The sequence below is a fragment of the Microbacterium panaciterrae genome (genome assembly GCF_039541635.1).
Lineage (GTDB): Bacteria > Actinomycetota > Actinomycetes > Actinomycetales > Microbacteriaceae > Microbacterium > Microbacterium panaciterrae.
Window position 1 is genome coordinate 56,688 of record NZ_BAABGP010000019.1, and the last position, 55,858, is coordinate 112,545.

At 70.1% G+C, this 55,858-nt stretch carries 51 protein-coding genes and 1 tRNA gene (2 of these 52 only partly in view); 37 read left to right on the forward strand and 15 right to left on the reverse strand.

Translation table 11 applies throughout. From position 1 onward, the window contains the following. From ABD882_RS14590 to clpX, 3 genes are all read left to right on the forward strand, one after another. On the forward strand, positions 1–259 hold the 3' end of the coding sequence (locus ABD882_RS14590) for an aldehyde dehydrogenase family protein (protein ID WP_345188082.1). It extends 1,184 nt beyond the left edge of the window; 259 of the gene's 1,443 nt are visible here — the last part of the coding sequence; its start codon lies beyond the left edge, outside the window; its stop codon occupies positions 257–259. After that, positions 256–1,107, forward strand: a complete 852-nt coding sequence (locus ABD882_RS14595) for an aldehyde dehydrogenase family protein (protein WP_345188084.1) — start codon at positions 256–258, stop codon at positions 1,105–1,107. The genes ABD882_RS14590 and ABD882_RS14595 overlap by 4 nt, the downstream gene beginning before the upstream one ends. Positions 1,108–1,363: 256 nt before the next feature. Then, a complete protein-coding gene (gene clpX / locus ABD882_RS14600) occupies positions 1,364–2,632 on the forward strand; it encodes an ATP-dependent Clp protease ATP-binding subunit ClpX (RefSeq protein ID WP_345188085.1) in 1,269 nt (422 codons plus the stop codon). Positions 2,633–2,656: 24 nt separating this feature from the next. On the opposite strand, the gene ABD882_RS14605 is transcribed toward clpX, so the two are convergent. Next, positions 2,657–4,708 carry a M3 family metallopeptidase gene (locus ABD882_RS14605; protein WP_345188086.1) on the reverse strand — a complete coding sequence of 684 codons (2,052 nt, stop codon included), beginning with the start codon at positions 4,706–4,708 and terminating at the stop codon, positions 2,657–2,659. A 125-nt stretch (positions 4,709–4,833) separates the two neighbouring features. Between ABD882_RS14605 and ABD882_RS14610 the strand changes: the two genes are divergently transcribed. Continuing rightward, positions 4,834–7,200, forward strand: a complete 2,367-nt coding sequence (locus tag ABD882_RS14610) for an ROK family protein (protein ID WP_345188087.1) — start codon at positions 4,834–4,836, stop codon at positions 7,198–7,200. Here ABD882_RS14610 and ABD882_RS14615 read toward each other — a convergent pair. After that, positions 7,190–8,092 carry a LysR family transcriptional regulator gene (locus ABD882_RS14615; protein WP_345188088.1) on the reverse strand — a complete coding sequence of 301 codons (903 nt, stop codon included), beginning with the start codon at positions 8,090–8,092 and terminating at the stop codon, positions 7,190–7,192. The genes ABD882_RS14610 and ABD882_RS14615 overlap by 11 nt on opposite strands. Before the next feature lie 87 nt (positions 8,093–8,179). On the opposite strand from ABD882_RS14615, the gene tdh reads away from it, so the two are divergent. From tdh to ABD882_RS14635, 4 genes are all read left to right on the forward strand, one after another. Beyond that, the gene (tdh, locus tag ABD882_RS14620) at positions 8,180–9,223 is read left to right on the forward strand and encodes an L-threonine 3-dehydrogenase (RefSeq protein WP_345188089.1); all 1,044 of its coding nucleotides are present in this window, start codon (positions 8,180–8,182) and stop codon (positions 9,221–9,223) included. 17 nt (positions 9,224–9,240) lie between these two features. Further along, a complete protein-coding gene (locus ABD882_RS14625) occupies positions 9,241–10,419 on the forward strand; it encodes a glycine C-acetyltransferase (RefSeq protein ID WP_345188091.1) in 1,179 nt (392 codons plus the stop codon). A gap of 302 nt (positions 10,420–10,721) precedes the next feature. Beyond that, a complete protein-coding gene (locus tag ABD882_RS14630) occupies positions 10,722–11,324 on the forward strand; it encodes a DUF1326 domain-containing protein (RefSeq protein ID WP_345188141.1) in 603 nt (200 codons plus the stop codon). A 46-nt stretch (positions 11,325–11,370) separates the two neighbouring features. Continuing rightward, complete coding sequence (locus tag ABD882_RS14635; protein ID WP_345188092.1) at positions 11,371–12,135, forward strand: DUF2182 domain-containing protein; 765 nt, start codon at positions 11,371–11,373, stop codon at positions 12,133–12,135. Positions 12,136–12,175: 40 nt separating this feature from the next. On the opposite strand, the gene ABD882_RS14640 is transcribed toward ABD882_RS14635, so the two are convergent. Together ABD882_RS14640 and valS are read right to left on the reverse strand one after the other, a co-directional pair. Beyond that, positions 12,176–12,439, reverse strand: coding sequence for a hypothetical protein (locus tag ABD882_RS14640; RefSeq protein ID WP_425563376.1), 264 nt, complete (start codon positions 12,437–12,439; stop codon positions 12,176–12,178). Beyond that, positions 12,436–15,087: a valine--tRNA ligase gene (gene valS / locus ABD882_RS14645; protein WP_345188093.1), complete on the reverse strand. Its 2,652-nt coding sequence runs from the start codon at positions 15,085–15,087 to the stop codon at positions 12,436–12,438. Before valS ends, ABD882_RS14640 begins: the two co-directional genes overlap by 4 nt. Before the next feature lie 166 nt (positions 15,088–15,253). Between valS and ABD882_RS14650 the strand changes: the two genes are divergently transcribed. From ABD882_RS14650 to ABD882_RS14670, 5 genes are all read left to right on the forward strand, one after another. Further along, complete coding sequence (locus ABD882_RS14650; protein ID WP_345188094.1) at positions 15,254–16,879, forward strand: ABC transporter substrate-binding protein; 1,626 nt, start codon at positions 15,254–15,256, stop codon at positions 16,877–16,879. Next, on the forward strand, positions 16,876–17,850 hold the full coding sequence (locus ABD882_RS14655) for an ABC transporter permease (protein WP_345188096.1): 975 nt from the start codon (positions 16,876–16,878) through the stop codon (positions 17,848–17,850). The genes ABD882_RS14650 and ABD882_RS14655 overlap by 4 nt, the downstream gene beginning before the upstream one ends. Then, a complete protein-coding gene (locus ABD882_RS14660) occupies positions 17,847–18,659 on the forward strand; it encodes an ABC transporter permease (RefSeq protein ID WP_345188097.1) in 813 nt (270 codons plus the stop codon). Before ABD882_RS14655 ends, ABD882_RS14660 begins: the two co-directional genes overlap by 4 nt. Beyond that, positions 18,656–20,263 (forward strand): ATP-binding cassette domain-containing protein, encoded by a 1,608-nt coding sequence (locus ABD882_RS14665; RefSeq protein WP_345188098.1) that lies wholly within the window; start codon positions 18,656–18,658, stop codon positions 20,261–20,263. Before ABD882_RS14660 ends, ABD882_RS14665 begins: the two co-directional genes overlap by 4 nt. Positions 20,264–20,482: 219 nt before the next feature. Further along, complete coding sequence (locus ABD882_RS14670) at positions 20,483–20,899, forward strand: hypothetical protein (protein ID WP_345188099.1); 417 nt, start codon at positions 20,483–20,485, stop codon at positions 20,897–20,899. A gap of 40 nt (positions 20,900–20,939) precedes the next feature. On the opposite strand, the gene ABD882_RS14675 is transcribed toward ABD882_RS14670, so the two are convergent. Next, positions 20,940–21,584, reverse strand: coding sequence for a pentapeptide repeat-containing protein (locus ABD882_RS14675; RefSeq protein ID WP_345188100.1), 645 nt, complete (start codon positions 21,582–21,584; stop codon positions 20,940–20,942). A gap of 282 nt (positions 21,585–21,866) precedes the next feature. Here ABD882_RS14675 and ABD882_RS14680 point away from each other — a divergent pair, with 282 nt between their 5' ends. The 6 genes from ABD882_RS14680 to ndk all read left to right on the forward strand — a co-directional run bounded on the left by ABD882_RS14680 (position 21,867) and on the right by ndk (position 28,726). Beyond that, positions 21,867–22,451, forward strand: coding sequence for a type IV toxin-antitoxin system AbiEi family antitoxin domain-containing protein (locus ABD882_RS14680; RefSeq protein WP_345188101.1), 585 nt, complete (start codon positions 21,867–21,869; stop codon positions 22,449–22,451). After that, a complete protein-coding gene (locus tag ABD882_RS14685) occupies positions 22,334–22,708 on the forward strand; it encodes an endonuclease domain-containing protein (protein WP_345188143.1) in 375 nt (124 codons plus the stop codon). Before ABD882_RS14680 ends, ABD882_RS14685 begins: the two co-directional genes overlap by 118 nt. A gap of 442 nt (positions 22,709–23,150) precedes the next feature. Beyond that, complete coding sequence (gene ileS / locus ABD882_RS14690; RefSeq protein WP_345188102.1) at positions 23,151–26,522, forward strand: isoleucine--tRNA ligase; 3,372 nt, start codon at positions 23,151–23,153, stop codon at positions 26,520–26,522. Further along, positions 26,519–27,874, forward strand: a complete 1,356-nt coding sequence (locus tag ABD882_RS14695; RefSeq protein ID WP_345188103.1) for a bifunctional folylpolyglutamate synthase/dihydrofolate synthase — start codon at positions 26,519–26,521, stop codon at positions 27,872–27,874. Before ileS ends, ABD882_RS14695 begins: the two co-directional genes overlap by 4 nt. Beyond that, a complete protein-coding gene (locus ABD882_RS14700; protein WP_345188104.1) occupies positions 27,871–28,308 on the forward strand; it encodes a DUF4233 domain-containing protein in 438 nt (145 codons plus the stop codon). Before ABD882_RS14695 ends, ABD882_RS14700 begins: the two co-directional genes overlap by 4 nt. Position 28,309: 1 nt before the next feature. Further along, positions 28,310–28,726, forward strand: coding sequence for a nucleoside-diphosphate kinase (gene ndk / locus ABD882_RS14705; protein WP_345188105.1), 417 nt, complete (start codon positions 28,310–28,312; stop codon positions 28,724–28,726). Between the two features lie 96 nt (positions 28,727–28,822). Here the strand turns inward: ndk and ABD882_RS14710 are convergent, their stop codons facing one another. Beyond that, positions 28,823–29,449, reverse strand: a complete 627-nt coding sequence (locus tag ABD882_RS14710) for a vitamin K epoxide reductase family protein (RefSeq protein WP_345188107.1) — start codon at positions 29,447–29,449, stop codon at positions 28,823–28,825. Between the two features lie 262 nt (positions 29,450–29,711). Between ABD882_RS14710 and ABD882_RS14715 the strand changes: the two genes are divergently transcribed. After that, positions 29,712–32,150 carry an Rne/Rng family ribonuclease gene (locus ABD882_RS14715; protein ID WP_345188108.1) on the forward strand — a complete coding sequence of 813 codons (2,439 nt, stop codon included), beginning with the start codon at positions 29,712–29,714 and terminating at the stop codon, positions 32,148–32,150. 57 nt (positions 32,151–32,207) lie between these two features. On the opposite strand, the gene ABD882_RS14720 is transcribed toward ABD882_RS14715, so the two are convergent. Beyond that, positions 32,208–32,834, reverse strand: a complete 627-nt coding sequence (locus ABD882_RS14720; RefSeq protein ID WP_345188109.1) for a TMEM175 family protein — start codon at positions 32,832–32,834, stop codon at positions 32,208–32,210. Continuing rightward, positions 32,831–33,121: a DUF4031 domain-containing protein gene (locus ABD882_RS14725; protein WP_345188110.1), complete on the reverse strand. Its 291-nt coding sequence runs from the start codon at positions 33,119–33,121 to the stop codon at positions 32,831–32,833. The genes ABD882_RS14720 and ABD882_RS14725 overlap by 4 nt, the downstream gene beginning before the upstream one ends. Before the next feature lie 255 nt (positions 33,122–33,376). Between ABD882_RS14725 and rplU the strand changes: the two genes are divergently transcribed. From rplU to ABD882_RS14780, 11 genes are all read left to right on the forward strand, one after another. After that, on the forward strand, positions 33,377–33,685 hold the full coding sequence (gene rplU, locus ABD882_RS14730; RefSeq protein ID WP_345188111.1) for a 50S ribosomal protein L21: 309 nt from the start codon (positions 33,377–33,379) through the stop codon (positions 33,683–33,685). A gap of 20 nt (positions 33,686–33,705) precedes the next feature. Next, complete coding sequence (gene rpmA, locus ABD882_RS14735) at positions 33,706–33,963, forward strand: 50S ribosomal protein L27 (protein ID WP_345188113.1); 258 nt, start codon at positions 33,706–33,708, stop codon at positions 33,961–33,963. A 116-nt stretch (positions 33,964–34,079) separates the two neighbouring features. Further along, the gene (gene obgE, locus ABD882_RS14740) at positions 34,080–35,627 is read left to right on the forward strand and encodes a GTPase ObgE (protein ID WP_345188114.1); all 1,548 of its coding nucleotides are present in this window, start codon (positions 34,080–34,082) and stop codon (positions 35,625–35,627) included. Then, complete coding sequence (proB, locus tag ABD882_RS14745) at positions 35,624–36,406, forward strand: glutamate 5-kinase (protein ID WP_345188115.1); 783 nt, start codon at positions 35,624–35,626, stop codon at positions 36,404–36,406. Before obgE ends, proB begins: the two co-directional genes overlap by 4 nt. 119 nt (positions 36,407–36,525) lie before the next feature. Beyond that, on the forward strand, positions 36,526–37,752 hold the full coding sequence (locus tag ABD882_RS14750) for a glutamate-5-semialdehyde dehydrogenase (RefSeq protein ID WP_425563378.1): 1,227 nt from the start codon (positions 36,526–36,528) through the stop codon (positions 37,750–37,752). A gap of 54 nt (positions 37,753–37,806) precedes the next feature. Then, the gene (locus ABD882_RS14755; protein WP_345188118.1) at positions 37,807–38,043 is read left to right on the forward strand and encodes a hypothetical protein; all 237 of its coding nucleotides are present in this window, start codon (positions 37,807–37,809) and stop codon (positions 38,041–38,043) included. Positions 38,044–38,052: 9 nt separating this feature from the next. Next, complete coding sequence (nadD, locus tag ABD882_RS14760) at positions 38,053–38,649, forward strand: nicotinate-nucleotide adenylyltransferase (protein WP_345188119.1); 597 nt, start codon at positions 38,053–38,055, stop codon at positions 38,647–38,649. Beyond that, a complete protein-coding gene (locus ABD882_RS14765; RefSeq protein WP_345188120.1) occupies positions 38,646–39,917 on the forward strand; it encodes a hypothetical protein in 1,272 nt (423 codons plus the stop codon). The genes nadD and ABD882_RS14765 overlap by 4 nt, the downstream gene beginning before the upstream one ends. Next, positions 39,917–40,303, forward strand: a complete 387-nt coding sequence (gene rsfS / locus ABD882_RS14770) for a ribosome silencing factor (RefSeq protein ID WP_345188145.1) — start codon at positions 39,917–39,919, stop codon at positions 40,301–40,303. The genes ABD882_RS14765 and rsfS overlap by 1 nt, the downstream gene beginning before the upstream one ends. Before the next feature lie 109 nt (positions 40,304–40,412). Beyond that, positions 40,413–41,297 carry a formate dehydrogenase accessory sulfurtransferase FdhD gene (gene fdhD, locus ABD882_RS14775; RefSeq protein ID WP_345188122.1) on the forward strand — a complete coding sequence of 295 codons (885 nt, stop codon included), beginning with the start codon at positions 40,413–40,415 and terminating at the stop codon, positions 41,295–41,297. After that, positions 41,294–43,633 (forward strand): FdhF/YdeP family oxidoreductase, encoded by a 2,340-nt coding sequence (locus ABD882_RS14780; RefSeq protein WP_345188123.1) that lies wholly within the window; start codon positions 41,294–41,296, stop codon positions 43,631–43,633. The genes fdhD and ABD882_RS14780 overlap by 4 nt, the downstream gene beginning before the upstream one ends. A 12-nt stretch (positions 43,634–43,645) precedes the next feature. Here ABD882_RS14780 and lysA read toward each other — a convergent pair whose 3' ends face one another. The 4 genes from lysA to ABD882_RS14800 all read right to left on the reverse strand — a co-directional run bounded on the left by lysA (position 43,646) and on the right by ABD882_RS14800 (position 48,984). Further along, entirely contained in the window at positions 43,646–44,905 is a 1,260-nt protein-coding gene (gene lysA, locus ABD882_RS14785; protein ID WP_345188124.1) for a diaminopimelate decarboxylase, read from the reverse strand. 59 nt (positions 44,906–44,964) lie between these two features. After that, a complete protein-coding gene (locus ABD882_RS14790; RefSeq protein WP_345188125.1) occupies positions 44,965–45,870 on the reverse strand; it encodes a universal stress protein in 906 nt (301 codons plus the stop codon). Then, positions 45,867–47,366: an amino acid permease gene (locus ABD882_RS14795; protein ID WP_345188126.1), complete on the reverse strand. Its 1,500-nt coding sequence runs from the start codon at positions 47,364–47,366 to the stop codon at positions 45,867–45,869. Before ABD882_RS14795 ends, ABD882_RS14790 begins: the two co-directional genes overlap by 4 nt. A gap of 61 nt (positions 47,367–47,427) precedes the next feature. Further along, positions 47,428–48,984, reverse strand: a complete 1,557-nt coding sequence (locus ABD882_RS14800) for an aminotransferase class I/II-fold pyridoxal phosphate-dependent enzyme (protein ID WP_345188128.1) — start codon at positions 48,982–48,984, stop codon at positions 47,428–47,430. 120 nt (positions 48,985–49,104) lie between these two features. Between ABD882_RS14800 and ABD882_RS14805 the strand changes: the two genes are divergently transcribed. Beyond that, entirely contained in the window at positions 49,105–50,043 is a 939-nt protein-coding gene (locus ABD882_RS14805) for a LysR family transcriptional regulator (RefSeq protein ID WP_345188129.1), read from the forward strand. 109 nt (positions 50,044–50,152) lie between these two features. Continuing rightward, positions 50,153–50,228 (forward strand) — tRNA-Ala (locus ABD882_RS14810). A gap of 94 nt (positions 50,229–50,322) precedes the next feature. Here ABD882_RS14810 and ABD882_RS14815 read toward each other — a convergent pair. After that, positions 50,323–51,639, reverse strand: coding sequence for a serine hydrolase domain-containing protein (locus ABD882_RS14815; protein WP_345188130.1), 1,317 nt, complete (start codon positions 51,637–51,639; stop codon positions 50,323–50,325). A 173-nt stretch (positions 51,640–51,812) separates the two neighbouring features. Between ABD882_RS14815 and ABD882_RS14820 the strand changes: the two genes are divergently transcribed. Continuing rightward, positions 51,813–52,775, forward strand: a complete 963-nt coding sequence (locus ABD882_RS14820) for an alpha/beta fold hydrolase (protein ID WP_345188131.1) — start codon at positions 51,813–51,815, stop codon at positions 52,773–52,775. Positions 52,776–52,788: 13 nt separating this feature from the next. Here ABD882_RS14820 and ABD882_RS14825 read toward each other — a convergent pair whose 3' ends face one another. Next, positions 52,789–53,016 carry a hypothetical protein gene (locus ABD882_RS14825; RefSeq protein ID WP_345188132.1) on the reverse strand — a complete coding sequence of 76 codons (228 nt, stop codon included), beginning with the start codon at positions 53,014–53,016 and terminating at the stop codon, positions 52,789–52,791. 85 nt (positions 53,017–53,101) lie between these two features. Here ABD882_RS14825 and ABD882_RS14830 point away from each other — a divergent pair, with 85 nt between their 5' ends. The 3 genes from ABD882_RS14830 to ABD882_RS14840 all read left to right on the forward strand — a co-directional run bounded on the left by ABD882_RS14830 (position 53,102) and on the right by ABD882_RS14840 (position 55,671). Then, positions 53,102–54,085: a helix-turn-helix domain-containing protein gene (locus tag ABD882_RS14830; RefSeq protein WP_345188134.1), complete on the forward strand. Its 984-nt coding sequence runs from the start codon at positions 53,102–53,104 to the stop codon at positions 54,083–54,085. Positions 54,086–54,190: 105 nt separating this feature from the next. After that, positions 54,191–54,319, forward strand: a complete 129-nt coding sequence (locus ABD882_RS14835; protein ID WP_345188135.1) for a hypothetical protein — start codon at positions 54,191–54,193, stop codon at positions 54,317–54,319. A 71-nt stretch (positions 54,320–54,390) separates the two neighbouring features. Beyond that, a complete protein-coding gene (locus ABD882_RS14840; RefSeq protein WP_345188136.1) occupies positions 54,391–55,671 on the forward strand; it encodes an RNA polymerase sigma factor in 1,281 nt (426 codons plus the stop codon). A gap of 73 nt (positions 55,672–55,744) precedes the next feature. Here ABD882_RS14840 and ABD882_RS14845 read toward each other — a convergent pair whose 3' ends face one another. Continuing rightward, on the reverse strand, positions 55,745–55,858 hold the 3' portion of the coding sequence (locus ABD882_RS14845; protein WP_345188137.1) for a hypothetical protein. The gene runs 84 nt beyond the window's last position; 114 of the gene's 198 nt are visible here — the last part of the coding sequence; the start codon falls outside the window, past its right edge; it ends in the stop codon at positions 55,745–55,747.

Consider the following 55,858-nt stretch of genomic DNA (forward strand, 5'->3'; position numbering starts at 1 on the left):
CGTGCTCACCTTCCGCACCCCTGCGGAGGCGATCGCGAAGGCGAACAACACCCCGTACGGACTGTCCGCGGGCATCTGGAGCGACAAGGGATCCCGGATCCTCGCCGTCGCCGACCGCCTGCGCGCCGGAGTCGTGTGGGCCAACACGTTCAACCGTTTCGATCCGTCGAGCCCGTTCGGCGGCTACAAGGAGTCCGGCTACGGCCGCGAGGGCGGCAAGCAGGGCCTCGCCGCGTACCTGAAGGGATCCGCCGCATGAGCGCGCGACTGACCGTTCCGAAGACGTACAAGCTCGCGATCGGCGGCGCGTTCCCGCGCAGCGAGTCCGGGCGCACGTACGAGGTGACCACCCCCAAGGGCGCGTTCCTCGCGAACGCGTCGAAGGCGTCCCGCAAGGACGCCCGTGACGCGGTCAGGGCCGCGCGCACCGCGCAGGCCGGGTGGGCGAAGGCCACAGCGTACAACCGCGGTCAGGTCCTGTACCGCGTGGCCGAGGTGCTCGAGGGCCGCCGCGCGCAGTTCGCCGACGAGATCGTCGCGCAGCAGGGCGTTTCCGTGGCGGTGGCCGGATCGCAGGTGGACGAGGCCATCGACCTCTGGGTCTGGTACGCGGGCTGGTGCGACAAGTACGCGCAGATCGCGGGCAACCTGAACCCGGTCGCAGGAGCCTACTTCAACATCTCCGCCCCCGAGCCGACCGGCGTCGTGGCGATCATCGCCCCGCAGGACTCGGCTCTGCTCGGCCTGGTCTCGGTCGTGGCACCCGCACTCGTCGCCGGCAACGCCGTGGTCGTGGTGGCGAGCGAACGGTATCCGCTGTCCGCGATCAGCCTCGCCGAGGTGCTCGCGACGAGCGATGTGCCGGGCGGCGTCGTGAACGTGCTCACCGGATCCCCGGCCGAGATGGCGCCGTGGCTCGCGTCGCACGCCGACGTGAACGCGCTGGATCTGGCCGGCGCCGGCGCGCTCGAGTGGGTGGACCTGCAGATCTCGGCCGCGGACACGCTCAAGCGCGTGCTCGCCCCGGGCGAGGTCGTCGCCTCCCCGCAGCGGATTGCCGCGTTCACCGAGGTGAAGACGGTCTGGCACCCGAAGAGCATGGTCTGACGCGGCCCTCCCGAGCCGCGCGCCCGACCGCGCGAGACTCCACGTTCTGCATGAGACGCCGCGCCTGGCGTGGAGTCTCATGCCGAAAGTGGAGTCTCACGCTTGACCGTGTTCGCCATGCGCGGAGCGGCGCGGTGCCGGGATCCGTGGCGATGCGACTCGTTGTCAGATGTTGCGGTTAGGCTCGAACGGCGGCATCAGCACGCTGCGATCGCATCCCCTGCGACCGCGGACCACGTCTCGAAGGAGGACGCGCATGGCTCGTATCGGTGAGAGTGCCGACCTGTTCAAGTGCTCGTTCTGCGGCAAGAGCCAGAAGCAGGTCCAGCAGCTCATCGCTGGCCCGGGCGTGTACATCTGCGACGAGTGCGTCGAGCTCTGCAACGAGATCATCGAGGAGCGCATGGCCGAGTCGGCCAACGGCGAGGTCGCCGAGTTCGATCTGCCCAAGCCGCGCGAGATCTTCTCGTTCCTCGAGGAGTACGTCGTCGGGCAGGTGCCGGCGAAGAAGGCCCTCGCCGTCGCCGTCTACAACCACTACAAGCGCGTCCGCGCCCGCAGCACCCTGCTCCCCGCCGAGCAGAAGGCCGATGAGATCGAGATCGCCAAGAGCAACATCCTGATGATCGGCCCGACCGGCTGCGGCAAGACCTACCTTGCGCAGACGCTCGCGAAGCGGCTGAACGTGCCGTTCGCCGTCGCCGATGCCACCGCGCTCACCGAGGCCGGCTATGTGGGCGAAGACGTCGAGAACATCCTCCTCAAACTGATCCAGGCCGCCGACTACGACGTCAAGCGGGCCGAGACCGGCATCATCTACATCGACGAGATCGACAAGATCGCACGCAAGGCGGAGAACCCGTCGATCACCCGCGATGTCTCCGGCGAGGGCGTGCAGCAGGCGCTGCTGAAGATCCTCGAGGGTACAGTCGCCTCGGTGCCGCCGCAGGGCGGGCGCAAGCATCCGCACCAGGAGTTCCTGCAGATCGACACCACCAACGTGCTGTTCATCGTGGCGGGCGCCTTCGCCGGCCTGGAGGACATCGTCTCGTCGCGGGTCGGCAAGCACGGCGTCGGCTTCGGCGCGCCGCTGCACGACAAGGGCAAGGATCTCGACCTGTTCAGCGAGGTGCTGCCGGAGGATCTGCACAAGTTCGGTCTGATCCCCGAATTCATCGGCCGGCTGCCTGTGGTGGCGTCCGTCTCGCCGCTCGATCAGGCCGCCCTCATCGACATCCTCACCGGCCCGCGCAATGCCCTGGTCAAGCAGTACCAGCGCATGTTCCAGCTCGACGGCGTGGAGCTGGAGTTCGAGGAGGAGGCGCTGCACTCCATCGCCGACCTCGCTGTGCTGCGCAAGACCGGTGCACGCGGCCTCCGCGCCATCCTGGAGGATGTGCTGGGGCCGATCATGTTCGAGATCCCCTCCGAGGAGGACGTGCAGAAGGTGGTCGTCACCCGCGCTGCGGTCGACGACGGCGCGCCCCCCACGCTGGTCCTGGCCCGCAAGCGCAAGAGCGCCTGAGGCCGAGCTCTCGACGGGGGCGGATCAGGTGTCCAGCCCGCGGCGCTTCAGCAGCGGAGCGATCTCGGCGGCGCGACCGCGGAAGTCCCGGTAGGCCTCGAGCGGATCCTTCGATCCGCCGACCCCCAGCAGCCGTCGGCGGAAGCGTTCGCCGTTCGCGCGCGTGAGGCCGCCGTTCTCGCGGAACCATTCGACGGTGTCGGCGTCGAGCACCTCGCTCCAGATGTACGAGTAGTACCCGGCGCTGTAGCCGCCGGAGAACACGTGCGCGAAATAGGCGGACGAGTAGCGCGTCGGCACCGCGGGGTCGTCCAGGCCGATGTCGGCGAGCGCGGCGGCTTCGAAGGCGGCGACGTCGTCGATCGTGTCCCCGGCGTGCAGCGCATGCAGGGCCTGGTCGAGCCAGGCAGCGGCGAGGTACTCGGCGGTCGCATGCCCCTGGTCGAAGGCCTCGGTCGCACGCAGGCGCTCGACCAGGTCGGCCGGCAGGGGTTCCCCGGTCTCATGGTGGCGCGCGTAGGAGCCCAGGATCTCGGGCCACAGGATCCACATCTCGTTCACCTGGCTCGGGAACTCGACGAAGTCTCGGAACACGTTCGTGCCGGAGAAGTGCGGGTAGGTCACGTCCGAGAAGAGCCCGTGCAGCGCGTGCCCGAACTCGTGGAACAGCGTGGTCACCTCGTCGAGGGTGAGCAGGGTCGGCTCACCGGGACCCGGCTTGGGAACGTTGAGGTTGTTCGCGACGACGGGCCGCGTGCCGCGCAGCGCGGACTGGCTCACGATCGGATTCATCCACGCCCCGCCGCGCTTGCTATCGCGCGTGTAGAGGTCGAGCACGTACAGGCCGAGCGCGGATCCGTCCTCCTCGAACACCTCGAAGACGCGGGCGTCGGGGTGGTACGCGACCAGGTCGGATCGCTCGGCGAAGGTCAGACCGTACAGTCGGCCGGCCGCGGCGAACACCCCGTCGTGCAGCACCCGCTCCGCCTCGAACCAGCCGCGGAGGGCGGCGGTGTCGATGTCGTACTGCGCGGTGCGCAGCCGTTCGGTCGCGAACGCCCAGTCGTGCGCCTCGAGCGGGAACGGCGCGGCCTCGGTCGTGTCGATGAGCTCCTGCCGGGCGGCGCGTTCGGCCGCCACGTTGCGGGCGGCGGAGACGGCGAGGTCGCGGAGCATCCGTTCGACCGCCTCGGGTGTGCCCGCCGTCTCGTCCGCGGTGACGGCGGCCGCGTGCGTGGGGTAGCCGAGGAGGGCGGCGCGCTCGGCGCGGAGGGCGGCGATCTCGGCCAGGATCGCGCGGTTGTCGTGATCATTGCCGCGCGACCCTCGCGACCGCGAGGCGGCCATCACCCGGCGCCGGCTCTCCCGGTCGGTGAGCGAGGCAAGCGCGGGGTGGCCCGTGAACAGGGGGAGCGTGAGGACGTGCCTGGCCTCCCGTCCGCGTTCCGCGGCGGTCCTCGCCGCGGCGGACAGCTCGCCCGTGCTCAGCCCGTCGAGCTCTGCGGGATCGTCGAAGACCACGGCGAGGTCGTTGGTGTCGGCCAGCAGATTCTTCTCGAACGTGGTGCTCAGCGTCGACAGTCGCCGGTTCAGGTCGGTCAGACCCGCCTTGGCCGCGTCGTCGAGGGCGGCGCCGGCCAGCGTCATCTCGCGATGCCAGCGCTGCACCAGGCGACGCTGCTCCGCAGTGAGCGGCAGATCCTTGAGCTGCTCAAAGAGACGGCCGATCCGCCAGTAGAGCGTGGAGTCGAGCAGGATCGCGTCCTGGTGCGCGGCCATGAGCGGCGCGAGCTCCTCGTCGATCTCCTGGATCTCGCTCGTGGCGTCCGCCGAGCTGACCGTGTAGAACGCGTGCGAGACGCGGTCGAGCAGCGCGCCGCTCTGCTCCAGCGCCTCCATCGTGTTCTCGAACGTCGGCATCGAGCGCACCATCGTGATCCGGCGGATCTCGGCGAGCTGCTCCTCGAAGCCGAGCCGGAACGCCGGGAGATAGTGCTCCGGGCGGATCGCGGCGTAGTCCGGCAGGTGGTACGGGAGGGCAGAGGGCAGCAGCAGCGGGTTGGTCTCGACCGTCATGGTCCGAGCCTAGGCCGAGGTCCGTCTCCGCCCTGGCAGCGCAGACCTTGACATCGTCGAGACGCGTCGGGTATCAATGACGAAAGAGCTTTCGTAATAGTTATGAAGAAGAATCCGAAAGGGCGATGATGTCCACGATCGATCAGCGACTCGTCGCGCAGTGCCTGGCCGCGCTACGTGACAAAGACGGCGCGACCATCTCGGATCTGGCGGAGTCGACCGGACTCTCGCGCCCGACCGTGACCGCCGCGCTCGTCGAGCTGAGAGATGCGGGGCTCGTCGTCGAGCACGAGGCGCGGGCGGTCGCCGGCCGCCCGGCCAGGTCCTACTCGCTGCTCGCCGGAAGCCAGGTCGTCGTCGGTCTCGATCTCACCCGCAGCAGCGTGCGGATCCTCGTGGCCGATCGCACCGGTCGCGTGCTGGCCACCCAGAGCTCCGCGATCGCACCGCCGACCACTCGGCAGCCGAACCTGGCGCCCATTCGCACTCTGCTCGTGCAGACGCTGGAGCGGGTCGGCCGTCGACTGTCCGAGGTCGCGGCGATCGGTGTCGCCGTTGCGGGACTCTTCGACGAGGACGGCGTGGTGACCTCCTCGCCGCAGGTCTCCTCGTGGCACGGCCAGGATCTCGGCGCACTGTTCGAGGAGGCGTTCGGCGCCCCCGTGTCGGTGGACAACGATCTGTCGCTCGCCGCCGAGGCGGAGTCCCGCGCCGGCGCGCTCGTCGATTCGGACACCGGAATCTACGCGCTCACCTGGCATCACGTCTCCGCGCGCGTCACTGCCGGGGGACAGGTCGTACGAGGCCGGAAGGGCCGGGCCGGCGAGGTCGGAATGCTCCGCGCCTTCAGCGACGTCGAGATTCCGGCGGGGACCCTGCTGGACGCGTCGGCCATCGTCGGAGCGGAGCTGCGCCGCCTGCGAGACGACCCGGCGGACGTCCGCGGGATGCAGGCGCTGGACTCGCTCAGCACCGCGATGTCGTCCGCCCTGGCGGCGCTGATTCTGACGATCGATCCGGAGGTCATCGTGCTGGGCGGCGAGCTCGGAGAGTTCGCCGACCTCATCGCCGTCCCGCTGGAGCAGAAGATCCGCACCGCCGTGACCGGGATCGACACCGGGACGCCGTTGATCCGCGAGGGAGAGCTCGGCGCGGATGCCGCGGCGCTCGGTGCGCTGGGGCTGGCGTTCCAGCGTCACGCGGCACTCATCTACGGTTTCGACGGCGTGACCGCGCCCGTCATCACCATCGACCCCGAGAGGAACGACATGGCGCAGACCAGCGCAGCAGAAGAGGCGGCCGGATTCCGGGCGGCGGTGATCGGCGTCGGCGCACGTGCGGGAGTCGCCCTGCACGTCGCAGCCACGGGCGGTCGCGTCGTCGCAGCCGTGGACCCCGCGCCGCAGACACACGCCCGCGCCGCCAGGCTGTTCGGCGACATCCCGGTGTTCGCCTCGGTCGCCGAACTGCTCGCTGCGGACGTCGAGATCGACGGCGCGTTCATCACCTCGCCCGACTTCACGCACGCCGAGGTCTCGATCGCACTGCTCGAGGCCGGCGTGCCGGTCTACGTCGAGAAGCCGCTCGCGATCTCGATCGAAGATGCGGATCGGATCCTGGAGACCGCATACCGCACGGGATCGAAGCTCTACGTCGGCCACAACATGCGGCACATGCGGGTGGTGCGCATGATGAAGGACATCGTCGACCGCGGCGAGATCGGCGAGGTCAAGGCGATCTGGTGCCGGCATTTCGTCGGCCACGGCGGCGACTACTACTTCAAGGACTGGCACGCCGAGCGCGACAAGGCCATGAGCCTGCTCCTGCAGAAGGGCGCGCACGACATCGATGTGATGCACTGGCTGGCCGGAGCCTCGTCACGGACCGTGGTCGGCGTGGGAGATCTCGCCGTGTACGGCCAGGTCGAATCGCGTCGCGACAATTCCGACCGACGCATGGGGGACTGGTTCTCGATGGGCAACTGGCCACCGCTCGCGCAACAGGATCTCAATCCCGTCATCGACGTCGAGGACATCTCGATGATCATGATGCGCACCGACTCGGGCGTGCTGATGAGCTATCAGCAGTGCCACTTCACGCCCGACTACTGGCGCAACTACACAGTCATCGGCACTCAGGGGCGCATCGAGAACTTCGACGACGACGCCGGCGGCGAAGTGCGCGTATGGAACGCGCGCAGCGACTATCTCGAGAAGGGCCACGTCCGCTATCCGATCGAGGACGGTGGCGACGGCGGCCACGGCGGCGCGGATCCGCTCACCGTGGGCGAGTTCATCGAGTTCGTCCGCAACGGCACCCCGACTGACACCAACCCGATCGCCGCACGCGACGCGGTGGCGGCGGGTGTCGCAGGGGCGCTCTCGATCCGTTCCGGATCGCAGCCGCAGGAGATCCCCACGCTGCCGGAGGATCTGCGCGCGTACTTTGCCGCTCATCAGCGGGCGGGATCGCAGGCCTCCGTCAGCCGGTGAGCTCGGTCATCACCCGGTTGAGCGCATCCGCGACGAGGCGGACCGACCGCCGGCGCAGGTTCTCGGGGCGGGCGAGCAGATCGATCATGCGGTTCGTGCTCACGTACTGCAGCGGGCGGCGCACCACCGCATCGGTCGCCACAGACGTGTAGCGCGGGAGCACGCCGATCACGTCGCCTGTCGCGATCACCGAGGCGGCCACCCCGTAGTCGTTGATGCGATGCACGATCTCGGCGGGGCGGTTCGTGATCGCCGAGATCGTGCGCAGCACGTCGTCGGGGGAGTAACCGGCGCGGCTGGTCACCCAGCGTTCGCCGACCACGTCGGCCGGATACAGCGAGGTGCGCCGTGCGAGCGGGTGATCGGGGGCGAGCGCGACATCGAGCGGCTCGGCGGCGAGCGTGAGCACGCGGATCCCGGTCTTCGGCCACGGCGGGCTGTGCTCCATCCGATGTGCGAGCACCAGGTCGTACCGCGCGGTGAGCGCGGGGAACTCGCTCTGCGCGACGTCTTCGTCGATGAAGCGGATCGCCGGCACATCGGGACCGGATCCGAGCTCCCGGATCAGCGGGCCGAACAGTGCCTGGGCCGCGCTGAGGAAGCCGCTGACCGTGACGATCCCACCCTCCGCGGCCTCGAAGTCGTCGACGGCGGACCGGGCCGCGGCCATCGCGTCGAGCGCCGCGGCGCCCGCTTCCGCGAGAGCCTCGCCGGCCGGGGTGAGCACCAGGGTGCGGCCCTGCTTCCGCGTGAGCGGCGCCCTGACGCCGCGCTGCAGCGCCGCGAGCTGCTGCGACACCGCGGACGGCGTCACGCGCAGCGCCTCGGCGACGGCGGTGACGCTTCCGAGAGCGCCGAGTTCGCGCAGGATCTGGAGCTGCTGCAGTTGCATATGTCCATTCAAGCATGTAGCGATGCTTAATGATCCCTCCAGATACTCGCTCTTGATCTACATGGTTGGGCGCGGTGAGATCGAAGCATGAAGGCTCTCTACAAGGACGGCCCGCACGCGGGCCTCGCGCTCGTCGACCGCCCGGATCCGGTGGCCGGTCCGGACGAGGTGGTCATCCGCGTGCTCCGCACCGGCATCTGCGGCACCGACCTGCACATCCAGCGCTGGGATGACTGGTCGGCGTCCGCCGTGAAGGCTCCGCTCATCCCCGGCCACGAGTTCTACGGCGAGGTTGTGGAGGTCGGTCCGCTCGTGCACGACATCGCGGTCGGCGACCGGGTGTCCGGCGAGGGGCACATCGTCTGCGGCATGTGCCGCAACTGCCGCGCCGGCCGCCGCCAGATGTGCATCCGCACGATCGGGCTCGGCGTGCAGCGCGACGGCGCGTTCGCCGAGTACCTCACCCTGCCCGCCACGAACGTCTGGGTGCACCACGCCGATGTGACACCCGAACTGGGCGCGATCTTCGATCCGCTCGGCAACGCGGTGCATACCGCCCTCGCCTTCCCGATCGTCGGAGAAGACGTGCTCGTCACCGGCTGCGGTCCGATCGGCCTCATGGCCGTCGCGATCGCCCGGCACGTGGGGGCGCGCTTCATCACTGCGACCGACGTGAGCGCGCCGCGGCTCGAGCTGGCGCGGCAGATGGGCGCCGACGCGGTCGTCGACGTCTCCCGCGAGGAGATCAAGGACGCGCAGCGCGCGCTCGGCATGCGCGAGGGATTCGACATCGGCTTCGAGATGAGCGGGGCGCCGAGTGCGCTGCCCGCCATGATCGACAACATGAACCACGGCGGCCGGATCGCGATGCTCGGGCTTCCGACCGGACCGTTCAGCGTGGACTGGGGCAAGATCGTCACGCACATGCTCACGGTGAAGGGCATCTACGGCCGCGAGATGTTCGAGACCTGGAACGCGATGGGCGCCATGCTGCAGACCAGCCCCGTGCTGCGATCCTCGATCACGCGGATCATCGCCGAGGTGCTCCCCGCCCGCGATTGGGAGAAGGGCTTCGCCGCCGCGGCCTCAGCGGGCACAGGCAAGATCATCCTCGACTGGACCGAACTGTAAGAGCACGGGAGATCACCATGTACGGAGTATTCCAGCAGCACCTCTCGGCCGAGCTCGCCGGGATCGACGAGGCGGGCCTCACCAAGCACGAGCGCGGGATCCGCGGCCCGCAGCGCGCCGAGATCATCGCCGACGGCGCCGAGGTGCTGAACTTCTGCGCCAACAACTACCTGGGTCTCGCGGATGACGAGCGCCTCGTCGCCGCCGCCAAGGGCGCGCTCGACGAGTGGGGGTACGGGCTGGCCAGCGTGCGCTTCATCTGCGGCACCCAGGAGCAGCACCTCGAGCTCGAGCGCCGGCTGTCGGCCTTCCTCGGCACCGACGACGCGATCCTGTTCTCCTCGTGCTTCGACGCGAACGGCGGCGTCTTCGAGACGCTGTTCTCGGCTGAAGACGCGATCATCTCGGACGAGCTGAACCACGCGTCGATCATCGACGGGATCCGGCTCTCCAAGGCGCGCCGCCTGCGCTACCGCAACCGCGACATGGCGGACCTGGAGGAGCAGCTGAAGGCGGCCGCCGACGCCCATTTCCGGGTGATCGTGACCGACGGCGTGTTCTCGATGGACGGCTACATCGCCCCGCTCGCCGACATCTGCGCCCTCGCCGAGCGCTACGACGCGCTCGTCTTCGTGGACGACTCGCATGCGGTGGGCTTCATCGGCGAGCACGGCCGCGGTACGCCCGAGCTGTGCGGCGTCGAGGGCCGGGTGGACATCTACACCGGAACCTTCGGCAAGGCGCTGGGCGGGGCGAGCGGCGGCTATGTCGCCGCCCACCAGGGCATCGTCGATCTGCTGCGCCAGCGCGCTCGTCCGTATCTGTTCTCGAACACGCTCGCCCCGTCGATCGTCGCCGGGACGCTGGAGGCGCTCGATCTCGTCGAGGGATCCGGATCCCTGCGCACGCAGCTGCAGGAGAACGCCGCGCTGTTCCGGCGTCGGATGACCGCGGAGGGTTTCGATCTGCTCCCGGGTGCGCACCCGATCGTGCCGGTGATGTTCGGCGATGCCGCGCTCACCGCCCGGATCGCCGCGGAGATGCAGAAGCAGGGCGTGTACGTCACGGCGTTCAGCTTCCCCGTGGTGCCCCGCGGTCTCGCGCGGATCCGGGTGCAGCTGTCCGCCGCGCACACGACCGAGCAGGTCGAGCGCTGCGTCGCCGCGTTCGTGGAGGCGCGCGCGGCCGCGGCCTGAGAAGTCCGTCCTCAACAGCACGACACGGGTCTTCGTCGGGAGAACTTCAGGGCCCGGAATCCGTTGTCGCGTCGGACGCCGCGGCGTAACATTGACGTCACGCGTCGACGAGGACGCCGGGGCTGGCTGGGTGCACAACGTTCCCGACGGATCCGTCGACACCGCGATGACACGAGGGTGTCGTCGATCACGATCGCCGAACCCGGCGACCGCAGGAAGAGATCGAGCGCCACACGGCGCCAACCGTCTGGGATGGCTGACGTTCGCCTGCCCGCGCGATCCCGACATTCTGGGGATGGATGATGTCGTGGAAACTGACAGGGAGCTACGCGGAGACGTGCTCCTGCGATGTGATGTGTCCGTGCAATCTGAGCTTCGACCACGGGGCGACCAATGACTACTGTCGCGTGACCCTGGCATTCAACATCCGCGAGGGCGCCGTCGACGAGACCAACGTCGACGGTCGAAAGGTCGTCCTCATCGCGGACACGCCGAAGGTGATGACGGACGGCGATTGGAAGGTCGGCGTCTTCGTCGATCAGGATGCGAGCGCCGACCAGTTCGACCGCCTCGTCGAGGTGTTCGGCGGCCAGCGCGGAGGACCGATGGCGGGCCTTGCGCCCCTCATCGGCGAGATGCTGGGAGTCGAGCGCGCGGACATCACGATGGCCGACGACGGGCTTCGTCACTCCGTACGCGTCGGCGACAGCCTGAAATTCGAGATCACGGACATCGTGCCGTTCGGCAAGGAGGACGGCAGGCCCATCCGGTTCGACGGGATGTTCCACCCCGTGGGCCCGGACCTCACGATGGCGGAGGCGACGAGTTCGCAGATCGATGCGTTCGGTATCGCCTACGAGGCCAAGACGGGGCTCTCGTACGCGAGCTTCTCCTGGACGGGTTGAGAGTGTGTCCGCTGGACCTTCGCGAACGGCGGACGAACAGGTCGGCATGACGGCCGCATTCCGTGCCGTGCGTGCACGGATCAGTGCCGTGCTCGTCCTGCTCGCACTCGCCGGAGTCGGCTGGTGGTGGACCGCGGAGCAGGCCACGGGGATGGACAGCGGTCCCTGGTCGCCCCTGGGATCGCCCGGTTGGTTCCTGGTGGTGTGGACGGTCATGATGGCGGCGATGATGCTGCCGTCGGTGGCGCCGACCGTGGCGCTCTACGCGCGGATGACCCGAACCAGGCCTCTCCTTCCCGTGGTCTTCACGACCGGATACCTCTCGGTCTGGGTCGCGGCCGGAGTGCTGGCTCTCGCGCTCGCCGCGGCGGCGAGCGCGGTTCCCGGCGATGTGCTGACCTGGGATCGGTCGGGTCGGCCGCTCACCATCGCAACGCTGCTGCTGGCGGCGTTGTACGAGTTCACGCCCTGGAAGAACGCCTGCCTCGGCCGGTGTCGCAGCCCGCTCGGCTTCCTGATGGGGACCTGGCGGGATGGATGGCAGGGCGCCGGCGTCATGGGCGCGAAGCTCGGAGCGTGGTGCCTCGGCTGCTGCTGGGCGCTGATGGCGGCGCTGTTCGCACTGGGCCTGATGAACCTCGTCTGGATGGGATCGGTGGCCGCTCTCATCGCGCTCGAGAAGCTGCTGCCCTGGCGTCGCACCGCGATGTCCATCACCGCCGTGGTGCTGGTGGGGCTTGCCGTGGTGATCATCCTCGCCCCGCATGCGATTCCGGGGACCACCATGATGCCGACAGCCCCGATGGGGTGATGCCTCCGGTCAGGTGAGCTCGACGCCCGAGTGGGACTGCTCAGCCGTCGAACGGACGGACGAGGACCTCGCCGGACGCCGTGCGCAGGACCTCCCAGCCCGTGTCGAGCTCGGCGATCGGCCGGCCCTCGAGCCAGGTCAGCGTCCAGGTGCCGCGCAGCAGGTTCAGCACGCCGGTCTGCAGGCTCAGGGTGCCGTTGTCGACGCTGCGCGCCTCCGCCTCGGCGATCGCGGGGCGCAGAGCCGCGGGCACCGATGCGGGAGGTTCGGATCCGGCGGCCCAGCGCGTTCCGAGCTGCATCATGCCTCCTCGGCCGGAGCCAGTTCGATGGCGGTGACGAGGAACTCCTCGGCCTCCACGAACCCGAGCTCTGCGATCCGGCCCACGGCGCGCAGGTCGTCTGCCGCGGCCTGCAACGACGCGATGTCGGCGGCCGGAGCAGCGATCGTGGCCGAGGACACCGGGGTCTTCTGCGAGGCCTTCGCCTCGGTCTTGGCACGGCGGATCCCGATCAGGGCCCTGCTCGCGATCGCGAGGACAGCGGGGTCGCCCGCACCGGACGGGTCATCGGCGTCGGGGCCCTTCGACAGGCTCAGGGACCCGCCGCCGAGGGGCTCCGGCCACGAGGCGGTGTGGATCGAGCCCTCCTCGAACCAGCTCCACGCCTCCTCGGTCGCGAACGACACGATCGGGGCGAGCAGCCGCAGCAGCGTCGACAGAGCCAGACGCAGCGCCAGCGCGGCGGACGCCTGACCGACGTGGGTGCGGTCGTAGGCGCGCTCCTTGACGAGTTCGAGGTAGTCGTCGCAGAACGTCCAGAAGAACGACTCGGTGATCTCGAGCGCACGCGCCTGGTCGTAGTTCTCGTACGCGGCAGTGGCGTCGCGCACCACGCCGTCGAGCGTGGCCAGCATCGAGGCGTCGAGCGCGTGCGTGATCTCGGCGCCCTCCGGCACCGGGAACGACAGCACGAATTTGGCGGCGTTCAGGATCTTGATCGCCAGCCGGCGGCCGATCTTCACCTGCGTCGGGTTCTGCGGGTCGAAGGCGGCATCGGCGCCGAGACGGCTGGACGCCGACCAGTACCGCACCGCGTCGGATCCGTGGGCGTCCAGGATGTCGGCCGGGGTCACCACGTTGCCCTTGGATTTGGACATCTTCTTGCGATCCGGATCGACGATGAAGCCGCTGATGGCGGCGTTGCGCCACGGGGAGCGGCCGTCCTCGAGAGTCGAGCGCAGCATGGTGGAGAACAGCCAGGTGCGGATGATGTCCTGGCCCTGCGGGCGCAGATCCATCGGCGCGACGAGATCCCAGAGCTCCGTGTCGCGCTCCCAGCCGCCCGCGAGCTGCGGGGTGAGCGAGGAGGTGGCCCAGGTGTCCAGGATGTCGGCCTCGGCGTCGAAACCGCCGGGCTTGCCCCGCTGATCCTCGGTGAAGCCCGCCGGCACGTCGGTCGTCGGGTCGATCGGCAGGGTCGTGTGATCAGGGGTGAGCACGCGGTCGTAGTCGCGCTCGCCGTTCTCGTCCAGGGCGTACCAGAGCGGGATCGGCACGCCGAAGAAGCGCTGCCGCGAGACCAGCCAGTCGCCGGTCAGGCCACCGACCCAGTTCTCGTATCGCACGCGCATGAAGTCGGGGTGCCAGTCGAGCTCGGCGCCGTGCGCGAGCAGACGGTCGCGCAGGCCCTGGTCGCGGGCGCCGTTGCGGATGTACCACTGGCGGGTGGAGACGATCTCGAGTGGGCGGTCGCCCTTCTCGAAGAACTTCACGGCGTGGTTGAACGGCTTGCCGACGGCGGTCAGCGCGCCGGTGGACTGCAGCTGCTCCACGAGCGCCTTGCGGGCCGAGAACACGGTCTTGCCGGCCATGTTCTCGACGTACCAGGCGGCCGCGTCGGCGTCGCCCACCGAAGCCGGAGCATCGGGCAGGAAGCGGCCGTCCAGGCCGATCGTGGTCATGTTCGGCAGGTCGCGGCCGTCGGTCGTGCGCAGCTCGCGCCACCACACGATGTCGGTCACGTCGCCGAAGGTGCAGACCATGGCGGCGCCCGTGCCCTTGTCGGGCTGGGCGAGGTGGTGTCCGTGGATCTCGATGTCGGCGTCGAAGAAGGGCGTGCGCACCTTCGTGCCGATGAGGTGCTTGTGCGGTCCCTCCGGGTGCGTCACGATCGCCACGCAGGCCGGCAGCAGCTCGGGGCGGGTCGTCTCGATCGTGATGTGGCCGGATCCGTCCGCGAACGGGAAATCGATCGTGTGGTACGAGGCCTGCTGGTCGCGGTCCTCGAGCTCGGCCTGCGCGATCGCCGAGCGGAAGTCGACGTCCCACAGGGTCGGCGCGAGCGACTGGTAGGCCTCGCCGCGCTCCAGATTGCGCAGGAACGCGAGCTGCGACTGCCGGATCGACTCGTTCGAGATGGTGCGGTAGGTCTGGGCCCAGTCGACGCTCAGGCCGAGCTGGCGGAACAGCGCCTCGAACTGCTTCTCGTCCTCCTCGGTGAGCCGTTCGCACAGCTCGATGAAGTTGCGGCGGCTGATCGGGCGCTGATCGGCCGCGCGGGAGGACTTGTTGTCGCCGCCCTCGAACGGGGGCGTGAAGTCTGCCTCGTACGGGAGCGACGGATCGCAGCGCACGCCGTAGTAGTTCTGCACCCGGCGCTCGGTGGGCAGGCCGTTGTCGTCCCAGCCCATCGGGTAGAACACGTTCTTGCCGCGCATGCGCTCGAACCGCGCCTTGATGTCGGTGTGCGTGTACGAGAACACGTGCCCGATGTGCAGCGAGCCGCTGGCGGTGGGCGGCGGCGTGTCGATCGAGTAGACGCCCTCACGGCCGGTCTGCGCCGCGCGGATCCGGTCGAACAGGAACGTGCCGTCCGTCGACCACCGCTCACCCCACTTCGCTTCGAGGCCTTCCAGGGCGGGCTTTTCGGGGATCGAGTGCGCCTGTGACATGGGTGTGTCTCCTCGTGCGATGTGTACGGCACCGTGTGAGCGTGCCTGAGTGTGGGGGTTGCGGACAGTCTACCGGCCGGGCCTGCACGCCGGGCCTCGATAGATCCACCCCGTCCACAAACCGATAGCCTGAAGTGTCCCCGTCACCGCACACCGAGGTTCCCTCATGCCTTCTCCGCTTCGGCGCCGTCTCCTGCCCTTCGCCGCGCTCGCCGCGGCCGCCGCGCTCGCGCTCAGCGCCTGCTCCTCGACATCGTCCGGAGGATCCGCGACCGGCGACGCGAACGGCGAGCTCGTCTGGGGCGTCGACGGCAGCCTGCTCTCCGCGGGGAAGATGGATCCGCAGACCAGCCAGCTCGACGTGACGGCGATGGTGCAGCGTGCCGTGCTCGATTCCCTGGTGTTCCAGAAGGCCGACGGATCCTTCGTGCCCTGGCTCGCGAAGAGCTGGGACGTCTCGAACAACGGCACCTCCTACACGTTCCACCTGCGCGACGACGTGACCTTCACCGACGGGGAGAAGTTCGACGCCGCCGCGGTGAAGGCCAACTTCGACCGGATCGCGGATCCGGCGACCAAGTCCGCCCAGGCCGCGAGCATGCTCGGCGGGGAGCTGTACAAGGGCACCGAGGTGCTGGATCCGGCCACGGTGAAGGTCAGCTTCACGCAGCCGTACGCGCCGTTCCTGCAGGCCGCGAGCACCGCGCAGCTCGGCTTCTACGCGCCGAAGGTGCTGAAGGAGCATTCCGCGGACCTCGCCGCCGGTGGCAAGGGCATCACAGTCGGCACGGGCCCGTTCGAGCTCACCGCATACACGCCCGATCAGGAGATCGTCTACACCCGCAACGCGAAGTACGCCTGGGCGCCGGAAGGACAGAAGGCGCCCGCGTTCCAGACGCTGCGCGTGCAGATCCTGCCCGAGGCCTCGGTGCGCAGCGGATCCGTCACCTCCGGCGAGATCGACCTCGCCTCGCAGCTGCCGCCCAATCTCGTCTCGCAGATCAAGGGGTCGGCGACCGTGAAGAGCGTGCAGGTGCCAGGGCTGCCGTACTCGCTGTTCCTGAACGAGCGCAACGGCGTCTTCGCCGACCAGAAGGTGCGCGAGGCGTTCACCCGGGCGATCGACGTGGGCACGGCCGTCGACACGATCTTCTTCGGTCAGTTCCCGCGCGCCTGGAGCATCCTCGGGCCCACCACGCCGGGGTACGACAAGAGCCTCGAGAAGTCCTGGCCGTTCGACAAGGCCCTCGCGAACAAGCTGCTCGACGAGGCCGGCTGGACCCAGCGCGGCGCCGACGGGATCCGGGTCAAGGACGGCAAGCGGCTCAGCGCCGACTGGATCGCCTGGACCCCGGTCTCCGACGACCACGCGGCGCTCGCCAACGCGATCCAGTCCGACCTCAAGGCGGTCGGCTTCGAGATCACCCGGGAGATGCTCGAGCCCGGCGCGTACAACGCCAAGTACGGTCCGAAGACGTTCGACATCACGGACTGGGATTTCTCCGGCGTCGACCCCGACCTGCTGCGCAGCCACCTCGCGACCGACGGCTTCCAGAACGCGTCGTCGGTGAGCGATCCCGAGATCGACAAGCTCCTGAAGGACGGCATCGCCACGACCGACACCGCCGCCCGCGCCAAGGTCTACGCGCAGATCCAGCAGTGGAACGCGAAGGACGACGCGATCGTGCCGCTGTACGTCACCTCGGCGATCACGGCCGTCGGCGCCAAGGTCGCGGGTCTCGGCTTCGACATCTACGGACGGCCGCTGTTCTTCGGCACCCGCGTGAAGTGACGGCTGTGCTGCGCCGGATCGGCGGGGCGCTGCTCTCGATCGTGCTCGTGCTGTGGGGCGCGGCGACGCTGGCGTTCCTCGCGTTCCGGGTGCTGTCCGGCGATCCGGTGAGCGTGATGCTCGGGCCGCAGGCTCAGGTCGGCGAGGCGGTGAAGGCGCAGATCCGCGCCGATCTCGGCCTGGACCGGCCGCTCTGGCAGCAGTACCTGTCGATGCTGGGGGATCTGCTGCGCGGCGATCTCGGCACCTCGTATCAGCTGCGGATGCCGGTGAGCGAGGTGATCGGCCGTCAGCTCGGCGCCACGCTGCAGCTCACGGGGCTGGCGCTCGCGATCGCCGTGCTGCTCGCGCTCGCCGGGGTGCTGCTGGCCCGGCGCCCGCTCGCCCGGGGGCTCGTCGCGAGCGCCGAGCTGGTCGTGCTGTCGTCACCGGTGTTCTGGGTCGGACTGCTGCTGCTCACGGTGTTCGCGTTCGGCCTCGGCTGGTTCCCGATCGCAGGGTCGCGCACCGGGGCGAGCCTGGTGCTGCCCGCGGTCACCCTCGCGCTGCCGGTCGCCGCGCTCCTCGGCCAGGTGCTGCGCGACGGCATGGAGGCGGCAGAGCGGCAGCCCTGGGCGCTGACCGTCCGCGCGCGGGGCGCGGGCCACACCCGGCTGACCCTGCGGCACACCCTGCGGCACGGCTCGATCGGCGCCCTCACGCTGAGCGCGTACCTGGTCGGATCGCTGCTGGGCGGGGCGGTGCTCGTGGAGACCGTGTTCGCCCGCCCCGGGCTCGGCCGGGTGACGCTCGCCGCGATCACCGGCCGCGACCTGCCGGTGATCACCGGCATCATCCTGTTCAGCGCGCTGGTGTTCGTGGTCGTGAACACGGCGGTCGAGGTCGCGGCGCCGTTCCTGGATCCGCGGCTGCGCGCGCCCGATCGTCGCGTCGGCGAGGCCGCGCCGACCCGGCCGGAGGGCGGACGATGAGAGCGCTGAGCCGGATCCTGCTCGCCCTCGCCGTGCTCGTGCTGACGGCGGTCGTGCTCGCCGCGCTCGCCCCGGGCCTGCTCGCCCCCGGCGACCCGCTGCAGACGCACGTGCGGGATGCGCTGCTGCCGCCGGGCGCCGGGCATCCGTTCGGCACCGACCAGAGCGGGCGCGACGTCTACGCCCGGGTGATGCACGGCGCGGGGCGCTCTCTCGGCATCGGCGTGCTGGCGACCGGCCTGGCACTGGTGGTCGGGCTGGTCGTCGGCTCGCTCGCGGGTGCGGCGCCGCGGCCGGTGGACGGCGTGCTCATGCGCACGAACGACGTGCTGATGGCGTTCCCCGAGTTCCTGCTGGCGCTCGTCGTGGTGGCCGTCCTCGGCCCGGGCGGCGCGAACGTCGCGATCGGGGTCACGCTCGCCGCGATCCCGGTGTACGTGCGGCTCGCCCGCGCGCAGACGCAGGTGCTGCGCCGCGCCGAGCACGTCGAAGCGGCACGGATCCTGGGCGTCGGCGCGTTCACCGCCTTCCGCCGGCACGTCGTGCCGGGGGTGCTGGGCTCGCTCAGCGTGCTCGCGACGATCGGGCTCGGCTCCAGCATCCTCGCCGCCGCCGGCCTCAGCTTCCTCGGGCTCGGGCCGACCGAGCCCGCGCCGGAGTGGGGGCTCATGCTCGCCGGCGGGCGGAACGTGCTCGGCCAGGCGTGGTGGATCTCGGTGTTCCCCGGACTGGCGATCACGCTCACCGTGCTAGCCGCGACGTTCCTCGGTCGCACCCTGCGCGCCCGCGCCGAAGGGAGACGCGGATGAGCGCGCGGGGCGGCGGGGCCCAGCGGGACGGCATGGCGCTGCGGGACGGCGGTGCATACCCGAACGGCATGGCCCTGCGAGTGGACGGGCTCGGGATCCGCATCGACGGGCGCACCCTCGTCGATGACGTCTCGTTCGCCGTCGCGCCGGGGGAGTGCGTCGCGCTCGTCGGCGAATCGGGGGCGGGCAAGTCGCTCACGGTGCGCGCCCTGCTCGGGCTGCTGCCGGAGCACGTCGCGGTGTCGGCGACGACGCTCGAGGTGGACGGCGTGGACGCCCGCGGCCTGTCGGAGCACGGGTGGCGCGCGCTGCGCGGTGCGCGGATCGCGCTCGTCTCGCAGGACGCGCTGGTGTCGCTTGACCCGCTGCGGCGCATCGGCGCTGAGGTCGCGGAGCCGCTGGAGATCCACATGGCGCTCTCGCGGGAGCAGCGCCGGGCCCGGGTCCGCGCGCTGCTCGAGGACGTGGCGATGCCGGATCCGGGTCGGCATGCCCGGCAGCACCCGCACGAGCTGTCCGGAGGGCTGCGCCAGCGCGCACTGATCGCGAGCGCGCTCGCCGGATCGCCCGCCGTGCTGATCGCGGACGAACCGACCACGGCCCTCGACGCGACCGTGCAGGCGAAGGTTCTCGCGCTGCTGCGCCGGATCGCGGACGCGGGCACCGCGGTGGTGTTCGTGAGCCATGACATGGGCGCGGTGCGCCGGATCGCCGATCGAGTGGTCGTGCTGCGGGACGGCTCCGTGGTCGAGCACGGGTCGGCGGCGCAGGTGCTCGGCGCGCCGCGGGTGCAGCACACCCGGCAGCTGGTGAGCGCCTCTGCGCCGGTGCCGCGCACGCCGCTGATCGGGCATGCGCCCGTGCTGGCCACGGTGACCGAGGTGGGCAAGAGCTTCGACCGCATCGTGCTGCACGACGTGTCGTTCGAGCTCCGGCGCGGGCGCACACTCGGTGTGGTGGGGGAGTCGGGATCCGGCAAGACGACTCTCGCCCGGATCCTGCTCGGCGTCGAGCGGGCCGACACCGGTGTTGTGACCTGGGCCAACGCCACCCCTGCCGCCACCACCCGCGCCACCGCGCCGCGGATTCAGCTCGTGCATCAGAACCCGCTCGGGGCGTTCGACCCGCGCTGGACGATCGGACGTTCGCTGCGGGAGGCGCTCGCGGCCGGCGGGGTGCCCCGCACGGAGCGGATCTCGCGCGTCGACGGACTGCTGCGCGAGGTCGGCTTGGATCCCGCGCTCGCCGGCCGTCGCCCCGTCGCGCTCTCCGGCGGCCAGCGCCAGCGCGCCGCGATCGCCCGGGCGCTCGCCGCGGAACCGGAGGTGCTCGTGCTCGACGAACCGGTGTCGGCGCTCGACGCGACAGTGCGCACGCGGATCCTCGCACTCCTGGAACGCCTGCAGCGCGAGCGCGCCCTCACGATGCTGCTCGTCTCGCACGACCTCGCCGTGGTCGCGGCGGTGGCCGACGACGTGCTCGTGATGCAGCACGGCGCGATCGTGGAGCAGGGCCCGACCGTGCAGGTGCTCGGGGATCCGCAGCACTCGTTCACGCGCGACCTCGTCGACGCGTCCGGGCTGTTCCCGCCGATGCGGGACTGATCGCGGGGCCTGGCCGTCGCCGACCGCGCACAGCTTCGGACTTGTACGTCATCTTCGGACCGGATCCCCCGGATCCATCCGAAGATCGCGCACAAGTCCGCGTGAAGCGCACGCTCGCGCCGGCGTGCTGCTGCTGCAGGCCGACGGCCGGATCACCACGTCGATCCGCACGCGCAGCGCGCCCTTCCTGTCGCGCACGTGTGGACGTAGCATGCGAACATGCGGTTGCCGAAGAGTGCCGGTGTCGTGCTCGGGATCGGGGTCCTCGCCCTGTCGGGGTGCGCGCCCATGGTCTGCGCCGGCGCCGCGCAGGGGCTGCCCACGATGGACCTCGAAGCGGGGCCATGGCTCAGCGCTCATCGGGGTGCCTCCGCCGACGTGTGCCTCGTCACGAACTGCGCCGAGCTGACCCCCACGCAGACGCTTGCGGGGATTCAGGTGCAGAGTCGCAGTGCGGACGACCGCTACGACCTGGTCGTCCGCAGCAGTGGCGCGGTCGTCGCCAGGGAGCGCGTGCGGCTCGTCGACGGCACGGTGGACGGCGCCTGCGGAACCATCACCGTCGCGACGACCATCGACCTCGTGCTACAGGCCGACGGTCGGATCACCACGGCGATCCGGCCGACCGGGCCCTGAACTCGCCGTGCGTCGCAGGGCGGATTGCGTTCGTGTGGCCTCAGTCCTGCACGTCGATGCCCGCGGCGGCCGCGAAGACCGGCGCCAGAAGTTCGACCTGACGCGCGGTCAGGGTCGTGCCGCGCAGCGCGGTCACATCGAGGAACGCGAGAGCGTCCAGCCCGCGCAGGTCGAGGGAGTCCGCCCGCAGTCCGCGTGTGTCGACCTCGTCGGCTCTGCTGCGTTCGAACCGGACGCGGGTGACCGTGGCCATCGGCAGATCCACCGTCGCCAGGGTGCAGTCCGCGATGACGGAGTCCTGGATCTTCGCGGCCGCGAGCGACAGGTAGTCGATCCTGGCGTGCTCGAGGATCAGCTCGGCCACGTGCGCGCCGGACAGATCCAAGGTGCCGATCCGTCCTCCGGCGATGCGCAGTCGACGGATCGTTGCATCCTTCAGCGACAGCGCCGCGGTCCGCGCATCGACGATCTCGACGTCGAGCAGCGTCGCACCGGTCAGATCCACGCGGTCTGCGGATCCCGACAGCGAGCATTGCTCGAACTGCGCGTGCGCGAGATCCTCGGTCAGCCGGATCCTCAGCCCGATGTGGTCTCCGTGCCGTCGGCCCTCGCCGTCCTCGAGGTCGTCCGGCAGATCGGGCGGGGAGGCCCGGGGCGGTAGCGGGCGTTCGGTGGGGCGGGCCATGCGTACGACCCTATGGCCGGGATCGGCCGGTCGCGCTCGACGTGGGGCGTGCGTCCGCACGTCTTCGTGATGCCGGGCACAGCTTCGGAGTTGTACGCCCTCTTCGGAGCGATCCGCCGGATCCGTCCGAAGATCGTGCACAAGTCCGCGTGAAGCGCACGGTCGCACCGCCTGCCGCGCGGCGAGGAAGGATCGTCCCGCACATCGGCGCCGGCCGCCGAGTTCTGCACGGGATGCGGGATCCGGGCCCGCGAGCGTCCCGTGTGTCGCCACGGTAGGGGGATGATCTCCCTTCCACCGGATCCCGTCGAGTTCGTCACCGCGCATGGCGGTGTGGTCCGCGTGGCGCGGCTGAAGGACGAGGGCGTCGGCCGCCGCGCGGTCGACAGAGCAGTCAGAGACGGGCTGCTGACACGGGTGCGGCGCGGCTGGGTCGCGTGTCCGGATGCGGATCCCGTGCTGGTCGCCGCAGCGCGGAACGGCGTCGTCATCACGTGCGTCTCACAGGCAAAGCGGCTCAAACTGTGGCTGCACGAGACGCCGACCGCCTTCCATGTCGGGGCGGATCCGAAGGCCACCGGTCACCGATCCGACCGCGCGCAGTGCACTGGTTCGCGCCGATCGTGCCCAGGGATCCGGATGCCCTGGAGGATCCGATCGAGAACGTGCTGGCCGCGGTCGCGGAGTGCGAACCGTTCGAATGAGCGCTCGCGACGTGGGAATCGGCGCTCAACAAGGGACTCGTGGCGATCGACGGTCTCGCGCGGTTTCCGTGGAAGCCGGCCGCACGCCGCGTCCTCGCGGAGGCGACGCCGTTCGCCGACGCCGGGCTGGAGACCTATCTGCGGCCGAGGCTGCGGTGGCTGAAGCTGCCGATCCGGATCCAGACGTGGATCGCGGGCCACCGCGTCGACGCGCTGATCGGCGATCGCCTCGTGCTGCAGATCGACGGCCGACACCACGTCGGCGCCCAGCGCAGTGAGGACATCCGTCACGATGCGGAACTGCGGCTGATGGGATACCACGTGATCCGGATCAGCTACGCCCAGATGATGTTCGAGTGGCCGATGGTGCAGGACCTGATCATGCGCGCGGTGGCACAGGGACTGCACCGCGCCGCATAAGATCCGCGCACAGCTTCGGAGATGTACGCGATCTTCGGACCGATCCGCCGGTTCCCCTCCGAAGATCGCGTACAAGTCCGAGCGAGCTGCGCACCCGGGCCGCACACCGGAGCAGTCCGAGCGAGCCGCACGCCTGACCCACGCCGAAACCGCCGGAACCGCACGCCCGCCGGCACCGGCGTAGACTGGAGGCACGAGCACCGATCCGGCCATCACCGGGGAGCTCTCGGAAGAACGTTCCGCCCCTGCGGTTGCTGAGCCTGTCGAAGCACCGGAGCCGGGATCAGTAGAACCGAGCGGGGCAGGCCCGTCACAGCCGCAGTGAGAGTGGCTCGGCTGTTAACCGGCAGGTTCTTGGCTTGAGCAACGCAGGGTGGTACCGCGGTCCGCGAGGATCGTCCCGGCGAGCAGCATCCGCCCACCACCGACACTGCGAGACTCGATGACCTACCCGCGCACCTCCTCCGCCGGATCCTTCGGCCCCGCCGCCGACTCCTCGACCGGCTCTGCGGCCGTGACCCCGAGCCCGCGCTTCCCCGAAATCGAGCGTGATGTGCTCGCGTTCTGGGAGGCCGACGACACGTTCCGCGCGTCGATCGCTCAGCGCGAGGGTGGCGAGGAATGGGTCTTCTACGACGGCCCGCCGTTCGCGAACGGCCTGCCACACTACGGTCACCTGCTCACGGGCTATGCGAAGGACCTGTTCCCGCGCTTCCAGACCATGCTCGGCAAGAAGGTCGACCGCGTGTTCGGGTGGGACACGCACGGCCTGCCCGCCGAGCTCGAGGCGATGAAGCAGCTCGGGATCACCGAGAAGGACGAGATCGAGCAGATGGGCATCGACGTCTTCAATGCGAAGGCGCGCGAGTCGGTGCTCGCCTACACGCATGAGTGGCAGGACTACGTCACCCGGCAGGCGCGCTGGGTCGACTTCGATCGTGGCTACAAGACGCTCGATCTCAGCTACATGGAGAGCGTGCTCTGGGCGTTCAAGACCCTGCACGACAAGGGTCTCGCCTATGAGGGCTACCGCGTCCTCCCGTACTGCTGGCGCGACGAGACGCCGCTGTCCGCGCACGAGCTGCGCATGGACGACGACGTGTACAAGGAGCGTCAGGATCCCTCGGTCACCGTGAGCTTCCCGCTCACCGGCGACAAGGCGGTCGCGCTCGGGCTCGAGGGCGTGCGAGCGCTGGCCTGGACCACGACCCCGTGGACCCTGCCCACCAACCTCGCGCTCGCGGTAGGGCCGGAGATCGTCTACGCCGTGCTGCCGGTGGGTCCGTACGGCGCCGCGGAGGGCGCGCAAGGCGACCGGTTCCTGCTCGCGCGCGACCTCCTGGGCGGCTACGCGAAGGACCTCGGCTACGACAGCGCCGACGACGCGCTCGCCGCAGTGCAGGCCACGGTGACCGGCGCCGAGCTCGGTCACATCACCTACGAGCGCCTGTTCGACTACTACGCCGACGCCGAGGTCTGGGGCACCGAGAACGCCTGGCGGATCCTCGTCGACGACTACGTCACCACGAGCGACGGCACCGGCATCGTGCACCAGGCGCCCGCCTACGGTGAGGACGACCAGCGCGTCGCCGGCGCCGCGGGGATCCCGACCATCCTGTCGCTCGACGAGGGCGGGCGGTTCCTGCCGAACGTCACCGACGTGGCGGGAGAGCTCTGGATGGACGCGAACACGCCGCTCGTGCGCCTGCTGCGCGGCAACGGCCGGCTGCTGCGCCTGCAGAGCTACCTGCACTCCTACCCGCACTGCTGGCGCTGCCGGAACCCGCTCATCTACAAGGCGGTGTCCAGCTGGTTCGTGCGCGTCACGGACTTCAAGGACGACATGCTCGCGAACAACGAGCAGATCACCTGGGTGCCGGAGAACGTCAAGCACGGCCAGTTCGGCAAGTGGCTCGAGGGCGCGCGCGACTGGTCGATCAGCCGCAACCGCTACTGGGGATCCCCGATCCCGATCTGGAAGAGCGACGACCCGGAGCACCCGCGCGTCGACGCCTACGGATCCCTCGCCGACCTCGAGCGCGACTTCGGCCGGCTGCCGCGCAACACCGCCGGCGAGGTCGACCTGCACCGGCCGTTCATCGACGAGCTCACCCGGCCGAACCCGGACGACCCCTCGGGCAAGAGCACGATGCGCCGTATCGAGGACGTCTTCGACGTGTGGTTCGACTCCGGATCCATGCCGTTCGCGCAGGTGCACTACCCGTTCGAGAACCAGGAGTGGTTCGACTCGCACTCGCCGGCCGATTTCATCGTCGAGTACATCGGGCAGACCCGCGGCTGGTTTTACCTCATGCACGTGCTGTCGACCGCGCTGTTCGACCGACCGGCGTTCACCGGCGTGAGCTGCCACGGCATCGTGCTCGGCTCCGACGGCTACAAGATGTCCAAGTCGCTGCGCAACTATCCGGACGTCTCGGAGGTGTTCGACCGGGACGGATCCGACGCGATGCGCTGGTTCCTGATGTCGAGCTCGGTGCTGCGCGGCGGCAACCTGTCGGTCACGGAGGAGGGGATCCGCGCGGGCGTGCGCGAGTTCATCCTGCCGCTGTGGAACTCGTGGTACTTCTTCGCGACGTATGCGAATGCCGCCGGGGGCCCTTCGACCGGCTCAGGGACCGACGGCACCGGCTACGAGGCCCAGTGGCGCACCGACTCGACCGATGTGCTGGACCGGTACATCCTGGCCCGCACCGGAGACCTCGTCCGCGGTGTGCAGGCGGATCTGGAGGGCCTGGACTCGACCACGGCCGCCGGGCGCCTGCGCGACTTCGCCGAGGTGCTCACGAACTGGTACATCCGGCGCTCCCGCGACCGGTTCTGGGTCGGCGTGACCGAGGACCCGAAGAGCACCGAGGCCTTCGACACGCTCTACACGGTGCTCGAGACGCTGACGCGGGTCGCGGCGCCCCTCGTGCCGCTGATCGGCGAACGCGTCTGGCAGGGCCTCACCGGCGGGCGCAGCGTGCACCTGACCGACTGGCCGGACGCCGATCTGTTCCCGCACGCGGACGATGTGCGCGACGCGATGGACGCCGTGCGCGAGTTGTCCAGCGTGGGCAACGCGCTGCGCAAGAAGGAGAAGCTGCGTGTGCGCCTTCCGCTCGCGCGGCTCACCGTCGTCACGCCGGACGCCGCCGCACTCGCGCCGTTCGAGGACATCCTGCGCGAAGAGCTCAACGTGAAGACCGTCGAGCTCGTCACGCAGAGCGACGGCACCGCGGCCGAGTACGGGATCAGTCACCGCCTGAGCGTCAACGCCCGTGCGGCAGGACCCCGTCTCGGCAGGAACGTGCAGAAGGTCATCCAGGCCGCGAAGGCCGGCTTCTGGACCGAGGAGTCCGGCGTGGTGACCGCCGACGGCATCGCCCTGGAGCCGCACGAGTACGAGCTCGCACTGGAGACCACGGGCCGGCCGGACGGGGAGGCCCTGGCCGTCGTGCCGAGCGGAGGGTTCGTGCTGCTGGACACGGCGACCACGCCCGAGCTCGAGGCCGAGGGCCTGGCTCGTGACGTGATCCGCGCGGTGCAGGAGACCCGCAAGAACGCCGGCTTCGACGTGAGCGACCGGATCCGCCTGCAGTTGCGCTTCGACGATGCCGAGGACGCGGCCGCCGTCCGCAGCGCGTTCGACGCCGCGGGGGTGGCCGAGGAGACGCTCGCCGTCGAGCATGCGGTACTCGACGCGGGATCGGACTTCGCCACTGCCGAGTTCATCGCCGACATCGGCGCGGGCATCTACGCCAACCGCGGCGGGTTCGCCGTCGCCGTGAGCCGGATCGGAGATATGTCATGACCGACGACCGCGAACGCTCGGACGCCGTCTACTCCGCGCTGCTGGAGCGGGCGGGGGAGCGCTGGGTGCAGCCCCGCAAGGAGCGCACCGCCCGGCTGCTCGAACTCCTGGACGACCCGCAGAGGACCTATCGTGTGGTGCACCTCACGGGCACCAATGGCAAGACCTCGACCGCGCGCATGATCGAGAGCCTGCTGCGCGCGCACGGACTGCGCACCGGGCTCTTCACCAGCCCGCATCTGCTGCGCTTCACCGAGCGGATCATGATCGACGGCGCCCCGATCGCCGACGCGGCCGTGGCCGACGCGTGGGACGAGATCGAGCCGTTCGTCGGGATCGTCGACGCCGAGCTCGAGGCGGCCGGCGACGCCCCGCTGACGTTCTTCGAGCTGCTCACCGTGCTCGCGTTCGTGGCCTGCGCGGACGCGCCGATCGACGTGCTCGTGCTCGAGGTCGGCATGGGCGGATCCTGGGACTCCACGAACACCGCCGACGGCGACGTCGCCGTGTTCACGCCGATCGACCTGGACCACGCGGATCGGCTGGGCGACACGATCGCGAAGATCGCCGAGGTCAAGGCCGGGATCATCAAGGACGGCGCCGCCGTCGTCTCGGCCCGGCAGACGCCCGAGGCCGAGGCCGTGCTGCGTCGCGTGGCGGCCGAGCGCGGCGCCACGATCGCGTTCGAGGGCCAGGACTTCGCCCTCGTCGAGCAGCGCCTCGCCGTCGGCGGGCAGCAGATCACCGTGCGCGGACTCGCCGGGCAGTACGCCGAGGAGTACCTGCCGCTGTACGGCGCGCACCAGGGCTTCAACGCGGCGCTGGCGATCGTGGCCGTCGAGTCGCTGATCGGCGGAGCGCAGCGCGCGATCGTCGGCGACATCCTCGCCGAGGGCCTGCAGGGCGCGACCTCGCCGGGGCGCCTGCAGCTGCTCGGCATCGCCCCGACCGTGGTGGTGGACGCGGCGCACAACCCGCTCGGCGCGCGCGCCCTCGCCGAGGCTCTGCGCGACAGCTTCGACTTCGACGAGTGGGGTCTCGTGCTCGGCGTCCTCGGCGACAAGGACGCGGCCGGAATCGTCGAGGCGCTATTGCCGTCGGCCGAGCACGTGTTCGCGACGGCCCCGGACTCGGAGCGCTCCGACGACCCCGATCGGCTCGCCGATCTCGTGGAGCGGGCCGGGGGACGGGTCTCCGTGCACCCCGCGCTCTCCGACGCTGCGGAGGCGGCCAGGGAGTGGGCGGCCTCCGCGGAGCGCCGTGCCGTGATCATCGCGGGATCCGTGGTGCTGGCCGGAGAGGCCATCGCCCTCGCCACCGCGGAGGACTGGAAGAGCGGATGGCGCGCATGACCGACGAGACAGCAGCAGGGGCGCCCACCGCCACCCGTCGGGCCCGCACGCCGCGCGGCCTCGTGCAGAAGCTGGGATCCGTCGTCCTCGGGTTCGAGGCGATCGTCGTCTCGCTCGCCGGGCTCACGGTCTTCGGGCTGAAGGCGCTGGGGCCGGACGTGGCGCCCTGGTGGGCGATCGTCGGCGGCGCCGTCGTCGCCGTGGCGATGCTGGTCGCCGCGGGGCTGATGGGCAGTCGCAGCGGAATCGTGATGGGATGGATCCTGCAGGTCATCGTCCTGCTGTCCGCCATCCTGGTGCCCGCGATCGGTCTGGTCGTGATCGTCTTCGGCGGCATGTGGACCTACGCGATGATCGTCGGCGGGCGCGCCGATCGTGCCGCCCTGGCGTTCGCCGCCACTGAGAACACCCCTCCCACGACAGAGAGCGACTGACATGCCCACCGAAGAGACCCTTGTCCTGGTCAAGCCCGACGGCGTCGCGCGCGGCCTCACCGGCGCGATCCTGGCCCGCATCGAGGCGAAGGGCTACGCGCTCGTCGACATCCGCCTCGTCGAGCCCGACCGCGATCTGCTCGCGGCGCACTACGCCGAGCACGAGGGCAAGCCGTTCTACGAGCCCCTGCTCGAGTTCATGCTGTCAGGACCCTCGGTCGCGATCCGCCTTGCCGGCAACCGCGTCATCGAGGGGTTCCGCTCCCTCGCCGGCACCACCGATCCGACCACGGCCGCGCCCGGCACGATCCGTGGCGACTTCGGCCGCGACTGGGGCCTGAAGGTGCAGCAGAACCTCGTGCACGGCTCCGACTCGCTCGAGTCCGCCGCCCGCGAGCTCGGCATCTGGTTCAGCTGAGCCGAGGCATCGCGAGACTCCGGTTTCTGCATGAGACACCAGGCAATAACGGGTTTCTCATGCAAGAACCGGAGTCTCGCGTGGGATGACGCGGGCTCAGCCGCGGACGAGGCGGATGATCTCGCCGATGAGGTCGACGCCGGCGCTCTGCGCGAGCAGCACGATGATCGCGAAGGCGAGGATCGAGGCGAGCGGCACCCAGGCCATGAGGCGTCCCGCACGTTCGCGCGCGCCGCGGCTGACGGGGAAGGTCCCGTTCGCGAAGAGCTGGAGCACGGTCGCGAAGAACGTCGGGATCGTCACGACGTAGGTCAGTGCGCACCATGGGCACAGCGTGTGCAGCGCGAAGAAGCTCTGTCCGATCAGCCAGCAGATGAAGACGAATGCGCCCGTGATCCCGAGCCCGAACAGGGTCCAGAACCAGCGCGGGAAGCGGGCGCCGGCGAGGATCGCGACGCCCATCACGAGCGGGGCCATCCATCCGGTCACTCCGATGAGCGGATTCGGGAAGCCGAACACCGATCCCTGCCAGGACTCGAGGTTGGTGCCGCACTGGACGAGCACGCTGACGTTGCAGTTCAGCGCCGTGCTCGGATTCTCGAGTATGGCGAACTTGTCGAGCGTGAGCTGGAAGGCGGCCCACCACCCGAAGACGCTCGCCAGGATGAGCCAGATGGCGTAGCCGACGGGGCGGTTTCCCGAGAGGTTGCGCTGTGCAGACATGCCGCGATTATCGCAGTCGCTCATCTGCGCAGGATGCACGAGGGCCACAGCGGATCGCGTCGAGTCGAGGATCCGGGCCCGATGGTGCGATAATGAAGGCGTCGACCCGCCCGATGGCGGACGGCGAATACAGACTTCGGGGGCTCCTGCCCCCAGCGATCAGAGCACATGCCGATCGCAGACCGGTTGAGTTCGCGGCGCCAGGCGCGTCGCACGAGAGAATTCACGGCGGCTGGGCCGCTGTGCAGGGAGTACGCCAGAGATGGCCGACGAGAACAATGACAACACCCCTACCCTCGACCTCGATGCGCTGCTGCCGGTAGCGCCCGAACCCGCGGAGCAGACGCCCGCGCAGGTCGAGCAGCCCGCAGAGCACGCGGACGTCGCTGAGGCGACCGCGGCCGAGCCGACCGAGGACGGCTCGACGGAGCCCATCGCCGAGCCGGCGGCGGAGACGCCCGTCGCGGAGCCGGAGCCCGTCGCCGAGCCCGAGCCCGTCGCCGAGCCCGAGCCCGAGCCCGTTGCTGAGCCCGAGCCGGCCGCGGACTCCGAGCCCGCACCGCTCACCGCGGTGAGCCTCGGCCTGCTGCCCGAGGTCTTCGTGTCCCGCGTCTCGACGCAGCTGCACTTCTACGCACCCACGATCGTGCCGCTCCCGGCCCGCTCCGCGCGCGACGCCCGGGATGCCCGTGACGCACGGGATGCCCGCGACGACCGCGACGCCGACGACTCGTTCGGCCGGCGCACGCGCGGCCGCGGCGGAGAGAGCGATCAGCCGCGGCAGCGGCAGCGCGTCGTCGAGTACATCACCGAGCCCAAGGCAATCAAGGGATCCACTCGGCTCGAGGCGAAGAAGCAGCGCCGTCGCGACGGCCGCGATGCCGGTCGTCGTCGCCCTGTGGTCACCGAGGCGGAGTTCCTCGCCCGCCGTGAGGCCGTCGATCGCGAGATGATCGTGCGTTCCAAGAACGGCCGCACGCAGATCGCCGTGCTCGAGGACAACGTGCTGGTCGAGCACTACGTCGCCCGCAACCAGGACGCGTCGCTCATCGGCAACGTGTACCTCGGCCGCGTGCAGAACGTGCTGCCCAGCATGGAGGCCGCGTTCGTCGACATCGGCCGTGGCCGCAACGCCGTGCTCTACTCCGGCGAGGTGGACTGGGCCAACGTCGAGACCGGCAACCAGCCGCGCCGCATCGAGCTCGCGCTCAAGGCGGGCGACCGGGTGCTCGTGCAGGTCACCAAGGATCCGGTGGGCCACAAGGGCGCGCGCCTGACCAGCCAGATCTCGCTGCCCGGCCGCTACCTCGTGTACGTGCCGAACGGCTCGATGAACGGCATCTCGCGCAAGCTCCCCGACACCGAGCGGGCGCGCCTGAAGCGCATCCTCAAGGAGGTGCTCCCCGAGTCCAGCGGCGTGATCGTCCGCACCGCGGCCGAGGGCGCCACCGAGGACCAGCTGACCAACGACGTGCAGCGGCTCACCGCGCAGTGGAGCTACATCCAGAAGCAGGTCGAGACGCAGCAGGCCCCCGCGCTGCTGCACGCCGAACCCGACCTGCTCGTGAAGATCGTCCGCGACGTATTCAACGAGGACTTCACGCGGATGCGGATCCAGGGCGCCGATGCCGGCAGCACCATCCGCTCCTACCTCGACAGCGTCGCCCCCGACCTGCTGGACCGCGTCGAGGCCTACGAGGACACCAGCGACCCGTTCGACGTCTACCGGGTGACCGAGCAGATCGAGAAGGCCCTGGATCGCAAGGTCTGGCTGCCGTCCGGCGGATCGCTCGTGATCGACCGCACCGAGGCGATGACGGTCGTCGACGTCAACACCGGCAAGTTCGTCGGATCCGGGGGCAACCTCGAAGAGACCGTCACGAAGAACAACCTCGAGGCGGCGGAGGAGATCGTCCGCCAGCTGCGCCTGCGCGACATCGGCGGCATCATCGTCGTCGACTTCATCGACATGGTGCTCGAGTCGAACCGCGATCTCGTGCTGCGTCGCCTCGTGGAGTGCCTGAGCCGCGACCGCACCAAGCACCAGGTGGCGGAGGTCACCTCCCTGGGACTCGTGCAGATGACCCGCAAGAAGCTCGGGCTCGGCCTGCTGGAGACCTTCAGCGAGCCTTGTGAGGTGTGCGCCGGCCGTGGTGTGATCGTGCATCACGACCCGGTCGTGAAGCACCGCACGGCAGTCCCGGTGCAGAGCTCCAACCGCCGCCAGCGCGGTACCGGCGGCGGCTCGGCCGGCGCCGCGAACGGCAACAGCTCGAACGGCAACGGCTCGTCGAACGGCAACGGCGCAGGCGGCAACGGCGGCGCGCCCTCGATCGCTCCGGCGAACGGCGGCACGCACGGTATCCCCGAGGGGGCGAAGTCGGCCCTGGCGCAGATCGCCGCGTCCACCCGCAGCGCGACCGGTGAGACCCCCGTCGTCGGGGACACCCCGGTGGAGGTCGTCGTGGAAGACGCGACGCAGGAGCGTGCGAAGAAGCCCCGCAAGAAGCGCGGCTCCGAGCGCGGCAAGGGTCCCAAGTCCGAGGCCCAGCAGCTGCTCGACTCCGTGCTGGACGCGCTGCCCGAGCCGAAGGCGCCCGGACAGGGCCGCAACCGCCGCCGCGTCAGCACCGCCGCGCTCTCGGCCGGTACGGCCGTCGTGCACACGACGGAAGCGGCGCCCAAGAGCGACGCGGGCTGAGCCCGCCGCCACGGCGATCCTCCACGGCCACCGTCAGGACAGCAGGAGGATCCGGCGCTACAGCGTCGGATCCTCCTCGTCCGTCTCTGAAGCGGGGGACGAGACGTGCTCCGCGCTGAGAAAACGCTCCACCCGCCGGTCCGGGACCAGCCAGATCACGGCGACGATCACGAACGGCACGAGCCCGAGCCACGGCACGACGAACGCCAGTCCGATCCCGGCCAGGTAGAGCAGGGGCGAGACGACGCCCTTCACGTCGCGCGCGAACGCGGCGCGGATCCGCTCGCCGCCGGGGCGTCGGGTGATGGTCTGCTGCAGGATCCAGTAGCCGATCGCGGCGCCGAGCAGGTTGAGGCCGTAGACGACCGTCGGCACCTGCGCGACGTGGGACTCGGTCAGCCAGGCCGTCGTGAACGGGTACAGGGAGAGCCAGAACAGCAGATGCAGGTTCGCCCACAGCACCATGCCGTCGACCGCGGGACGCAGCTGGAACAGGTGGTGGTGGTTGTTCCAGTAGATGCCGATGTACACGAAGCTCAGCAGGTACGTGAGCAGGCCCAGGCCCGAGGTGTGCACGAGATCCGCCCAGGTGCCCCCCTTCGGAACGGCGAGACCGAGCACCATGACCGTGATGATGATCGCGAGGACGCCGTCGCTGAAGGCCTCGAGCCGGCCGGAGGTCATCGCCGGTGCCGATCGGGCAGGCCGGCCCTGTCTCTCGCCGGGATGCGCAGCCCCGATGCGATCAGGGCCCGGGTGAGCTCCTTCGCGCCCACGTGCCTGGCGCCGCCTGCGAGGAGCCGGGGGAGCGCGTCCGCCGGGACGTCGTAATGGTCGAGGTCGAACGCCCGCGGCGGGATGTCATGCGCGGACGCGAAGGCGTGCAGCTCGTCCAGGGCGGCATCGCTGACCAGGTGCGCCCAGAGCCTGCCGTGCGCGGGCCAGACCGCATCGTCCACGAGTATCGCCATGCCGAGATCCTAGACGCGGACGAGGATCGGGGGTCCGAACGGGGCCGAGAACCCGACACGGCCGCACTCGCTTTGCGGCCCGCGAGTCCTTCCGGTAAAGTAGCTCCTTGGTGCACCGCGCCGGACGTCCCACTCGGCCGCCGCGGGATCATGCAACTCGCGCCCGCCACTGCAGTCCCTCTGCTGTGGCGCGATGCACGCACAGTCTTCCCGTGAGATTACGGAGCGCTCGCTCCCCAACGAAACAGGTATGAAGTGGTTTACGCAGTAGTGCGCGCCGGTGGACGCCAGGAGAAGGTCGAGGTCGGCACGATCGTTCAGCTCGACCGCCTGAAGGCGGCCCAGGGCGAGAAGGTCGAGCTTGCCGCGGTGCTCCTCGTCGACGGTGACACCATCACCACCGACGCCGACAAGCTCGCGAAGGTCAAGGTCACGGCCGAGGTTCTGGGCAACCTCCGCGGCCCGAAGATCGTCATCCAGAAGTTCAAGAACAAGACCGGTTACAAGAAGCGCCAGGGCCACCGTCAGGACCTCACGCGCGTCAAGATCACCGGCATCAAGTAAGCACGAAGAGGAGCTGAGAAATGGCACACAAAAAGGGTGCGAGCTCGACCCGCAACGGTCGTGACTCCAACGCACAGCGACTCGGCGTGAAGCGCTTCGGCGGCCAGACCGTCAACGCCGGTGAGATCCTCATCCGCCAGCGCGGAACGCACTTCCACCCCGGCGTGAACGTCGGCCGTGGTGGCGACGACACGCTTTTCGCCCTCGCCGCCGGTGCGGTCGAGTTCGGCGCGAAGGGCGGCCGCAAGGTCATCAACATCGTCGCAGCAGCCGAGTAGGCTGCGACGGCTCAGCCTCCGGTTGAGCTTGTCTTCGGGACGGGGCGGGCTTCGGCTCGTCCCGTTTCCGCATTCCGGCACCATTCCCGCACACCCGCAATCCTGGAGGATCCCGCATGGTCACGTTCGTCGACAGGGTGACGCTGCACCTGCGTGCGGGTAAGGGCGGCAACGGCTGCGTCTCCGTGCACCGCGAGAAGTTCAAGCCTCTGGGCGGTCCGGACGGCGGCAACGGCGGCGACGGCGGCGACATCGTCCTGGTCGCGGATCCGCAGACCGGAACGCTGCTCTCGTACCACCACTCCCCGCACCGCAGCTCCGCCAACGGCGGGTTCGGGATGGGCGATCACCGGTCGGGCTACATCGGCGAGGACCTCGAGCTGCTCGTCCCGGTCGGCACCGTCGTGAAGAACACGGACGGCGACGTGCTGATCGACATGGTCGAACCGGGCGAACGCTACGTCGTCGCCCAGGGCGGCCAAGGCGGCCTCGGCAATGCGGCGCTCGCGACCCCGAAGCGCAAGGCCCCCGGCTTCGCGCTGCTGGGCACCCCCGGCTTCGAGGGCGATGTCCTGCTCGAGCTCAAGACCGTGGCCGACGTGGCCCTGGTGGGATACCCGTCGGCCGGCAAGTCGAGCCTGATCGCCGCGATCTCCGCGGCGCGCCCGAAGATCGCCGACTACCCATTCACGACACTGCATCCGAACCTCGGCGTCGTGCAGGCGGGCGACTCGCGGTACACCGTCGCCGACGTGCCGGGCCTCATCGAGGGCGCCAGCGAGGGCCGCGGGCTCGGCCTGCAGTTCCTGCGGCACGTCGAGCGCTGCTCCGCGCTGCTGCACGTCATCGACTGCGCCACGCTCGAGCCCGGCCGGGATCCGCTGAGCGATCTCGACGTGATCCTCGCCGAGCTCGCCGCGTACGAGGTCCCCGAGGGGCAGCTGCCGCTGCTGGAGCGGCCTCAGGTCGTCGCGCTCAACAAGATCGATGTGCCGGAGGCGCGCGAGCTCGCCGACTTCATCCGCCCGGATCTGGAAGCGCGCGGTTTCCGCGTGTTCGAGATCTCCTCCGTCTCGCACGAGGGCCTGCGCCCGCTCACCTTCGCACTCGGCGAGATCGTCGACAAGCACCGGGCGGAGCTGGCCGCCGCCGCACAGGCTCCCAAGGAGCGGGTCGTCATCCGCCCCCGCGGGTCGAAGAAGGAGTTCGAGATCCGCGTCGAGGGCGGCAGCTACGGCAACGTGTACCGGATCCTCGGCGACAAGCCGGTCCGCTGGGTGCAGCAGACCGACTTCACCAACGAGGAGGCCGTCGGCTTCCTGGCCGACCGCCTCGAGAAGCTCGGCGTCGAGGACGAGCTGTTCCGTCTGGGGGCGACGCGCGGATCCACCGTCGTGATCGGCGCCGGCGAGAGCATCGTGTTCGACTGGGAGCCGCAGATGTCCTCCGCGGCCGAGCTGATCACCTCGCCGCGCGGCCTGGACTCCCGGTTCGACCCGAACAACCGCCGCACCACCAACGAGCGGCGCCAGCGCTACCACGAGCGCATGGACGCCAAGGCCGCCCTGCGCGCCGAGGACGAGCGAGAGCGCCTTGCGATCCGCGGCACTCAGGACGGCGCCGGAGACGGCCACCAGGCGGGAGCCGCCGGAGACGACGAATGACCGCGCTCACCCGTTCCGCGCTGCCCGAGGCCGCGCGGATCGTCGTGAAGGTGGGCTCGTCGTCGATCAGCGGTGACGCCGCCTGGCGGATCCCTCTTCTCGTGGAGGCGCTGGCGACCGCGCACGCGCGCGGCACGGAGATCGTGCTGGTCTCCTCCGGTGCGATCGCGACCGGGATCCCGTTCCTCGAGCTGGAGGCGCGGCCGACCGACCTCGCCACGCAGCAGGCGGCGGCCGCGGTCGGGCAGAACGTGCTGATCTACCGCTATCAGGAAGCGCTGCGCCCGCACGGCATCGTGGCGGGGCAGGTGCTGCTCACGACCGGCGACCTGGAGCAGCCGACCTCCCGCAGCAACGCGCAGCGCGCGATGGAACGGCTGCTCGGGCTGCGGGTGCTGCCCATCGTGAACGAGAACGACACGGTCGCGACCCAGGAGATCCGCTTCGGCGACAACGACCGCCTCGGCGCCCTCGTCGCCCAGCTGATCGGCGCCGATGCGCTGGTGCTGCTCAGCGACGTCGAGTCGCTGTACACCCGGCCGCCCTCCGATCCGGCCGCGGAGCCGCTCGACCTCGTCACCGCGGGCGCCGACCTGTCCGGGCTGGAGTTCGGCTCGACGGTCGTGAACGGCGTCGGCACCGGGGGAGCGGCGACCAAGGTGTCCGCGGCACGCCTCGCGGCCGCATCCGGGATCGGCGTGCTCGTGACGAGCGCGGATCTCGTCGCCGAGGCGCTCGCAGGGGCCGAGATCGGCACCTGGTTCGAACCCGCCCTCTGACCCGGGAATCCGTCATCGGCGAGCCCGCCCCGTCGGCGGCTCGATACACTGACGACATGTCCACCGCCTTCGCCGAGATCGTCGTGCCCTCCGTCGTCGAGGATTCGCCCGAGACGCGCATGCGCGCCGCCAAGGAGGCCTCGCGGGAGACCGCGCGGCTGACCAGCGACGGCAAGGTCCGCGCCCTGCACGCGATCGCCGACGCACTCACCGCCGGATCCGCCGACATCATCGCCGCCAATGCGCGCGACCTCGCCCGCGGTGCCGCGGAGGGCATCGGCGACGCGCTTCTGGATCGGCTGCGGCTGGACGAGAAGCGGATCGCCGCGCTCGCCGACGCGGTCCGCGAGGTCGCGGCGCTGCCGGATCCGGTGGGCCGGGTCGTCGGGGGGCACCGGATGCCCAACGGCGTCGCGCTGGAGCAGGTGCGCGTGCCGTTCGGCGTCGTCGGCGCGATCTACGAGGCCCGGCCGAACGTGACCGTCGACATCGCGGCGCTCGCGCTGCGCTCGGGCAACGCCGTCGTCCTGCGCGGCGGCAGCGCGGCCAGGGAGAGCAACACCGTGCTCGTGCGGGTCATGCGGGACGCGCTGGCGTCCGCGGGGGTGAGCTCCGAGGCGATCCAGACCGTCGACGACTTCGGCCGTGCCGGGGCGACCGCGATGATGCATGGCCGCGGCCTCATCGACGTGCTGGTGCCGCGCGGGAGCGCGTCCCTGATCGAGACCGTGGTCACAGAGTCGACCGTGCCCGTGATCGAGACCGGGGCGGGTGTCGTGCACATCGTGCTCGACGAGTCGGCGCCGCTGGACTGGTCGCGGGACATCGTCGTGAACGCGAAGGTGCAGCGTCCGAGCGTGTGCAACGCGGTGGAGACGGTGCTGGTGCTCCGCGCCGCCGCCCAGCGCGTCGTGCCCGAGGTCGCCGCGGCCCTGCTCGCGCAGGGCGTGACGATCCACGGCGACGAGGAGATCCGGCGACTGGTGCCTGCGGCGGTGGCGACCACCGACGAGGACTGGGCGACCGAGCACATGAGCCTCGATCTGTCGATGCGCGTGGTCGGCGATCTGGACGAGGCGCTCGCGCACATCCGCCGCTACAGCACGGGCCACACCGAGTCGATCATCAGCACGGACGCCCTCGCGATCGACCGCTTCCTGGCGGAGGTGGACTCGGCCGTCGTGATGGCCAACGCCTCCACGCGGTTCACCGACGGCGGCGAGTTCGGGTTCGGCGCCGAGGTGGGCATCTCGACCCAGAAGCTGCACGCGCGGGGCCCGATGGGACTCGCCGAGCTGACCAGCACCAAGTGGCTCGCGCGTGGGGCGGGGCAGACCCGCGCCTGAGGGCTAGACTGAGGGACTGAGATCCACCCTGATCACCCTCATCCTGGAGAATCGATGAACCTCGTCGCACAGCTCGTGCAGGCCGCTGCAGAGAACACCGGGCACGGAAACATCGCGCTGGAGACCCTTCCGTTCGGTCTGATCGCCGCCGGCGTGTTCACGCTGCTCGGCCTGGTCGCGTTCTCGTACCGCAACGTCGCCAACCGCCACGCCGCGAAGGCCGAGGCCTGGGCGGCGGAGCACGGACACGCCCACGGAAACGAAGGGCACGGGGCCGGCCACGGTCACTGAGCTGATCCGATGACGACCACTCCGGCGCCGCGGATCGGCGTGATGGGCGGAACCTTCGACCCGATCCATCACGGTCACCTCGTCGCCGCGAGCGAGGTCGCGCATTCCTTCGGATTGGACGAGGTCATCTTCGTCCCCACCGGCGAGCCGTGGCAGAAGAGCGGCGTGTCGGCGGGGGAGCACCGCTATCTGATGACGGTGATCGCGACCGCATCGAACCCGAGCTTCACCGTCAGCCGTGTCGACATCGACCGCGACGGGCCGACGTACACGATCGACACGCTGCGCGATCTGAAGGCGCAGCGGCCGGATGCGGAGTTCTTCTTCATCTCGGGCGCGGACGCCGTGGCGCAGATTCTCAGCTGGAGGGATCATGATGAACTGTGGGACCTCGCCCACTTCGTCGCGGTTTCCCGACCCGGCCACGTGCTGAGCACGGACGGTCTGCCCAGCGACGATGTCAGTCAACTGGAGGTCCCGGCCCTCTCGATCTCGTCGACGGACTGCCGTTCCCGGGTCCGAGAGGGAGACCCGGTCTGGTACCTCGTACCGGACGGAGTGGTCCAGTACATCGCGAAGCATCATCTTTATCGGAGCACGTCATGAGCACATCGGATCAGCCTCAGCTGACCCGCAAGGAGTTGCGGGAAGCCCGACTCACGGGATCGACCCCGATCGTCACTCCGGAAGACGCCGAGGCCGCGCGCCTTGCCGCCGAGGCGGAGCAGGCCGCCGACGTCGTCGCCCCCGAGCCCGAACTGCAGGCGGAGCCTGAACCGGAGCCGGAGCCCGAACCGCTGACCCGGCGTCAGATGCGCGAGCAGGAGCAGATCCGCACGGCATCGGTCGCCGTCGTGGATGAGACCGTGGCCGACACCGCCCCCGAGGCGGTCCCGGCTCCGCTGACGATCCCGGAGCGCCCTGCCGCCCCTGAGGCCCCGGCGATGATCACCGACGTTCCCCGCGCCGCGTACCCCACCCGGCGCCGCTCCTACGAGCCCGCCTCCGATGCCGATGAGCAGGACGGGGTGGACGACGCCGAGCAGGCCGTCGCGCCCGTGTCGGTCTTCGCGATGATGCGCGCGCAGGAGGCGGCGAGTCGCGCCCGTCTCGAAGAGCCCGCGCCGGACACCGCCGAGGTGCCGGCGCCCGCGGCCCCCGCGGCTCCGACCGAAGCCGTGCGCCCCACGGCGCCGCCCGTCCTTCCCGCCGCTCCCGCGGTCGACGAGGTCTTCACGCCCGCGCCGGTGGCCGCATCCGCGCCGCCGCTGCCGTTCGCCCCCGACGCTGCGCCGTGGACCGAACCTGTGGCGGACGAGGAACCGACGATCGAATCGCTGCTCGGCGGATCCGATCCCGAGCCCGAATCCGACGACGAGCCGACCGTGAACGCGGGCTTCGGCCGCCGTGTTCTCGCCCAGCAGACGAACGCGCCGGTCGTCAACTCGTTCGACGCGCTCATCGGCGATTCCACCGGATCCCACCATGCGGCGCCGAACGCGCTCATCTTCCAGCAGGCGCCCTCCGGCCCGTCGCTGTCAGGCCCTGTGGCGTCCACGGGGGAGATCCTCGTCACCGGCAGCTACGACCTCCCCGCCGGTCTCGGCTCGCGCGGTCACGCCGACGGCTTCGCCGACGGCAAGGAGGTCGACGCCGTGCTCGTCGACGGCGAGCTCGCCCCGGCCTCCTCACCCACCCCGATCGCCGCGAGTGCGGCGATCGGCACCATCAAGCCCGCCGGAGAGGTCATCCGACCCCCGGAGCCCGAGAAGAGCAACAAGCTCATGCTCGCGCTGACCATCACGGCCGGCGTTCTCGCCGTCGCCCTCGTCGGCGCCCTCATCGTCGCCATCACCACAGGAGCCCTCTCTTGATGCAGTCCCCCGTCTCCGCCACAGAGATGCTTCAGATCGCCGCGGATGCGGCCCGTGCCAAGGGCGGTGAGGATCTGCTCGCGCTGAACGTCTCCGAGCCGCTCCCGCTCGTCGACGTGTTCCTCCTCGTCACCGGCAACAGCGAGCGCAACGTCGCCGCGATCGCCGACGAGATCGAGGATCGCATGATCGAGGCCGGTTTCAAGCGCGTGCGCCGCGAGGGCCGCAGCGAGGCCCGCTGGGTGCTGCTGGACTTCGGCGACCTCATCGTGCACGTCTTTCACGAGGAGGAGCGCACCTACTACGGCCTCGAGCGCCTGTGGAAGGACTGCCCGGTCGTGCCGATCGCCGAGCCCGCGCCGCTGGCCGCCGCCGAACAGGACTGAGCAGGACCCGCCCGCGCTGAGCAGGCTCCGCCCACGCGGCAGCGATCCGTTCGGGCGACTCCGGCCCGGTGACGTTCGCAACGAACGGATCCGCGAGTAGGGTCGAGCCGTGGGACGGATCACGACGCTGCGGCCGGTCACCCGGATCGCTCTCGGAGAGGGCGCGCGCCGTCGCGCCGACACGCTGGCGGTCGAAGAGCCGCTCGAGATCCGCATCGGCGGCGCTCCACTCGCCGTCACGATGCGCACCCCGGGCCACGACGTCGAGCTCGCGATCGGGTTCCTCGTCTCTGAGGGCGTGATCGCCCACCGGGACGACTTCCGCTCCGCGATCCACTGCGGCGGTCCCGGCACCGGCGGCGCGGAGAACACCTACAACGTGCTCGACGCGACCCTCGCGGCGGGCGTGTGGCTGCCCGGCGCCGACGAGGCGCGCCGGTTCTACACGACGAGTTCGTGCGGCGTGTGCGGAAAGGCGAGCGTCGACGCCGTGCGCACGGTGTCACCGCACGACCTCGCCGTCGACGCCACCGAGGTCGACGCGGCGTGGATCGCCGAGCTGCCCGACCGGCTCCGCGCCGGCCAGGCCGCGTTCGAGAAGACCGGCGGGCTGCACGCCGCGGGGCTGTTCGACGCCGCCACCGGCGAGCAGCTCGTGATCCGCGAGGACGTCGGCCGGCACAACGCCGTCGACAAGGTGATCGGCTGGGCCCTTCAGGAGGGGCGGCTGCCGCTGCGTGCGACGGTGCTGCAGGTGTCGGGGCGCGCGAGTTTCGAGCTGGTACAGAAGGCGGTCATGGCGGGGATCCCGATCCTCTCCGCGGTGTCGGCGCCGTCGTCGCTGGCCGCGGAGCTCGCCGAGGAATCCGGGTTGACCCTGATCGGATTCGTCCGGGGCAGCTCCATGAACGTGTACGCGCAGGAACAGCGCGTACGGATCGATGCGCAGGCGCGAGGCGAGGTTCCCGCGCGGGAAGGGCAGGCAGGGCGATGAGCGACGACATGCACTCCAGCGGAGGGACCTCGTTCGGGCTCCTGCCCGCGGAGCCCCGGCAGGGCGGCTACGGGCCCCGCACGACCGGGGTCTGGTCGCGCAAACCCTATCGTCACCCCGCTGCGGGCTGGGGAGCGGCGAAGTCGGTCGGCATGGTGCTGGCGAAGCAGCGCGAGCCCGTCGCCGGATCCGGCGCGATGCTCCTCATGAACCACGGCGTGTCCGGCTACGACTGCCCGGGGTGCGCCTGGCCCGACGACCTCGGCAACCTGCGTCTGGACATCTGCGAGAACGGCATCAAGCACGTCACGTGGGAGATGACCAGCAAGCGCGTCGACCGGCAGTTCTTCGCGACCCACACTGTCTCCGAGCTGTCGGGATGGACCGACTTCGATCTGGAGGATCAGGGACGGCTCACCGAGCCGATGAGCTACGACGCCGCGAGCGATCGCTACGTGCCGATCACGTGGGACGACGCGTTCGCGCTCATCGGAGCGGAGCTGCAGGGCCTCGACAGCCCGGACCAGGCCAGCTTCTACACCTCGGGCCGGCTCAGCAACGAGGCGACCTTCCTCTACCAGCTGATGGTGCGCGAGTACGGCACGAACAATCTGCCGGACTGCTCGAACATGTGCCACGAGGCATCGGGGCGGGCGTTGAAGGCGTCGCTCGCCACGGGCAAGGGCACGGCCGATCTGCGGGACTGGGAGGAGTGCGACGCGCTCTTCGTCCTGGGCGTGAACGCAGCGTCGAACGCCCCGCGCATGCTGACCGCGCTGTCCGATGCCGTCCGCCGCGGCGCCCAGGTCGTGCACGTCAACCCGCTCGTGGAGGCCGGCGCCACGCGCACGATCGTGCCCCATGAGTTCGTCGACATGGCGCTGAACCGCAGCACCGACACGAGCACGATGAACCTGCAGGTGCGGCTCGGCGGCGATCTCGCGCTGATCCGCGGCATGGCGAAGGCCGTCTTCGAGGCGTCGGAGACCGATCCGGGTGTGCTCGACGAGGAGTTCCTGGGCACGCTCACGCAGGGGGTCGACGACTACCGGTCACTGGTCGAGGCGACGCCGTGGGCGGAGCTGGTGCGGCAGTCCGGCCTGAGTGAGGAGCGGATCCGGGCCGCCGCGGCGATCTACCTCGCCTCCGAGCGCACCGTGATCAGCTGGTGCCTCGGCGTGAGCCAGCACGAGCACGGCGTCGACACGGTTCGCGAGATCGTGAACCTGCTGCTGCTGCGCGGCAACATCGGCCGGCCCGGCACCGGCCCGTCGCCCGTGCGCGGGCACAGCAACGTGCAGGGCAACCGCACCTGCGGCATCGACCACCGCCCGCCGGCCTGGACCGACCGGCTCGCCGAGGTGTGCCGCATCGATCCGCCCCGGCATCCGGGACTGGACACCGTGCGGACCATCCGCGGCATGCACGACGGCACCGTGAAGGTGTTCGTGGGCATGGGCGGGAACTTCGTGCTGGCCGCGCCCGACACCCCGTTCACCGCGGCGGGGCTCTCCCGCTGCCGGCTCACCGTGCAGGTGAGCACGAAGCTCAACCGCAGCCACCTCGTGCACGGCGAGAAGGCCCTGATCCTGCCCTGCCTGGGCCGCACCGAGCGCGACCAGCAGGAGGCAGGCCCGCAGGGCGTCACCGTCGAGGACGCCATGAGCATGGTGCACCTCTCGGTCGGGCGCAAGCGCCCCGCGTCGCCGTACCTGCGTTCCGAGCTCGCGATCGTCGCGGGGATCGCCAAGGCGACGCTGCCGCAGACGCACACCCCGTGGGACGGCTACATCGCCGACTACGACCGGATCCGCGATGTCATGGCGCAGGTGCTGCCCGGCTTCGAGGGCTTCAACGAGCGGATCCGCAACCGGCACGGCTTCCGGATCCCGCAGCCCGCCAGGGAGCGGGTGTTCGAGACCGAGTCCGGCAAGGCCGAGTTCTCGCACGCACCGCTGCCCGACGTGATCCCGGCATCGCGCGAGACCCTGGTGCTGCAGACCATGCGCTCGCACGACCAGTGGAACACCACGATCTACTCCGCGAACGACCGCTACCGCGGCGTGAAGAACCTGCGCGAGCTGATCTTCCTGCACGTCGACGACATGCGTGATCGCGGTATCGCCGAGGGCGACCTCGTCGACATCCGCTCGACGTCGAAGGACGGGTCGACCAGGGCCGTGCATGCGTTCCGCGCGGTCCCGTACGACCTGCCGCGGGGGAACGCGGCCGGGTACATGCCGGAGCTGAACGTGCTGATCGGGCACGCCGACTTCAGTGCGCAGAGCGATCAGCCGCTGATGAAGAGCATCCAGGTCACCGTCACGCCGGTCTGACGTGCTGCGGGCTCACAGGTCGCGGTCGAACAGGTCGTCCCAGGTCTCGCGGCGGATGACGGCTTTCGCGGATCCGTCCCGGACGAACACCACGGGCGGACGACGATAGCCGTTGTAGTTGTTCGCCATGGTGTGCGTGTAGGCGCCGGTGGCGGCGACCGCGAGCAGATCGTCGACCCGCGGGGCGGGCAAGCGCAGCGGATCGATGAGCACGTCGCCGGATTCGCAGTGCCGTCCGACCACGACGACGTCCTCGACGGCGTCCTCGCCCAGGCGGGTGGCGAGGGCGGCCTCGTAGCGCTGCTGGAACAGGGCCACCTCGAGGTTGTCGCCCATGCCTCCGTCGACCGCCACGAACGTCCTGGCGTCCCTTTTCACGGTGGTGACCGTGTACAGCGTCAGCGCGGAGCCGTTCACCATGCTGCGACCCGGTTCGATGATCAGCTCGGCGTCCGCCGGCAGGTGCTCGCGCGCGGCGGCGAGCAGCGCCTCGACGTATGCGTCCACCGAGGCGGGGTGCTCGTCGTAGGTGTACCGGGCGCCGAGCCCGCCGCCGAGGTCGTACACGGGGAAGGTGCCGAGTGCGGCCAGCGGCGCCACGGCGGCGGCGAGCTCGGCGGGATCCATGACCTGCGATCCCACGTGCGCGTGCACCCCGCGCATCTCCAGCCGCGGGCTCGCCTCGATCCGGGTGATGAGGGCGCGGGCGGCGGCTGCGGTGAGCCCGAACTTGGACCCCACCTGCCCGGTCTGCACGTGCGGATGCGTGGACGACTCCACCTCCGGGATCACCCGCACCAGCACGCCCTGCCGGCGCCCCTCCGGCACGAGCCGCTCCAGCCGATCCACGTCGTCCGCGTTGTCGACCACGACCAGGCCCAGCCCCGCGTCCACGGCGATCCGCAGCTCCTCGGTGGTCTTGGCGTTGCCGTGCATGACGAGCAGCGCCGGGTCGACGCCGGCGCGCAGGGCGCTGAGGATCTCGCCGCCGCCGGCGACGTCGAGCCCGATGCCCTCCTCGACCATGACGCGCTGCACCGCGGTCGCGGGGAACGCCTTCGACGCGAACACGACACGTGCGTGCGGCCAGCGGGACGTCAGCGCCGTGCGGTACTCGCGGGCCCGCGCGCGTAGCGACTCCTCGTCGACGATGATCGCCGGGGTGCCGAACTCGCGGGCGAGGTCATCGACGCGGCAGCCCCCGATCCGCAGCGTGCCGTCGTCGTCGATCTCGGCGCCGGCGGGGAGGAGTTCGAGAAGGGGGTGAGGCATGGCCTGGATCCTAACGTTCACGACGGATTCTGCGGTGCGTGCTCAGATGTGGCGACTGTTCAGCCGCGGCCCGGGGTGGCGGCTCCGCGCGGGACCACGACGACGGGCACGGGGGAGTGCCGCACGACCTTGGCGGCGTGCGAGCCGAGGAAGACCCGTGCCACCGGTCCGAGACTGCTCGAGCCGACCACCAGCACCTCCCCGGCCTCCCACTCGAGGTCGTCCATCGCCGCCTCCCACGAGTCGCCGGTGCCGATCACGGCTCCGGCGATGCGCGGCGCGTCCGAGCGGGAGGACACCGTGGACAGCAGCTGCGCCGCCTGGCGTTCGACGTCGCCCGCCCACTCGTCGGCGATGCCCTGCTCGACGTCGAGACCCGCGCCCGAGGTGGCCGATACCGGGGGCACGACCGCGAAGGAGGCGATGCGCAGGTCGGCTCCCACCGACGCTGCGACCTCGGCGGCGCCGAGCACGAGGTCGGCCGATTCGCCGGTGCCGCGGTAGGCGGCCGTGACGCGCACCACGCGCGCACCCGGGGCGGTCCGGAAGCCGCGCGGGGCGATCGCGACGGGAACCGGGGCCGCACGCAGCAGCGCATCGCTCTCCGACCCGAGCGCGATCCGCCCGAGGGGACCGGCCGACGACGATCCCACCACGATCAGTTCGACGTCGCTCCGCTCGGCGAGCTCGGCGAGCCCGCGGCGCGCCGAGGGAGCCTCGTGCAGCACGTATTCGGCGGGGACGGCGTCGCCCAGCACCGCGGCCGCATGATCGAGCACCTGGTTGGCGGTGTCCCTCGCATAACGGCGCCATTCGGCGTCCGCGCTGCCCGCCGCCATCGGCCAGGTGCCGGGCAGGACCGCCGCCACGATCAGGTCGGTGCCCGCCGATCGGGCCAGCATCGCGGCCAGGTGCAGCACCGCCGCAGAGCGGTGCGCGGGGTCGACCCCGACGAGCAGGCTCATCGCCGGCCCGCCTTGCGGCGGGATGCCGCAGCCCGGCGGATCTCACTCGTGCTGGGCTGCCCGACGTTCGTCGTGTACGGCACGTTCGCCTCGACGACAGGGTGGCCCACCTCGAGTGCGGAATGGCGGCGTCCGTAGAACCAGTAGAAGACGAGGAAGACGGCGGTCCAGATCAGGAACACCACGATCGTGATGATGCGCAGCTGGGTGATGATCGCGATGCAGCCGATGATCGACAGGATCGGGATCGTCCAGCCGAGGGGGAGCCGGAAGCCGCGCTCCAGCTCCGGCTCGCGGACTCGCAGGATGATGACGCCGAGGGAGACGACCAGGAACGCGACGAGCGTGCCGATGCTGGTCATCTCGGCGAGGAAATCGATCGGGATCACGGCGGCGAGGACGCTTGTGGCGATCATCACGATGATCGTGTTCGGGATCGGGGTCATGGTGCGCGGGTTGACCTTCGCGAACACCGCAGGGATCATCCCGTCGCGCGACATCGCGAACAGGATCCGGGTCTGACCGTAGAGCACGACGAGGGTCACCGAGAAGATCGAGATGATGGCACCGGCGGCCACGATCGTGCCGGGCCAGGTGGATCCGATGATGTTCTGCAGGATGGCGGCGAGACCGGCGTCCTGATTCTCGAACTTCGCCGGAGCCTGAGCGCCGAGAGCCGCGAGGCAGGTCAGCACGTAGAGAGTGATGATGATCCCGAGCGCGAACATGATCGCGATCGGCAGGTTGCGCTTCGGGTTCTTCGCCTCGTCACCGGCCGTGGACACCGCGTCGAGCCCGACGAACGAGAAGAAGATGATGCCGGCGCCGCCGATGACTCCGGCGAAGCCTGCGGGCGCGAAGTTCTGGAAGTGGTCCGCGTTCCAGCCCGTGAACGCCACGGCGCAGAAGAACAGGACCACCGCGATCTTCACGACCACCATTATGCTGTTGACGAGCGTCGACTCGCGGGCGCCGCGGATCAGCAGCAGCGAGCACAGCACGATGACGATCACCGCGGGGATGTTGACGATGCCGCCCTGCTCGGGTGCCTGAGACAGCTGGACGGGCAGCTGCCAGCCGAACAGGTTCTGCAGCAGCTGGTTGACGTACTGCGACCAGCCCACCGCGACCGCGGCGGTGGAGACGCCGTACTCGAGTAGGAGGCAAGCGCCCACGGCCATGGCCGTGCCCTCGCCGAGCGTCGCATAGGCGTAGGAGTAGGTCGATCCGGACACCGGGACGGCGCCCGCCATCTCGGCGTAGCAGAGCGCGGTGAGCCCCGCGACGATCCCGCCGATCACGAACGACCAGATCACGGCGGGACCTGCGACCGGCACCGCCTGGGACAGGATGAAGAAGATTCCGGTGCCGAGGGTGCCGCCGACGCCGATCATCGTCAGCGAGAACAGTCCGATGCTCCGTTTCAGATGAACCTCGCCGGTGTCGACGGGGGTCGTCGGTTTCCGGCGCAGCAGCTGCTGGGCGATGGTAGACATACCAGTCTCCTTCGATTGGTTTCGTTCCGACCCGGGCCGCGGTGCGGCGCCAGGATCCTGCTCAGTCTTCTCTCAGCACCCGGAACTGCGCTACGCCTGCGTCGACTGCGCCGCGCACATACCCGCTGGGGGAGGCGGCGACGGCCTGCAGGAAGGCCACGGTCTGGGCCGTGATCTCCTCGCCGGGGATCACGTTGGGGATCCCCGGCGGGTAGGCCGCGAGGGTGTCCGCGGAGATGCGCCCTACCGCGTCCGCGGCGAGGACGAGTTCGGTGTCGGAGAAGAATGCGTCGCGGGGGAGCACACGCAGGGGCCCGGACGGGGGCAGCGCCGGGAAACCGGCTGCGTCGCCGAGCGAGCGCTCGGCGATCGCCTGTGGAGACTCGACCGCCGCGACCAGCGCGCGGAGCACGCGATCCAGGTCGGGAGTCTTGCCCGCGCCGATCAGGGCGACGAGCGAGGTCGCCGTCGACATCTCGAAATAGATGCCGTCGAGGTCGATGAGGTGCTGGCGCAGCCAGTGCCCGCTGACGCCGGTGGCGGACACGTCGATCGGGACCCGCAGCGGGTCGACCGCGACGATGTCGTCGAAGCCGCCGAACCCGTCGCTGAGGACCGCGAAGCGGGGATCCTCACGCAGCGCGGCGCGGAAAGACTCCGCGGCGACGATCGACCTCCCGATCAGCTCCTCGCCCGTCATCAGGGAGTGCCGCGCGATGTCGAGCGACGCCTGCAGCAGTGCGGACGAAGAGGTGGACGCGGTCATCGCGACGGCGCGCTCGATCAGCGGCTCGAGCCGGTCGGCGAACGGGCCGTGGCCGAGGTGCAGCATCGCGGACTGGGTGAGGGATCCGGCGAGCTTGTGCGTGCTGGAGACCACGAGGTCGGCGCCGAGCCGCGCAGGGGAGTCCGGAAGGTCGGGGTGGAAGCCGAAATGCGGGCCCCAAGCCCCGTCCACGATGAGCGGGGCGCCGTGGGCGTGCGCGACCCGGGCCAGGCCGGCCACGTCGGCGACCGCTCCGAAGTAGCTGGGGGAGACGACATAGACCGCGCTCGCGGCGTGCCCGTCGGCGGCGGCCGCGATCAGCGCCTCCTCCAGCGCGGCCGGCGAGACGCCGTGCGCGATCCCGTGCCGCGTGTCGACCGACGGCAGCACGAATGACGGGGTGAGGCCGGCGGTGAGCACACCGTCGCTGAAGCTGGAGTGCGCGCTGCGCTGGGACAGGATGCCCGTGCCGAGCGAGCGCACCGCGAGCGCCGCGATCCGGTTGGCCTGCGAGGCGCCGCCGGTGAGGAACCAGGTGCGGCGTGCGCCCCAGGCGTCGGCCGCGAGAGCGAGGGCGCGATCGAGGGGGGAGTTCTCGCCGAGGTCGATGTCGTCGAGCAGCATCGGAACGTCGAGGCGGAGCGGGCGCTCTCCGAGGAAGTCGGCGAGCCGAGCGCTGAGGCCGAGGCCGTCGCCGCCATGGCCGGGGACCATGAGCTGGATCGGCCCGCGCGCGACGTGGCGGTCCAGGGCATCGGCGTACGGGGTCTCCCAGTGCCGGAGATCCCGGGGCGCGGATCCGGACGCCGGGAGCGCGGACGGGGCCATGGCGAGGGACTCAGAGGAGAGCATGCCTCCATGGTGAGGCTTGCTCGCCCGCGGGAGAATCCCCCGAAGTTCACCCGATCCACATATCCTGTATGTGACTCAGTGCTCAAACCGAGTGTTTCAGACATAGGAGGTTGGTGTCTCATGGCCGATCTGCGACAGTTCGAAGCGCTCAGAGCCGTGCACGCCGAGGGCTCGGTCACCGCCGCGGCACGTCGGCTCGGGTGGGGGCAGCCGACCGTCGACTACCACCTGAAGAACCTCGAACGGCTGGTCGGATCCCCGGTGCTGCTGCGCTCGCCGCGAGGATCCCGGCTCACTCCCGTCGGCATGCTGCTGCTGGAGCGGGCGCAGGACATCCTGACGCTCAGCGAGCGGGCGATCCGCGATGCCCGCGAGCTCACGCAGATGGGGCGGGTGCGGCTGCGCTTCGGCACGTTCCCGACCGCCGCGGCGAAGATCCTGCCGTCGGTCGTCGCGCGGGTGAACGATCTCGGGATCGAAGTCGACGCCGTGCTCGAGGAGGTGCCGTCGCTCGTGGAGCGGATCAACCGCGGCGCGCTCGATGCGGCGCTCGTGTACACGGTCCCCGGATACGAGCTGCCGTTCCGACCGCACGTGGCGACCGTTGAGGTTCATCGCGACCCGCTGCTGCTCGCGCTTCCCACGGGACATCGGCTCGCTGCGCGGTCGTCGATCGACGTGCCCACTCTGCTCTCTCTGCACGATGAGCGCTGGCTCTTCGCCGCAGCCGCGGACGACCCGATGGACACGATCGTGATCGACGCGTTCGAGGCGCAGGGGCACACGCTCAAGGTCGCGATCCGCACGGACGACTTCCAGGTGATGCTCGGCATGATCGCGGCGCGCATGGTGGTGGGTCTCGTCCCCGGCTTCGCGACCGGCGGGGCGCATCCGGGCATCGTGCTGCGCCCCATCGACGACCCGAGGTTCGTGCGTTCGATCCTCGTGGCGACCCTGGCCGAGGGATCCCCGCGCGGGCCCTCGACGGCCGTGCGCCAGCTCGTCGCCGCGATCCGTGACGGGTTCGCCGCCCTTCCGTCCGGGGTCGGCCTGGAGTGAGTTCGGCCGGACACGCCCGGGGGCCCGTCATGGGGCGCCCGGATTCGCGCGCGGCGGAAACGTTGTTGTAAGCTGAACGGGTTGTCGCGGGAGGCCGCGAGCAGCAGAAGGGCCTGTGGCGCAGCTGGTAGCGCACCTGCATGGCATGCAGGGGGTCAGGGGTTCGAGTCCCCTCAGGTCCACCAATGTGACTCGTAAGCCATATCACGTAATGAGAGCTGGGCCATAGGCCGGGCTCTCATTTTCGCGTTGCGGCCGCAGGTCTGATCCGCCCAGGGTTCAGCTCCCCGGCTTCCCGGTTTCGGTGGTAACCGGCAGCACCGCCGTGCCGAACTTCGTGCGGTAGAGCTGGTCGATCAGCACCTGCGCGCCGGCTTTGGCCGTGGGCTGTCCGTCCGGTGAGAGCGCGAGGTTGGTCCAGATGACGAGCGTCATGCCGTGCGCGGGGTCGGTGGCGACGATCGTGTTGAATCCCGGCAGCTCGCCCTCGTGCAGGTAGATCCGGTTCGACCCGAAACGGATCTGCTCGATGCCCAGGCCGTACTGCGGGCCGTTGTACGGGTTCGCCGCGTCCATGGGCTTGAGATCGTCGAGCCACGCCCGATGGACAGTGTCGCCCAGCAGTTTGCTGTCACCCAGCGCGTGCGCCCACGTCGTCAGGTCGTGCGCGGTCGAGATGACGCCCCCGGCGGCCCATGACCAGGAGGGGCTCTGCGTGGTCACAACGTTGGGCTGCAGGGTGCCGGCGGCAGCGGCGGCCTGCTGGTCGGCGGGGAGAAGAGCGCGGTGATTGATCGGGAAGATCCCGTACTGGTAGCCCTGGATCAGCGGACTCGGCAGCGCGGTCGTCCTCGCGCTCGGCAGGCGGGTGTCCTTCATGCCGAGCGGACCGAACAACCGAGCCTGGAAGATGTCGGCGAGCGACGTGCCGTCGAGGCTCTCTGCCACCATCCCCAGCAGGATCGTGTTCGTGTTCGAGTAGTCGAACGCGGTATTCGGTGCGGAGACTGCCGGGTAGCCGAAGCCGAAATCCGTCAGCTGCGTCGGCGTCCACAGGTGGGTCATGTCCTGGTCGAAGACCGTCGCGAACCCGTCGGTGTCCAGATAGTTCTGCAGGCCGCTGCGCATCTGCAACAGATCGGCGATGGTGATGTTCTGCCCGTTCGGCACCGCGGGGACGAAGCGGGAGATCGGGTCGGTGAGCGCCAGCTTCTTCTCGCCCACCATCTGCAGGATGATGGCGGCGGTCATGGTCTTGGTGACGGATCCGATCCGGAAGACATCGGATTCCTCGGGTGCTCGGTGCGCACCGAGTTCGCTGGTGCCGTAGCTGGCCGACACCGTCCCGTCCGGAGTGGTCACCACCGCGAACGCGCCCGGCACGAGGTTCTTCTTCGCGGATGTCGCAAGCGTCGATTGGAGGATCTTCTGCGACAGCACTTTCAGCTCCGGCGTCGCAGAGGACGAGCTGGACGTGGCGGGTGCGGAGCCGGCGCTGCACCCGGACAGCACCAGCATCGCCGCGATCACCAGACCACCGGCGCCTCGGATGCGGTCCGGCGCAGGCCGTGCGGGACGGGTTCGGATCCTGGTCATGTCGTCTTCGCCGCCCCATCGACCCGCTGTCGCCGGCGAACAACCCCAGGGTACGGATCGCCGTTCCGCGTGCTCGCCATCGCGCCGGAAGCTGTTCCGTCGCTAATGTGGTGACCGTAGCACGGGGCAACCGTCGAGTGGGGCTGGACGAATGCCTCACCAAGGGGACTGATGTGAAGACTGCCAGGCTGCTCTCGGTCGGGACGCTGGCCTGCGTCGTGCTCGCAGCCTCGCTGCTGTCCGGCTGCACGGCGGCAGCGACCACTTCTCAGTCGGCCGGGAAGACTCCGGCCGCGCAGACGCCGGTCTCCGGAGACTTCGCCGGCACGGTCCCGATCGGCGATGGTCGTGGGTTGTATCTGAGATGTGCCGGAACGGGCAGCCCGACGGTCGTGCTGGAGTCCGGGATCCATGACTCGTCCGACCCGTGGGCGATCTCCGAGACGAAGCCTCCATTGCCGAAGGCGCTCGCGGTCTTTCCGGCGCTCGCAAAGCGCACGCACGTCTGCATGTACGACAGGCCGGGGACGATCCGATACGCGAACCCGGCCGCGCTGACCACCCGAAGCACGCCGGTGCCGATGCCGAGAACTCTGCCGAGCATGGTGTCCGACCTGCACGCGCTCCTGACGAGCGCGAAGATTCCTGGTCCGTACGTGCTGGTCGGTCACTCCTACGGCGGCATGATCGTCCGGCTCTTCGCCCAGACGCATCCGAAGGACGTCGCGGGCCTGGTGCTCGTGGATGCGTTCGGCACCACCATCGAGCAGCTCTTCGGCAGCCAGTGGGACCGCTACATCGAACTGCTCAACCAGCCGGGCACGGCACTCGACACGAAGGCCGGCTTTGAGACCGTCGACGTCAACGGCGCGATCCTTGCCATCGATCAGGCGCCGCCGCTGCCCGCCGTGCCGTTGGCCGTGCTGAGCAAGACCGCACCGTTCGCGACCGCCGAGGGCGTTCCCTCCGACCTGACGGAGACCCTCGAGCGGGTGTGGCCGCAGGTGCAGGACGCGCTGGTCGATCTGGAACCCCAGACTCCGCATGTCTTCGCCACCGGCAGTGACCACTACGTGCAGATCAACGACCCTGACCTCGTCACGAGCATGGTCGAGCTTGTCATCGCACGGCGCTGATGGGCGCTCCTGATCACCAGCCGCTGCGGTCTTGGGCGGTCTGCAGATCGCGATAGGCGCGCTCGGTGTCGCGTGTCGCGATCCCGCCGCGGTGCAGGATCTCGCGCGGGAACCACGCCCAGAGGGCGAAGCGCGCGGCACGCCCGGGCCTTTTCGCGACGGCGCGATCGGTGCTCTTCCGGATGGCGCGGACGTGCGCGTGCGAGCGGAAGGGGGTGGGGGATGCGATGCTCTCGGTCATCTCTCTAAAGTTATGAGCAGTCAATTACTGCCACGAGATGGCAGACGGACTATCTTCGCAAAGATTCCGCCAGTACACTGATGCCATGCTGCACAGCGTCACGCTCCCCGTCATCGACGGGCTCGCCGTCTTCGAGTTCGGGCTTCTCAGTGAGGTCTTCGGCCTCGATCGCAGTGTGTACTCCGACGTTCCGGCCTTCGACTTCCGGGTCTGCGGGCTCGAGGCGGGGCGGCCGGTGACCACGCAGGTCGGCGCTCAGGTCATCCCGGCGCACGGTCTGGAGGCGATGGAGCACGCGGATGTCATCGCGGTGCCCGCGCTCGCCGTGCGCTCGGAGGAGGAGTATCCGGTCGAACTGCTCGACGCCCTTCGTCGGGCCGCGGACCGCGGTGCGATCCTGCTGAGCGCCTGCTCGGGCGCGTTCCTGCTCGGTGCAGCCGGGCTCCTCGACGGGCGGCCGTGCACCACGCACTGGCGCTACGCCGAGGAGCTGCAGCGCCGGTATCCCAGTGCGCGCATCGACCCCGACGTGCTCTTCGTCGACGACGGCAACCTCATCACCAGCGCGGGCACCGCGGCGGGGATCGATGCGAGCCTGCACCTGGTGCGGCGCGAGCTCGGCAGCGGGATCGCGAACGTGATCGCCCGCAACATGGTCGTTCCTCCGCAGCGCGACGGCGGACAGCGGCAGTACATCAGCCGGCCGGTGCCGGAGGCGGAGTGCGACGCGCTCGTGGACGTGCTGGCGCACATGAACGCCCGGCTCGCGGAGCCGCACTCGGTCGCTTCGCTCGCGCAGCGCGCGCACATGTCGACCCGTACGTTCGCGCGGCGCTTCGTCGCCGAGACCGGAGTGACGCCCATGCAGTGGCTCACCGCCCAGCGCGTGCTGCAGGCGCAGCTGGCGCTGGAGACGACGGACGCCTCGATCGAAGACATCGCCGCGACCTGCGGTTTCGGCAGCGCCACGCTGTTCCGCCACCACTTCACCCGCGAGGTGGGGGTCGCGCCCTCCGCGTACCGCCGATCCTTCACTCGCGGCGTGCGAGAGGTCGCGCTGGTCTCATAAAGGGGCGGATTCACAGGTTCGCTCCGCGTCACTTCTGCGCGAAAACGCACTCTCCCTCAGTGGAGCCCACGCTGACAGGCTCCGCGACAGGTGAGGAGAGCGCGCGTGAGCGACGAGGGACCCGCCGACGAGGAGGAGATCCGCATGCCGCGCCCCGTCCGACTGGGGGCGGCGTGGTCGCTCGCGGTCATCCTCGACGTCCTCGACGGCGAACTCGACGACGACCCTGAGTGAAACGGATGCGACGATAGAAAGGCGTGCTGCCCGTGAGTCTCGTCGAGGCGGCGACACTCGCGGGAGGAAGCATGAGAGATCCACGCACCGATGCGGAGCTGCTCGGGGCCGTGCGACGCGGCGATCACGGCGCCTACCGGGTGCTGTGGGAGCGACACTTCGACGCCGGGCTCCGGTTCGCGCGGCGTAGGTTCCCCTCCCGGGCGGAGGATCTCGTGTCCGAATCCTTCCTGGCCGTCTTCCAGCAGCTGACGACGGGCGGCAACGGACCCGACACCGCGTTCCGTGCCTATCTGCGAGCGGTCATCCGCAACACCGCGCTGCACTGGCGCAAGGACGCGGAGCACATCGTCGACGTGGACGACTTCGAGCCCGTCGACGCGCGTGACGGCCTCGCCCTGGTCGAGCGGAAGGCGGAATCGGCCGACGTGCTCGCCGCGTTCCGCGCATTGCCGGAGCGGTGGCAGCGGGTGCTCTGGCTGGCCGAGGTCGCAGAGGCCGGTCGCCCCGACATCGCGCGCGAGCTCGGCATCACCCCGAACGCCGTGTCCGCGCTGCAGCTTCGCGCCCGTTCCGGCCTGAAGGTCGGGTTGCTGGCGAGGCAGGTGCCGGCTGCCCTGCGCGAGGATCCATCGCATGCGGCGCGGCTGCTGCCACGTCACCTGGCGGAGCCGAGCAATCCGGCCCTCGCCGCCGAGGTGGCGGCTCACGTCGTCGTCTGCGCCGCCTGTGACGAACTGCTCGCGGGGATGCGGGTGTCGATGAGCAGGATGCGGGGCGCGGCTTTGTCCGCCACGCTGCTCGGAGCGCTCGGCACCGCTGTGCCGATGGTTTCTCTCAGCTCGGGGAGTGCGGCCGCCGCCGTCGTCACCGCCGCAGGGACGGGCATGGTGCTCCGCCTCGCTGCCGGCGGCGTCGCGGCAGCCACCATCGGCGCCCTGCTCCTGCAGCCGGCGCACACGCCACCGCCGGCGCCTCCCATCGCGGCGGCAAGCGCTCCGGCGCTGGCCACGCCGCCTCCGCCTCCGCCCGTGGCACCTGCGCTGGCGCCGCCGCCCAGCACCGCCGTTCCCGTGTCCTCACCGGATCCGGTTCCGCCGGTGGAGCAGGCGCCGCCGGCGTCGATCGCCTCTCTGAGGGTGACGATCGCGGTGTCCGTCGGCCCCGGCGCGAATGCGGGTGGTGAGCTCACCGCCCTCGGCGCGACCTTCACTGCCGGAGGCGGGTCACGGACGCCGGCGCCGCCGGTCTCGGTGCCGGATTCCCCCGATCCCGCTTGGCACGGCAGTGCGACTGCGGGATCCTCGTCGATCACGATCAGCGTGAACGGGGCGCGGACCGTCGTGCCATGACAGAGGTGCGGTCTGGCGCCCTGGGACTGCCGGGCGCCGTCAGCGCTGCATGAAGGTCAGGGCTGTGCGAAGGTCAGTGCTGCATGAAGTAGAGCACAGCGAGGCCGATGATCAGCACCCCCAGTGCGATCATCGCCCACACCGGCGCGCCGAAGAACTCGCGCAGGATCCACGGCGGCCGGTAGTC

What these genes read in the sequence shown, in the direction of transcription:
- ABD882_RS14635 (WP_345188092.1), top strand. Translation starts at nt 11,371, where the DNA reads ATGACGGCCGCATTCCGTGCCGTGCGTGCACGGATCAGTGCCGTGCTC.
- obgE (WP_345188114.1), top strand. Translation starts at nt 34,080, where the DNA reads ATGGTCACGTTCGTCGACAGGGTGACGCTGCACCTGCGTGCGGGTAAG.
- proB (WP_345188115.1), top strand. Translation starts at nt 35,624, where the DNA reads ATGACCGCGCTCACCCGTTCCGCGCTGCCCGAGGCCGCGCGGATCGTC.
- ABD882_RS14650 (WP_345188094.1), top strand. Translation starts at nt 15,254, where the DNA reads ATGCCTTCTCCGCTTCGGCGCCGTCTCCTGCCCTTCGCCGCGCTCGCC.
- rsfS (WP_345188145.1), top strand. Translation starts at nt 39,917, where the DNA reads ATGCAGTCCCCCGTCTCCGCCACAGAGATGCTTCAGATCGCCGCGGAT.
- ABD882_RS14765 (WP_345188120.1), top strand. Translation starts at nt 38,646, where the DNA reads ATGAGCACATCGGATCAGCCTCAGCTGACCCGCAAGGAGTTGCGGGAA.
- ABD882_RS14750 (WP_425563378.1), top strand. Translation starts at nt 36,526, where the DNA reads ATGCGCGCCGCCAAGGAGGCCTCGCGGGAGACCGCGCGGCTGACCAGC.
- ABD882_RS14815 (WP_345188130.1), bottom strand. Translation starts at nt 51,639, where the DNA reads ATGACCAGGATCCGAACCCGTCCCGCACGGCCTGCGCCGGACCGCATC.
- ABD882_RS14830 (WP_345188134.1), top strand. Translation starts at nt 53,102, where the DNA reads ATGCTGCACAGCGTCACGCTCCCCGTCATCGACGGGCTCGCCGTCTTC.
- ABD882_RS14605 (WP_345188086.1), bottom strand. Translation starts at nt 4,708, where the DNA reads ATGACGGTCGAGACCAACCCGCTGCTGCTGCCCTCTGCCCTCCCGTAC.
- ABD882_RS14675 (WP_345188100.1), bottom strand. Translation starts at nt 21,584, where the DNA reads ATGGCCCGCCCCACCGAACGCCCGCTACCGCCCCGGGCCTCCCCGCCC.
- ABD882_RS14680 (WP_345188101.1), top strand. Translation starts at nt 21,867, where the DNA reads ATGATCTCCCTTCCACCGGATCCCGTCGAGTTCGTCACCGCGCATGGC.
- valS (WP_345188093.1), bottom strand. Translation starts at nt 15,087, where the DNA reads ATGTCACAGGCGCACTCGATCCCCGAAAAGCCCGCCCTGGAAGGCCTC.
- ABD882_RS14825 (WP_345188132.1), bottom strand. Translation starts at nt 53,016, where the DNA reads ATGACCGAGAGCATCGCATCCCCCACCCCCTTCCGCTCGCACGCGCAC.
- ABD882_RS14695 (WP_345188103.1), top strand. Translation starts at nt 26,519, where the DNA reads ATGACCGACGACCGCGAACGCTCGGACGCCGTCTACTCCGCGCTGCTG.
- ABD882_RS14725 (WP_345188110.1), bottom strand. Translation starts at nt 33,121, where the DNA reads ATGGCGATACTCGTGGACGATGCGGTCTGGCCCGCGCACGGCAGGCTC.
- ABD882_RS14615 (WP_345188088.1), bottom strand. Translation starts at nt 8,092, where the DNA reads ATGCAACTGCAGCAGCTCCAGATCCTGCGCGAACTCGGCGCTCTCGGA.
- ABD882_RS14660 (WP_345188097.1), top strand. Translation starts at nt 17,847, where the DNA reads ATGAGAGCGCTGAGCCGGATCCTGCTCGCCCTCGCCGTGCTCGTGCTG.
- ileS (WP_345188102.1), top strand. Translation starts at nt 23,151, where the DNA reads ATGACCTACCCGCGCACCTCCTCCGCCGGATCCTTCGGCCCCGCCGCC.
- nadD (WP_345188119.1), top strand. Translation starts at nt 38,053, where the DNA reads ATGACGACCACTCCGGCGCCGCGGATCGGCGTGATGGGCGGAACCTTC.
- ABD882_RS14665 (WP_345188098.1), top strand. Translation starts at nt 18,656, where the DNA reads ATGAGCGCGCGGGGCGGCGGGGCCCAGCGGGACGGCATGGCGCTGCGG.
- ABD882_RS14720 (WP_345188109.1), bottom strand. Translation starts at nt 32,834, where the DNA reads ATGACCTCCGGCCGGCTCGAGGCCTTCAGCGACGGCGTCCTCGCGATC.
- ABD882_RS14715 (WP_345188108.1), top strand. Translation starts at nt 29,712, where the DNA reads ATGGCCGACGAGAACAATGACAACACCCCTACCCTCGACCTCGATGCG.
- ABD882_RS14795 (WP_345188126.1), bottom strand. Translation starts at nt 47,366, where the DNA reads ATGTCTACCATCGCCCAGCAGCTGCTGCGCCGGAAACCGACGACCCCC.
- ABD882_RS14755 (WP_345188118.1), top strand. Translation starts at nt 37,807, where the DNA reads ATGAACCTCGTCGCACAGCTCGTGCAGGCCGCTGCAGAGAACACCGGG.
- ABD882_RS14670 (WP_345188099.1), top strand. Translation starts at nt 20,483, where the DNA reads ATGCGGTTGCCGAAGAGTGCCGGTGTCGTGCTCGGGATCGGGGTCCTC.
- rpmA (WP_345188113.1), top strand. Translation starts at nt 33,706, where the DNA reads ATGGCACACAAAAAGGGTGCGAGCTCGACCCGCAACGGTCGTGACTCC.
- ABD882_RS14595 (WP_345188084.1), top strand. Translation starts at nt 256, where the DNA reads ATGAGCGCGCGACTGACCGTTCCGAAGACGTACAAGCTCGCGATCGGC.
- ndk (WP_345188105.1), top strand. Translation starts at nt 28,310, where the DNA reads ATGCCCACCGAAGAGACCCTTGTCCTGGTCAAGCCCGACGGCGTCGCG.
- ABD882_RS14710 (WP_345188107.1), bottom strand. Translation starts at nt 29,449, where the DNA reads ATGTCTGCACAGCGCAACCTCTCGGGAAACCGCCCCGTCGGCTACGCC.
- ABD882_RS14700 (WP_345188104.1), top strand. Translation starts at nt 27,871, where the DNA reads ATGACCGACGAGACAGCAGCAGGGGCGCCCACCGCCACCCGTCGGGCC.
- ABD882_RS14790 (WP_345188125.1), bottom strand. Translation starts at nt 45,870, where the DNA reads ATGAGCCTGCTCGTCGGGGTCGACCCCGCGCACCGCTCTGCGGCGGTG.
- ABD882_RS14625 (WP_345188091.1), top strand. Translation starts at nt 9,241, where the DNA reads ATGTACGGAGTATTCCAGCAGCACCTCTCGGCCGAGCTCGCCGGGATC.
- ABD882_RS14800 (WP_345188128.1), bottom strand. Translation starts at nt 48,984, where the DNA reads ATGCTCTCCTCTGAGTCCCTCGCCATGGCCCCGTCCGCGCTCCCGGCG.
- tdh (WP_345188089.1), top strand. Translation starts at nt 8,180, where the DNA reads ATGAAGGCTCTCTACAAGGACGGCCCGCACGCGGGCCTCGCGCTCGTC.
- ABD882_RS14610 (WP_345188087.1), top strand. Translation starts at nt 4,834, where the DNA reads ATGATGTCCACGATCGATCAGCGACTCGTCGCGCAGTGCCTGGCCGCG.
- ABD882_RS14630 (WP_345188141.1), top strand. Translation starts at nt 10,722, where the DNA reads ATGTCGTGGAAACTGACAGGGAGCTACGCGGAGACGTGCTCCTGCGAT.
- ABD882_RS14640 (WP_425563376.1), bottom strand. Translation starts at nt 12,439, where the DNA reads ATGATGCAGCTCGGAACGCGCTGGGCCGCCGGATCCGAACCTCCCGCA.
- clpX (WP_345188085.1), top strand. Translation starts at nt 1,364, where the DNA reads ATGGCTCGTATCGGTGAGAGTGCCGACCTGTTCAAGTGCTCGTTCTGC.
- lysA (WP_345188124.1), bottom strand. Translation starts at nt 44,905, where the DNA reads ATGCCTCACCCCCTTCTCGAACTCCTCCCCGCCGGCGCCGAGATCGAC.
- ABD882_RS14840 (WP_345188136.1), top strand. Translation starts at nt 54,391, where the DNA reads ATGAGAGATCCACGCACCGATGCGGAGCTGCTCGGGGCCGTGCGACGC.
- ABD882_RS14780 (WP_345188123.1), top strand. Translation starts at nt 41,294, where the DNA reads ATGAGCGACGACATGCACTCCAGCGGAGGGACCTCGTTCGGGCTCCTG.
- ABD882_RS14805 (WP_345188129.1), top strand. Translation starts at nt 49,105, where the DNA reads ATGGCCGATCTGCGACAGTTCGAAGCGCTCAGAGCCGTGCACGCCGAG.